This window comes from Pseudomonas sp. 58(2021), assembly GCF_017491585.1.
Lineage (GTDB): Bacteria > Pseudomonadota > Gammaproteobacteria > Pseudomonadales > Pseudomonadaceae > Aquipseudomonas > Aquipseudomonas fluorescens_BT.
In genome coordinates this window covers 56960-112942 of record NZ_JAFGYZ010000019.1, presented here as the reverse complement: position 1 = coordinate 112942, position 55983 = coordinate 56960, and the positions used below count along the sequence as shown (strand labels likewise).

At 58.7% G+C, this 55983-nt stretch carries 55 protein-coding genes (2 of these 55 only partly in view); 22 read left to right on the top strand and 33 right to left on the bottom strand.

Features of this window, described 5'->3' with window-relative positions; translation table 11 throughout:
- Positions 1-364, top strand: the 3' portion of a protein-coding gene (locus J5M72_RS29010; RefSeq protein ID WP_243433418.1) for a hypothetical protein. It extends 257 nt beyond the left edge of the window; 364 of the gene's 621 nt are visible here — the last part of the coding sequence; the start codon falls outside the window, past its left edge; the stop codon is at positions 362-364.
- A 123-nt stretch (positions 365-487) separates the two neighbouring features.
- On the opposite strand, the gene J5M72_RS29005 is transcribed toward J5M72_RS29010, so the two are convergent.
- Positions 488-808, bottom strand: a complete 321-nt coding sequence (locus tag J5M72_RS29005) for a hypothetical protein (protein WP_243433427.1) — start codon at positions 806-808, stop codon at positions 488-490.
- Between J5M72_RS29005 and J5M72_RS29255 the strand changes: the two genes are divergently transcribed.
- The 5 genes from J5M72_RS29255 (at position 705) to J5M72_RS21415 (ending at position 5533) form a co-directional block, all read left to right on the top strand.
- On the top strand, positions 705-1727 hold the full coding sequence (locus J5M72_RS29255; RefSeq protein ID WP_347709526.1) for an MATE family efflux transporter: 1023 nt from the start codon (positions 705-707) through the stop codon (positions 1725-1727). The genes J5M72_RS29005 and J5M72_RS29255 overlap by 104 nt on opposite strands.
- Positions 1728-2005: 278 nt before the next feature.
- The gene (locus J5M72_RS21430; RefSeq protein WP_243433417.1) at positions 2006-2857 is read left to right on the top strand and encodes a hypothetical protein; all 852 of its coding nucleotides are present in this window, start codon (positions 2006-2008) and stop codon (positions 2855-2857) included.
- Positions 2854-3690: an inositol monophosphatase family protein gene (locus J5M72_RS21425; RefSeq protein WP_169431572.1), complete on the top strand. Its 837-nt coding sequence runs from the start codon at positions 2854-2856 to the stop codon at positions 3688-3690. The genes J5M72_RS21430 and J5M72_RS21425 overlap by 4 nt, the downstream gene beginning before the upstream one ends.
- Positions 3691-3713: 23 nt before the next feature.
- Positions 3714-4850 (top strand): radical SAM protein, encoded by a 1137-nt coding sequence (locus J5M72_RS21420; RefSeq protein WP_207867013.1) that lies wholly within the window; start codon positions 3714-3716, stop codon positions 4848-4850.
- The gene (locus J5M72_RS21415; protein ID WP_207867012.1) at positions 4847-5533 is read left to right on the top strand and encodes a thymidylate kinase; all 687 of its coding nucleotides are present in this window, start codon (positions 4847-4849) and stop codon (positions 5531-5533) included. The genes J5M72_RS21420 and J5M72_RS21415 overlap by 4 nt, the downstream gene beginning before the upstream one ends.
- A 75-nt stretch (positions 5534-5608) precedes the next feature.
- Here the strand turns inward: J5M72_RS21415 and J5M72_RS21410 are convergent, their stop codons facing one another.
- The 3 genes from J5M72_RS21410 to J5M72_RS21400 all read right to left on the bottom strand — a co-directional run bounded on the left by J5M72_RS21410 (position 5609) and on the right by J5M72_RS21400 (position 7640).
- Positions 5609-6097 (bottom strand): N-acetyltransferase, encoded by a 489-nt coding sequence (locus J5M72_RS21410; protein ID WP_207867011.1) that lies wholly within the window; start codon positions 6095-6097, stop codon positions 5609-5611.
- A gap of 317 nt (positions 6098-6414) precedes the next feature.
- Positions 6415-6909: a GyrI-like domain-containing protein gene (locus J5M72_RS21405; RefSeq protein WP_207867010.1), complete on the bottom strand. Its 495-nt coding sequence runs from the start codon at positions 6907-6909 to the stop codon at positions 6415-6417.
- Between the two features lie 68 nt (positions 6910-6977).
- The gene (locus tag J5M72_RS21400; RefSeq protein ID WP_192562126.1) at positions 6978-7640 is read right to left on the bottom strand and encodes a LysE family transporter; all 663 of its coding nucleotides are present in this window, start codon (positions 7638-7640) and stop codon (positions 6978-6980) included.
- A gap of 139 nt (positions 7641-7779) precedes the next feature.
- On the opposite strand from J5M72_RS21400, the gene alaC reads away from it, so the two are divergent.
- Positions 7780-8988, top strand: coding sequence for an alanine transaminase (gene alaC, locus J5M72_RS21395; protein WP_207867009.1), 1209 nt, complete (start codon positions 7780-7782; stop codon positions 8986-8988).
- 63 nt (positions 8989-9051) lie between these two features.
- Here alaC and J5M72_RS21390 read toward each other — a convergent pair whose 3' ends face one another.
- Positions 9052-10404 carry a GntP family permease gene (locus J5M72_RS21390; RefSeq protein ID WP_169431577.1) on the bottom strand — a complete coding sequence of 451 codons (1353 nt, stop codon included), beginning with the start codon at positions 10402-10404 and terminating at the stop codon, positions 9052-9054.
- A gap of 82 nt (positions 10405-10486) precedes the next feature.
- Positions 10487-11020, bottom strand: coding sequence for a gluconokinase (locus J5M72_RS21385; RefSeq protein WP_064598881.1), 534 nt, complete (start codon positions 11018-11020; stop codon positions 10487-10489).
- A gap of 216 nt (positions 11021-11236) precedes the next feature.
- Between J5M72_RS21385 and J5M72_RS21380 the strand changes: the two genes are divergently transcribed.
- Positions 11237-12268, top strand: a complete 1032-nt coding sequence (locus J5M72_RS21380) for a LacI family DNA-binding transcriptional regulator (protein ID WP_207867008.1) — start codon at positions 11237-11239, stop codon at positions 12266-12268.
- A gap of 1 nt (position 12269) precedes the next feature.
- Here J5M72_RS21380 and J5M72_RS21375 read toward each other — a convergent pair whose 3' ends face one another.
- On the bottom strand, positions 12270-13142 hold the full coding sequence (locus tag J5M72_RS21375) for a LysR family transcriptional regulator (RefSeq protein WP_207867007.1): 873 nt from the start codon (positions 13140-13142) through the stop codon (positions 12270-12272).
- A 121-nt stretch (positions 13143-13263) separates the two neighbouring features.
- Between J5M72_RS21375 and J5M72_RS21370 the strand changes: the two genes are divergently transcribed.
- The 3 genes from J5M72_RS21370 (at position 13264) to J5M72_RS21360 (ending at position 15971) form a co-directional block, all read left to right on the top strand.
- Positions 13264-13704 carry a PACE efflux transporter gene (locus J5M72_RS21370; protein ID WP_207867006.1) on the top strand — a complete coding sequence of 147 codons (441 nt, stop codon included), beginning with the start codon at positions 13264-13266 and terminating at the stop codon, positions 13702-13704.
- A 125-nt stretch (positions 13705-13829) separates the two neighbouring features.
- Positions 13830-15251 carry an MFS transporter gene (locus J5M72_RS21365; protein ID WP_207867005.1) on the top strand — a complete coding sequence of 474 codons (1422 nt, stop codon included), beginning with the start codon at positions 13830-13832 and terminating at the stop codon, positions 15249-15251.
- Positions 15252-15404: 153 nt separating this feature from the next.
- Positions 15405-15971, top strand: coding sequence for a hypothetical protein (locus J5M72_RS21360; protein ID WP_207867004.1), 567 nt, complete (start codon positions 15405-15407; stop codon positions 15969-15971).
- A gap of 74 nt (positions 15972-16045) precedes the next feature.
- Here J5M72_RS21360 and J5M72_RS21355 read toward each other — a convergent pair whose 3' ends face one another.
- The 5 genes from J5M72_RS21355 to J5M72_RS21335 all read right to left on the bottom strand — a co-directional run bounded on the left by J5M72_RS21355 (position 16046) and on the right by J5M72_RS21335 (position 21379).
- Positions 16046-17365: a PAS domain-containing methyl-accepting chemotaxis protein gene (locus J5M72_RS21355; RefSeq protein WP_169431582.1), complete on the bottom strand. Its 1320-nt coding sequence runs from the start codon at positions 17363-17365 to the stop codon at positions 16046-16048.
- 590 nt (positions 17366-17955) lie between these two features.
- Positions 17956-18969, bottom strand: coding sequence for an ABC transporter substrate-binding protein (locus J5M72_RS21350; protein WP_207867003.1), 1014 nt, complete (start codon positions 18967-18969; stop codon positions 17956-17958).
- Positions 18966-19511 (bottom strand): sigma-70 family RNA polymerase sigma factor, encoded by a 546-nt coding sequence (locus J5M72_RS21345; protein WP_207867002.1) that lies wholly within the window; start codon positions 19509-19511, stop codon positions 18966-18968. Before J5M72_RS21345 ends, J5M72_RS21350 begins: the two co-directional genes overlap by 4 nt.
- A gap of 127 nt (positions 19512-19638) precedes the next feature.
- Positions 19639-20430 (bottom strand): PhnD/SsuA/transferrin family substrate-binding protein, encoded by a 792-nt coding sequence (locus J5M72_RS21340; RefSeq protein WP_207867001.1) that lies wholly within the window; start codon positions 20428-20430, stop codon positions 19639-19641.
- Positions 20431-20437: 7 nt separating this feature from the next.
- Positions 20438-21379, bottom strand: a complete 942-nt coding sequence (locus J5M72_RS21335) for a fatty acid desaturase (protein ID WP_207867000.1) — start codon at positions 21377-21379, stop codon at positions 20438-20440.
- 337 nt (positions 21380-21716) lie between these two features.
- Between J5M72_RS21335 and J5M72_RS21330 the strand changes: the two genes are divergently transcribed.
- The gene (locus J5M72_RS21330) at positions 21717-22136 is read left to right on the top strand and encodes a GNAT family N-acetyltransferase (protein ID WP_207866999.1); all 420 of its coding nucleotides are present in this window, start codon (positions 21717-21719) and stop codon (positions 22134-22136) included.
- On the opposite strand, the gene def is transcribed toward J5M72_RS21330, so the two are convergent.
- The 3 genes from def to J5M72_RS21315 all read right to left on the bottom strand — a co-directional run bounded on the left by def (position 22137) and on the right by J5M72_RS21315 (position 23995).
- Positions 22137-22676: a peptide deformylase gene (gene def, locus J5M72_RS21325; protein ID WP_169431588.1), complete on the bottom strand. Its 540-nt coding sequence runs from the start codon at positions 22674-22676 to the stop codon at positions 22137-22139.
- Between the two features lie 2 nt (positions 22677-22678).
- Entirely contained in the window at positions 22679-23629 is a 951-nt protein-coding gene (locus J5M72_RS21320) for a YihY/virulence factor BrkB family protein (RefSeq protein WP_207866998.1), read from the bottom strand.
- Between the two features lie 174 nt (positions 23630-23803).
- A complete protein-coding gene (locus J5M72_RS21315; RefSeq protein WP_065259333.1) occupies positions 23804-23995 on the bottom strand; it encodes a CsbD family protein in 192 nt (63 codons plus the stop codon).
- A gap of 198 nt (positions 23996-24193) precedes the next feature.
- Here J5M72_RS21315 and J5M72_RS21310 point away from each other — a divergent pair, with 198 nt between their 5' ends.
- Positions 24194-24571 (top strand): hypothetical protein, encoded by a 378-nt coding sequence (locus J5M72_RS21310; RefSeq protein ID WP_007951149.1) that lies wholly within the window; start codon positions 24194-24196, stop codon positions 24569-24571.
- 165 nt (positions 24572-24736) lie between these two features.
- Here J5M72_RS21310 and fadD1 read toward each other — a convergent pair whose 3' ends face one another.
- Positions 24737-26434, bottom strand: a complete 1698-nt coding sequence (fadD1, locus tag J5M72_RS21305; protein WP_169431590.1) for a long-chain-fatty-acid--CoA ligase FadD1 — start codon at positions 26432-26434, stop codon at positions 24737-24739.
- Positions 26435-26784: 350 nt separating this feature from the next.
- Positions 26785-28473 (bottom strand): long-chain-fatty-acid--CoA ligase FadD2, encoded by a 1689-nt coding sequence (gene fadD2, locus J5M72_RS21300; RefSeq protein ID WP_207866997.1) that lies wholly within the window; start codon positions 28471-28473, stop codon positions 26785-26787.
- Positions 28474-28720: 247 nt separating this feature from the next.
- Here fadD2 and J5M72_RS21295 point away from each other — a divergent pair, with 247 nt between their 5' ends.
- Both J5M72_RS21295 and J5M72_RS21290 read left to right on the top strand, forming a co-directional pair.
- Positions 28721-29665, top strand: coding sequence for an alpha/beta hydrolase (locus J5M72_RS21295; RefSeq protein WP_207866996.1), 945 nt, complete (start codon positions 28721-28723; stop codon positions 29663-29665).
- 43 nt (positions 29666-29708) lie between these two features.
- The gene (locus J5M72_RS21290; protein ID WP_003227420.1) at positions 29709-30179 is read left to right on the top strand and encodes a MaoC family dehydratase; all 471 of its coding nucleotides are present in this window, start codon (positions 29709-29711) and stop codon (positions 30177-30179) included.
- Between the two features lie 69 nt (positions 30180-30248).
- Here J5M72_RS21290 and J5M72_RS21285 read toward each other — a convergent pair whose 3' ends face one another.
- Positions 30249-30716 (bottom strand): PA2169 family four-helix-bundle protein, encoded by a 468-nt coding sequence (locus J5M72_RS21285; RefSeq protein ID WP_025112834.1) that lies wholly within the window; start codon positions 30714-30716, stop codon positions 30249-30251.
- 204 nt (positions 30717-30920) lie between these two features.
- Between J5M72_RS21285 and J5M72_RS21280 the strand changes: the two genes are divergently transcribed.
- Both J5M72_RS21280 and J5M72_RS21275 read left to right on the top strand, forming a co-directional pair.
- On the top strand, positions 30921-31157 hold the full coding sequence (locus J5M72_RS21280) for a DUF3820 family protein (RefSeq protein ID WP_003213031.1): 237 nt from the start codon (positions 30921-30923) through the stop codon (positions 31155-31157).
- Positions 31158-31187: 30 nt separating this feature from the next.
- Positions 31188-32369, top strand: coding sequence for an aminotransferase class V-fold PLP-dependent enzyme (locus J5M72_RS21275; RefSeq protein WP_207866995.1), 1182 nt, complete (start codon positions 31188-31190; stop codon positions 32367-32369).
- Here the strand turns inward: J5M72_RS21275 and J5M72_RS21270 are convergent.
- From J5M72_RS21270 to zwf, 4 genes are all read right to left on the bottom strand, one after another.
- The gene (locus tag J5M72_RS21270; RefSeq protein ID WP_207866994.1) at positions 32366-33082 is read right to left on the bottom strand and encodes an intradiol ring-cleavage dioxygenase; all 717 of its coding nucleotides are present in this window, start codon (positions 33080-33082) and stop codon (positions 32366-32368) included. The two genes, J5M72_RS21275 and J5M72_RS21270, sit on opposite strands and share 4 nt — an antisense overlap.
- Before the next feature lie 183 nt (positions 33083-33265).
- Positions 33266-33931: a bifunctional 4-hydroxy-2-oxoglutarate aldolase/2-dehydro-3-deoxy-phosphogluconate aldolase gene (locus J5M72_RS21265; RefSeq protein ID WP_011335602.1), complete on the bottom strand. Its 666-nt coding sequence runs from the start codon at positions 33929-33931 to the stop codon at positions 33266-33268.
- A gap of 17 nt (positions 33932-33948) precedes the next feature.
- Positions 33949-34662 carry a 6-phosphogluconolactonase gene (pgl, locus tag J5M72_RS21260; protein WP_207866993.1) on the bottom strand — a complete coding sequence of 238 codons (714 nt, stop codon included), beginning with the start codon at positions 34660-34662 and terminating at the stop codon, positions 33949-33951.
- Positions 34649-36115, bottom strand: a complete 1467-nt coding sequence (gene zwf, locus J5M72_RS21255; protein ID WP_207866992.1) for a glucose-6-phosphate dehydrogenase — start codon at positions 36113-36115, stop codon at positions 34649-34651. Before zwf ends, pgl begins: the two co-directional genes overlap by 14 nt.
- A gap of 227 nt (positions 36116-36342) precedes the next feature.
- On the opposite strand from zwf, the gene J5M72_RS21250 reads away from it, so the two are divergent.
- Positions 36343-37203 carry a MurR/RpiR family transcriptional regulator gene (locus J5M72_RS21250; RefSeq protein WP_169432688.1) on the top strand — a complete coding sequence of 287 codons (861 nt, stop codon included), beginning with the start codon at positions 36343-36345 and terminating at the stop codon, positions 37201-37203.
- 136 nt (positions 37204-37339) lie between these two features.
- On the opposite strand, the gene J5M72_RS21245 is transcribed toward J5M72_RS21250, so the two are convergent.
- The 11 genes from J5M72_RS21245 to edd form a co-directional block, all read right to left on the bottom strand.
- On the bottom strand, positions 37340-38194 hold the full coding sequence (locus J5M72_RS21245; protein ID WP_169431597.1) for a D-hexose-6-phosphate mutarotase: 855 nt from the start codon (positions 38192-38194) through the stop codon (positions 37340-37342).
- Between the two features lie 116 nt (positions 38195-38310).
- Complete coding sequence (locus J5M72_RS21240; RefSeq protein ID WP_169431598.1) at positions 38311-39660, bottom strand: carbohydrate porin; 1350 nt, start codon at positions 39658-39660, stop codon at positions 38311-38313.
- A 95-nt stretch (positions 39661-39755) separates the two neighbouring features.
- Complete coding sequence (gene ugpC, locus J5M72_RS21235; RefSeq protein ID WP_207866991.1) at positions 39756-40916, bottom strand: sn-glycerol-3-phosphate ABC transporter ATP-binding protein UgpC; 1161 nt, start codon at positions 40914-40916, stop codon at positions 39756-39758.
- A gap of 2 nt (positions 40917-40918) precedes the next feature.
- Entirely contained in the window at positions 40919-41764 is an 846-nt protein-coding gene (locus J5M72_RS21230; protein WP_207866990.1) for a carbohydrate ABC transporter permease, read from the bottom strand.
- Complete coding sequence (locus J5M72_RS21225) at positions 41757-42665, bottom strand: sugar ABC transporter permease (protein ID WP_085697145.1); 909 nt, start codon at positions 42663-42665, stop codon at positions 41757-41759. Before J5M72_RS21225 ends, J5M72_RS21230 begins: the two co-directional genes overlap by 8 nt.
- Before the next feature lie 93 nt (positions 42666-42758).
- The gene (locus J5M72_RS21220) at positions 42759-44060 is read right to left on the bottom strand and encodes an ABC transporter substrate-binding protein (protein WP_169431600.1); all 1302 of its coding nucleotides are present in this window, start codon (positions 44058-44060) and stop codon (positions 42759-42761) included.
- A 118-nt stretch (positions 44061-44178) separates the two neighbouring features.
- A complete protein-coding gene (locus tag J5M72_RS21215; RefSeq protein ID WP_207866989.1) occupies positions 44179-45438 on the bottom strand; it encodes an AGE family epimerase/isomerase in 1260 nt (419 codons plus the stop codon).
- Positions 45439-45542: 104 nt separating this feature from the next.
- On the bottom strand, positions 45543-46970 hold the full coding sequence (locus J5M72_RS21210) for an ATP-binding protein (protein ID WP_169432689.1): 1428 nt from the start codon (positions 46968-46970) through the stop codon (positions 45543-45545).
- Between the two features lie 31 nt (positions 46971-47001).
- Positions 47002-47733 carry a response regulator transcription factor gene (locus tag J5M72_RS21205; protein WP_207866988.1) on the bottom strand — a complete coding sequence of 244 codons (732 nt, stop codon included), beginning with the start codon at positions 47731-47733 and terminating at the stop codon, positions 47002-47004.
- A gap of 164 nt (positions 47734-47897) precedes the next feature.
- On the bottom strand, positions 47898-48851 hold the full coding sequence (locus J5M72_RS21200) for a glucokinase (protein WP_207866987.1): 954 nt from the start codon (positions 48849-48851) through the stop codon (positions 47898-47900).
- The gene (gene edd, locus J5M72_RS21195; protein ID WP_085606582.1) at positions 48848-50674 is read right to left on the bottom strand and encodes a phosphogluconate dehydratase; all 1827 of its coding nucleotides are present in this window, start codon (positions 50672-50674) and stop codon (positions 48848-48850) included. The genes J5M72_RS21200 and edd overlap by 4 nt, the downstream gene beginning before the upstream one ends.
- Positions 50675-50895: 221 nt before the next feature.
- Here edd and gap point away from each other — a divergent pair, with 221 nt between their 5' ends.
- From gap to J5M72_RS21175, 4 genes are all read left to right on the top strand, one after another.
- A complete protein-coding gene (gap, locus tag J5M72_RS21190) occupies positions 50896-51897 on the top strand; it encodes a type I glyceraldehyde-3-phosphate dehydrogenase (RefSeq protein ID WP_007951174.1) in 1002 nt (333 codons plus the stop codon).
- A gap of 189 nt (positions 51898-52086) precedes the next feature.
- Positions 52087-52605, top strand: coding sequence for an RNA polymerase sigma factor (locus tag J5M72_RS21185; protein ID WP_207866986.1), 519 nt, complete (start codon positions 52087-52089; stop codon positions 52603-52605).
- Between the two features lie 121 nt (positions 52606-52726).
- On the top strand, positions 52727-53692 hold the full coding sequence (locus tag J5M72_RS21180; protein WP_207866985.1) for a FecR domain-containing protein: 966 nt from the start codon (positions 52727-52729) through the stop codon (positions 53690-53692).
- 122 nt (positions 53693-53814) lie between these two features.
- Positions 53815-55983 carry the 5' portion of a TonB-dependent receptor gene (locus tag J5M72_RS21175; RefSeq protein ID WP_207866984.1) on the top strand. The gene runs 417 nt beyond the window's last position, so only the first 2169 of its 2586 coding nucleotides appear in the window; it begins with the start codon at positions 53815-53817; the stop codon falls past the right edge of the window.

Genomic DNA, 55983 nt, shown 5'->3' with positions numbered 1-55983 from the left:
TACAACAAACAAACATTATAAGTGGGTATACTCAAACATGTACCGCATTGAAGGATTTGATGAGATCAAGAATAAATTCTTCGCACTAGCCAGACAAGGTTCCAGCACAAGAGACGAATGCAGATCGTACATTCAAGAAACCCTCAAATATATGGATCTGCTATTTTTAGAAATTGAAAAAACTCTAAACAACTCAAAAATATATCCAACTGCAGAACAGTCTCTCGCTGCCCTCGACAATGAATTCAATGAGCGCAAGCAGACCACACACAAAGTTTCAATGTGCGAATACTATTTCAGAAAAAAATACTTTGCCGCAAAAGACACTCCGCCGCTTTTGAGTTTACTGAAAGAGTGGGAATAAAGCGCCTTTACAACACCACACTTGTTAATTGGTGCTACTCGCTGGCGGCCCGCTTATGGAAATTTACAAAATAGCAATTCCGCTCATATTCTCTAGATTGGGCGACATGACAGCTTCACTGATCTACTTTTCCTTCGCTGGCCACTTTATCGTTGACTCACTTGATTCCGCTTCATTTGCCTTGGCATCAATATCGTTTATTACTGTCATCGGTATCGGATTTTTTTCTCCAACACTAATCAAGATAGCGGGATCAAATAATCTAAACACAAACAACATAAAATCCGAAATAACAATATCACTAAGGCTCTCGATTTTATTTGGAGCCCTGATCATATCTATGATTTCTTTTGCGCACACAATCGCGCTTACGCCAATGACAAACCTAACCAACACGGAAGACATCCAAGCACTGCTGTTAATATCCCTATCAATTCCAGCCATATACCTACAGGTTACAATATTCAATTTTTTTAACGGAGTACAAAAAACACACTACGAAGTAATTTATACGTGGACATTTAACATTTGCCTCACTTCAGCCTGCATAATCTTGATTAACACGAACTCGGCAATCACGCTACCTGACTTCATACTCATATATTCTTGCTTACGATGTGCTTTCGCAACCCTCGCACTTTTCTACTTCAACTCTAAAATCCACCTGTATATAAAAAACTTCCAGAAAGCCATACAAATACCGAAAGAACAGTATCTTAAGTATATAGCTCGAGGTTTGCCAATGGCCTTATGCTTTGGGGGTGAAAGCTTTCTATTTTTCATATTATCATTCATTTCGAAAAACTTAGGTGAAAACAATTTATCCGCCTACCAAGCCTCACTACACTTTATAAGCATCATATATATGATATCAATTGGAATAGGGAATGCGACTGGGCTTATCGCCGCCCGTCAATTTACCAGAAGGGATTTAGGATCGCTTAAAAAAACTTATATCCAAGGACTAAAATCAGGCCTATTAGCACTAACGCCCTTTTTGCTAGCCAGTGTCCTTTGGAAAGAAAACATTTCCATGACCTATACGTCAGATTCAACGATCAGGAAACTAATTGAAACCAATACTCTTTACTCGATTCCTTTTTTAACTTTTGAATTCGTCTATGTTTTAACCAGGACGATTTTGAGGAGCATGGACGATTTCTGGGTTCCCACACTTCTAACTATTCTGACGTTGAACATTTTTGGCATTACCCTTTGCGCAATTCTTCTAAATTTTTACCGCAACATACATTCTATATTTATAACCTTAATAATCTGCTCATTCATTCTGATGCTGGCAATGTTTTGGCGATTGACATTTTTATTGAAAACACACAGCAACCAGCCAATAGGTAAACTTTAGATACTTGATCCCGCTTTTACTAATTCACAACGCAAGTTAAAACATCTAACCGATTGCATTTTCGTGAGACTCCAAACATGAATTATGCTAGCGCGTTACCTTTGCTCTACAACTCGCACTTAAATTCCACAACCATTATCAGCGAACATCACGCATGGAGAACTCTGACCGGTTTACAAACCAGTGATTATTACGCTTACCGCAAAGCACTAATGAACGGGTGCCATCTCCAGAGAGCCTCCTTTGAACTCCGCCATCCAGAAGTCATGGTTTGCGACTTGAGCAACCTCGACCCAATTTATGATGGCATGTCAGACGAAGAGATAATACGAATATGGGAGTACTTAAACTCAAGGACAACCCAATTACAATCATCTGACATTTGCAAGATAAAGGGAGATGGTCTCTCACCAGAACTAGCCGTGTCAGGACCTTCCAAAGCCAAATTATTAGATTTCAAGAGCGACCTGATTAAAGAAGCACTCGCGACATCCCACCAGCCTTTCCCCTGCGTAAAGCCAACGAATAGAGGCCTTACAAAAACCAGACTGCTAATAGATACTGATAATGAAACCTTGGATTTCCACAATAAATTCTGCGCCTTCTACAGCAAATACATTTCTTATGAACACTGGGATAGCAGTCTTGCTCTCAATACCAGATACATCTATGACGACCACTCTATCTGGCTAAAAATCAAAAACATATCAAAAAATAAGCTCTTTTTATTATCAGCCGGCCTACCACTTGCACTTGGATATCTGGCAGCTACCAAAGATACAGATATATTCTTTTCTGAAATTCATCGCCAAAATGACCCGAGCCTTCTAACTAGAGATGAAAATTTTCTAGACATATTCCCCCATATAACTTCGCCGAATGATTCATGGCTGATTATAGACAAGGCCTATACCGGCGGAAGCCTCAGGCAAGCGGCGAATATGATCAGAAAGAAACTTGGTTATAATTTCGAAGTTAAAACACTAGCACTTTTCCCCAAAACCTTCAGCGCCTTTATGAGTGCAGACTACGCCGTTTACGCAGGAAAACTATTCGACGTAAAAGTCTACGCATCTAAACTCAATCGGAAAAACTGGCATACGCAATTAATATCTGAGAAGTCGGTATGAGAGCACTATTCAAGCGTGAATACATTCCAGAACTGGAAGTAAGTCTTTATGAAGCCAGAAAGCAGTTACGGCGCTATTGGGCCGGCACATTGTCCAGTCTTCCAGAATTTAACAAAACCAATACAGACCAGCATTTCAACCAAACACAATACGACATAAATTGCCAAAACATACTCTTTAGTTGCCTGTCAAAATCTCGTCTCAAAATGACAATTTACTCAGAAGAAAGCACTTCACCAATAAAACTTGGAGATCACGGTGACCTTTACGCTCTGATTGACCCCCTAGATGGCACACACAATGCGCTTATGGGTTTCCCGAACTACACATCTAGTGTTGCCATCTATCATGGTAACGAGTACGTATTTGGATGGATTTACGACATCTCTAGAGATTTAGTCTATACCGCTGCGCTTGGTGAAGGAGCGTATCTTCAGTCCGCAATAATTGTGAAACGGTTAACCACTCGAAAAACCGAATCATTAGAACAAATGCGACTTTCATTTCACCGTCCTCGTGGCAGTAAAGAAAGACATAAAATAGAACGGCTTTTATGGTCAGCGGACAAAGTTCGTATTTACTCTTGCTCTTCGTTAGAAATCTGCCTGATTGCTGCTGGGGTTCTTGATGCGTTTATTGATATCGGTTCACCTGGGCACGAGAGAAGCTGTGATATTGCGGCGGCAGAACTTATTTTGAGAGAGTCAGGCGGAGCATTATTCGATGAAAAAGGTCACTCAAGGCATTGCTTACCGCCATCCGTAGAAGCCCTGAAGGATAATGGAACATTGATTGCCTTATCTTCAGAAGATCTAATAAAAATATTCTTGTAGTGCAATTAACTGGAAGCCGAATCATGCTATTCGATACAGTAAAATTGAAACTCGCCCTACTGGCTAACGGCGTTAATTTCAGCAGGGATTTCTTAGAGCATTTCCAAACAGAGGTGAATCATATTGAAAAAAGACGTGCATACGGAACAGGTGACAGCGTCATAATCAACCCAACGATCCGAACCCCACAAGAAATTGTTCTTGATGGCGATATCATTACTGCCGCCAACTACAACCCACACTCAAAATACAAAATCATCTTAGAGCGAAACACTCCCGCACTAAGCTACAATAAAAACATCATTGACATTACTTTTCCAGCCAGGCCTAAATCTTACGGAAAAATCTTAAGTAATGGCGAGTTATTTGAAAAACATCTGACTATATATGGAAATTCTACGCTTGGAATTTTCTCCCCCGGCCATTGCTACTACTTCAATGACGGTCATGAGTGTAAATTTTGCTCTCTGGGTTCAGCTCGAGAAAGCCTGTCAGATCATAGAATGCGAATTAAGGGCGACATCGCTGGAGAAGCAGTAGCGATGGCTGTCAAAGATGAGAGTCGCCGATACCGAAGAGTCTTATTAAACGGAGGTACAATCCCTAACTACGACAAAGGGTATGGGATGCATATCGATTTGCTGAATAGAGTAAAAGAAAAGAATGCACATAACCACTTGGACTACCACTTGATTTCTATGCCACCCAAAGACTTCCGTCTTTTCGAAAAATTCAAGGCTGTCGGCAATAATATGTCAATGAGCCTGGAGGTATTCAACCCTGGCCTTTTTTCAGAAGTATGCCCAGGCAAATCTCGTGACTACACTCGGGATCGTTTCCTCGAAGCTTTTGAAGCCGCTGTAGAAACTCTCGGGCGCGGCAACGTATATGCCGGATTCGTTGCCGGAATGGAGCCATTAGAGTCAATCATAGAGGGTATCGAATACTTTGGGCAGATGGGCGTAGTTCCAGCAGTGGCAGCATTTCACCCAGATGCTGGCTCGCAATACAGTGCGAGAAAACGACCTTCCGTAGAGTTTCTGAGTTCAATTGGTAAAAAGATGTCAGAAATTTATCAAAGAGAAGGATTTCGACCATTGATAGAGGGTAGCGGTAGAAACTCTCTAGATACTGAGGCTTACCTAGGAGCGTTCGCATGAACTACACCTCTGAGCAAGGAATATTTATCGCATTTGAAGGAACGGATGGTGCAGGAAAGTCTACTATCGCAAGAGCAACATACGAAATCCTCTCCCAATCTAATATAGATTTGCACTACGTCGACAAAAACCGTCCACCCGTTTCTTCAGGATATACCGAATACCACATGTCACGACTCCGGGAGGTTCTTTGGGACTATCCGGACAACGCCCCTCTTGAGCAATTAGGCGACAAACACTGGATGAGCCTTATAACTGCATGGTTTCAAGCGACAGACCATGCTGCTATATCTCCAATAGTTAGCTCTGGCGAAAATTGCATCGCAGATGGCTGGTACCACAAATACCTAGCGCGCTTCTTGCTTAAAAGTACAGATTTAGCAGAAGAAGCCCTAACAGTATTTTCAACAATTAGAAAGCCAGACTTCGTGATTTTCCTCGATATTGACCCAGCTCTCGCGGCACAAAGAAAGGGATCGTTCCGTCTAAGCGAGAGCGGAGCTTATGACGGTGGCAATGAGGATCGCCTTAAAAGTTTCATTGCATATCAGAACCGAGTCCGATCCAGTTATGAGCACTGTGGTTTGGCAAATTGGGTGGTGATTGACACCACCGATTTAAGTGAAGAGGCAGTACTTGATAGAGCGGTAGGCGCGGTACAAAAAATCCTTACTAAAAACTAGAAATCCCGCCTACCCGGGTGAGTGCATGACACGTACAAATGAGTAACCAATCTCCCACAGGGGTTTAGTGTTGGCTCACAGAGTGAGGATCATCTCGTGCCACGCCATCCCGCCGTGGTCGGACTCGGACGGCTTGATGTAGGCAAAACCGAATCCGGCGTACAGCGGGATGTGCCGTTCCTTGCACATCAAGTGAATCGTTGCCCTGCCTTGGGCGCGCATGCGTTCGATGAATTCACCCATCAGGCGCTTGGCCAGCCCCAGGCCCTGATAGTCCGGGTGCACCACCACCGACATGATCACCACGTTCGGCCCGGCCGGGTCGTGGCCGATCAGTTCCTTGAACGCCTCGTCGGACATCTGCACATCAAATGCCGCGCCGGAGTTGATGAAGCCGGCCACCTGCCCGTCCACTTCGGCGACGATGAAACCGTCCGGCCAGGTGGCGATGCGCGTGGCGATCTTCTCGCGGGTCGCGGCTTCGTCGCCTTCGTAGGCGAGGGTTTCGATGGCGTAGCAACGGTCCAGGTCGGCGGCGGTGACGTGGCGGATGACGGTGTTCATGGCGGCTCGAAATCAGTGAAAACAAGGCCGCCAAGGATAAAGGAATAAGGTGTTCATATCGATCCGCACGGGCAGCGTAAAGCCTGCGTATAAGCGCTTTTCTTCGCAATCGGGACGGTCTATTCCTGAGCACTGTCTCTGATCACCCGAAGGGGAAACAGCTTATGAGCAGCGTGGAAATCGGTTTGTTGATGGTGTTGGGCATCAGCTTCTTCGGCTTCATCACCTTGGGCATCGACCTGTTGCGGGCGCGACGGATCAAGGGCAAGTAAGACTGGACCGGCAGCGCGAAACGGGTTCGCGCTGCCGGTTGCAGATCAGGTTTTCTTTTCCACCGGGACGCAGATTTCCAGCTTGCCGGTGTTGGTTTTGGGATTGAAATCGGCGCTGTAGCGTTCCAGCTCCGGGGCGTTGAGCCCTTTGTATTCGGAATTCGGCAGCCAGGTGTTGTAGATGTAATCAATGGTCTGCGGCAGCTGATCCAGCGAACCCTTGTGTTCGAACACCGCATACTGGCGTGGCAGGATTTCGATCCACGGATACTTTTCCTGCGGGAAGTCGTCCAGCTTGCGGATTTCGACCCCGGCCATGTAATCGAAACCGCCGTTGCCATCGAAATTGCTGCAGACACCGTAGGTCACTTCGCCCTTCTGCCCCGGAATGTTTCCGATGTGCGGGATCAATTTTTCCCACAGCGCAGGAATGTCCTGAACGGTCTCTTTGGTAAAGCGATCGCGAAAACCTGCAATCAGCAGGAAGTGTCCATGTTCGAAGCGAGGTTCAGCCACTTCGACGCGTTTTTGCTCATCCATGACTCGACTCCTTGAACGAAAAAAGTGGGTTCGGCTGGGAGTATAGAAGCCAAACCCGATTCGCACATTTACAGCGTATGCAGGGCCTCGGCGGCGCCGGAACCGACGAACTCGTTATAGCCCGATACGATCACGTAGACCGCGAAATAGCAGAAGATCGCTGCCGATGCCAGGTAGGAATAGCGCAGCAGTTTGTCGCCCAGCAACTTGCCGCCATGGCTCGCAGCGAAACACAGCCCCGCCGACCACAGCAGCCCGGCGCACAGGAAGCCGCCAAGGAACAGCGCCGAGCTCAAAGGACCGCCGCCGCCGGAGCGGGCGATCAACGTACCGCCCACGGCCGCGAACCAGAGGATGGCGCTCGGCGACGACATGGCGAGAAAAATCCCACGGAAGAATTCCTTGCGATGGGAGTTCTGGCCAACCTCGGCGGTCGCCGCCAATTGCGCCTCGTGGTGGATCGCCGAATAGATCATCTTCGCCGCGAAGTAGATTAACAGCGCCGAACCGCCGATCCACAGCACCCAGCGCACAGTTTCGTATTGCAGCAGAACGGTCATTCCGGCCAGCGCCAGCACCGCGTAGATCAGGTCGCCGACGCAGGTGCCGAGACCCAGTGCGAAGCCCTGAAAATAGCCGCGCTGCATCGCCAGGGTGATCATCGCGATGTTGGCCACGCCGATATCCAGGCACAGCGAAAGGCTCAACAAAAAGCCGCTGGTGAATTCCATTAACCGTTTTCCTTGGGAAAAAATTGTTGTCGTGCACGCTGGACAGCCTGCCATCGCTGCCCTTATCTTCCGCCACAGGTCACCGCAGTGACCAGCGTCGCTCGGACGGTTCCGGGCGCTTACGTTATCCGAGGCAACAATGGCTGAACAAGGTTCGCCGCGCCGCTTTGCGCGCATAGATCGACTCCCCCCTTACGTTTTCAACATCACTGCCGAGCTGAAGATGGCCGCCCGACGTCGTGGCGAAGACATCATCGACTTGAGCATGGGCAACCCCGACGGCGCCACGCCGCCGCACATCGTTGAAAAACTGGTGCAGGTTGCACAACGCGAAGACACCCACGGTTACTCCACGTCCAAAGGCATTCCGCGCCTGCGTCGGGCGATTTCCAACTGGTACAAGGAACGCTACGAGGTCGAGATCGACCCGGAAAGCGAAGCCATCGTCACCATCGGTTCCAAGGAAGGCCTGGCGCACCTGATGCTGGCGACCCTGGATCAGGGCGACACCGTGCTGGTGCCGAACCCGAGCTACCCGATTCACATCTACGGTGCCGTGATTGCCGGCGCCCAGGTGCGGTCGGTGCCGCTGGTACCGGGCGTGGATTTCTTTGCCGAGCTGGAACGGGCGATTCGCGGCTCGATCCCGAAACCGAAGATGATGATCCTCGGCTTCCCGTCCAACCCCACCGCCCAGTGCGTGGAGCTGGATTTCTTCGAGCGGGTGATCGCCCTCGCCAAACAGTACGACGTGCTGGTGGTGCACGACCTGGCTTACGCCGACATCGTCTACGACGGCTGGAAAGCCCCGTCGATCATGCAGGTGCCGGGCGCCAAGGACATCGCGGTGGAGTTTTTCACCCTGTCCAAGAGCTACAACATGGCGGGCTGGCGCATTGGTTTCATGGTCGGCAACCCGGAACTGGTCAGCGCCCTGGCGCGAATCAAGAGCTACCACGACTACGGCACCTTCACCCCGCTGCAGGTGGCCGCAATTGCTGCGCTGGAAGGCGATCAGCAATGCGTGCGCGACATCGCCGAGCAATACCGCCAGCGCCGCAACGTGCTGGTCAAAGGCCTGCATGAACTGGGCTGGATGCTCGAGAACCCGAAAGCCTCGATGTACGTTTGGGCGAAGATTCCCGACGCCTACGCCCATCTCGGTTCGCTGGAGTTCGCCAAGAAGCTGCTGGCCGAGGCCAAGGTCTGCGTCTCGCCGGGCGTTGGTTTCGGTGAGTACGGCGACGATCACGTGCGCTTCGCGCTGATCGAGAACCAGGACCGGATTCGCCAGGCCGTACGCGGGATTCGCGGGATGTTCCGGGCGGATGGCCTGGTGACCAAGTAACTCGCGAATTGCCCCCACAAAAAAACCGCATCGCTGCGGTTTTTTTGTGTCTTGCGTTCGAGGTTAAACGAACAGCGACAACAACAGAATAAAGCCCAGGCCAACCACCGACAGGATGGTTTCCATCGCCGTCCAGGTCTTGAAGGTCTCGGCCACGGTCATGTTGAAGTACTGCTTCACCAGCCAGAAACCGGCATCGTTGACGTGGGACAGGATCAAGGAGCCGGCACCGGTGGCCAGCACCAGCAGCTCACGGTTCACGCCCGGGATCATCCCCACGACTGGCACCACAATGCCCGCACCGGTGATGGTCGCCACGGTGGCCGAACCGGTCGCGATGCGGATCACCGCCGCCACCAGCCACGCCAGCAGGATCGGCGAGATCTGCGCGCTGACCGCCATGTGGCCGATCACGTCGCCCACACCGCTGGTCACCAGCATCTGCTTGAAGCCACCGCCGGCGCCGATGATCAGAATGATCGCGGCGGTTGGCGCCAGGCTGGCGTCGAGCCACTTGAGCATCTGTTGGGAACCGATGCCCTGCTTGGCGCCGAAGGTGTACAGCGACAGCAGCAATGCCAGCAGCAGCGCCGAAATCGGGTGACCGATCATGTCCATCCAGGTGCGGAAGAAATGACCGTCCGGCAGCGCCACATCAGCGAAGGTTTTCAGCAGCATCAGGAACACCGGTAGCAGCACGGTGACCAGGGTGATGCCGAAGCTTGGCAGTTTGGTCGAATCGGTTTCACGGGCCAGTTGATCGACCAGTTCCTGGTTCGGATGACCCGGGATGTGCTTGGCGATGAACGTACCGAAGATCGGACCGGCAATGATGGCGGTCGGCAGCGCGACGATCAGACCGTAGAGAATGGTCTTGCCGATGTCGGCACCGAACACGCCGATGGCCAGCAGCGGGCCCGGGTGCGGCGGCACCAGACCGTGCACGGCGGACAGGCCGGCGAGCAGCGGAATACCGATCTTGATGATCGACACACCGGTGCGGCGAGCGACGATGAACACCAGCGGAATCAGCAGCACGAAGCCGATTTCGAAGAACAGCGGAATGCCCACCAGGAACGCGGCGAACATCATGGCCCACTGAACCTTGTCCTTGCCGAACGCGCGGATCAGGGTCTGGGCGATCTGATCGGCACCGCCGGATTCGGCCATCATTTTGCCGAGCATGGTGCCCAGCGCGAGGATGATGCCGACGAAACCGAGCACACCACCGAAGCCGTCCTGGAACGCCTTGATGATGGTGCCGATCGGCATGCCGGACGTCAGGCCGAGGAACGCGGCGGCGATGGTCAGGGCAATGAAGGGATGGAGCTTGAACTTGGTGATCAGGACGATAAGCCCGATCACCGTGACCACTGCATCAAGCAGCAGGTAGGCGTCATGGGACATGCCAAACATTGGGGGTGTCTCCTGGTTTGTTGTTGTTATTAAAGCGGGTTAATCAGAAGTCGAAAGGACAGCGCTATCTTCGCAATCACACTCATACCGCCTGTTTCAGGCCATGGGCCTGCCACCAGACGTGGGCTTGCGACGCCAGTTCTTCAACGCTGTGGATCGAAGCATTCAGGGCCAGGGTCAACGGCTCGCCCTTGGGCGATTCGAGGGTGGCGAACTGGCTTTCGATCAAGGTGGCCGGCATGAAGTGGCCCGGACGGTGGGACACACGTTCGGCGGCCACTTCAGGCGTCAATTCGAGGAACACGAAGCCCAGACCCGGCAAGGCGCTGCGCAGCACTTCGCGGTAACTGTGTTTGAGGGCCGAGCAGGTCAGCACCGGACGTTCGCCCAGGGCGTCGACGCGGCGCAGTTCATCGCACAGGCTGTCGAGCCAGCCGGCACGGTCTTCGTCGTTCAGGGGAATCCCCGCGCTCATCTTTTCGATGTTCGCGGCCGGATGGAAAGTATCGCCTTCAATGGCAGTGGCGCCGCTCAATTGGCACAGGGCCTCGCTGACGCACGTCTTGCCGCAACCGGCAACGCCCATGATGACCAGGGCGGTGATGGGATGATTCATGTAACACCTCAGCGCGCAGACAGCGCTACCTTTGCTAGCTATGACTCTAGTGCACAGGCAGAAGTTGCCGACGCCTTCTTGTCGTTTTTTTGGGTTGCAGCAGGTTTTGTCCGTACGCCAAAAAGCGAGGATCAGGCAGGACCTCGCTTACGCATTTGCAGCTGCATAAGGACAGCGCTACCTTAGTGCCTTGATTTTTGTTTGGCAAGCCGCCCGATGACCACCCCTAAAAACGATAAAAACACCCGCACCACCGGCCGTCCCACCCTCAATGAAGTTGCCCGGCTGGCCGGGGTCAGTCCGATTACCGCCTCGCGCGCCTTGCGCGGGGTCAGCACGGTTGCCACCGAGCTGGTGGAAAAAGTGCAAAAAGCCGCGCTGGAACTCAACTACGTGGTCAACCCCGCCGCCCGCGCCCTGGCGTCGGCCCAGAGCCATTCGGTGGTGGTGCTGGTGCCTTCGCTGTCCAACCTGCTGTTCATCGACACCCTGGAAGCCATTCATCGGGTGCTGACGCCCAAAGGCTTTGAAGTGCTGATCGGCAACTTCCACTACTCGCGTGATGAAGAAGAAAAACTGCTGCGCAACTACATGGCCTATCAGCCACGCGGTTTGCTGCTGACCGGCTTCGACCGCACCGAAAGTTCGCGACGGATGATCGAGGCCAGCAACATTCCCTGCGTGTACATGATGGAACTGGACAGCGCCGCCGGGGTGAACTGCGTCGGTTTCTCCCAGCTCAGCGCCGGGGAAACCGCCGCCGAGCATTTGCTGTCCCGTGGCCGCAAGCGTCTGGCGTACATCGGCGCGCAACTCGATCAGCGCACCCTGCTGCGCGGTGAAGGCTTTCGCAAGGCGTTGCAGAAGGCTGGTCGCTATGACCCGGATTTGGAAGTGCTGACACCGCGCTCATCGTCCGTGGGCCTGGGTGGCGAGTTGTTCCTGCAACTGCTGGCGGCGCACCCGGATGTCGATGCGATCTTCTTCGGCAATGACGACCTGGCCCAGGGCGCCCTGCTGGAAGCGCTGCGCAACGGAATCAAAATCCCCGAACAAGTGGCGATCCTCGGTTTCAACGACCTGCCGATGTCGGAGCACATGGTGCCGCGCCTGAGCAGCATCAACACGCCCCGCGAAGCGATCGGCAAGCGTGCGGCGGAGCAGATGCTGACGCTCATGGCCGGTAACAGCGTGGCGCGGCCGGTGGAGGACATGGGCTTCGAACTGAAGATTCGCGAGAGCACCTGACTCAACCTCCCAGCAACTCCACCAGAGCCAGCGCGCCCTTCTGCAACGGCTGGCTCTTGAGCCACACCGCGTGCACCGGCAGCACCAGACCGTTTTCGATGTTGCGAAAATTCAGCCGTTTCAAGCGTCCGCTATCGAGCCACGGCTGTACCACCGACAACGGAAAATTGCCCCAGCCCAACCCCGCCTCGACCATTTCCAGCGCCGTTTCCAGGCTGTCGGTGCGCCAGTGGGATTCGGCCACCAGCGGCCGGGTTTCGCTGATCGGCAAGTCGCGACTGCCGACGACGATCTGCCGGACATGCACCAGATCCTCGAGAAACAGGTCCTGCCCCTGCAACAGCGGACTGTCCGCCGCCAGCGTGGCGATCATCCGCTCAGTGCCGACAAACTGAAAACGCTCCAGCACATTCACGCTCAACCCGGCGAACGCCAGGCACACGCTGATCCGACCACTGTGGAGCATCGCCAGCACATCGTCCTGTGGCGCGGTCAGCACTTCAATGTCGAGCAGCGGATGGCGCTCACTGATGTCCTTGATCGCCGTCAGCAACCGTCGGCGATCGATATCCGCCGCCACGCCGATCGACAACTTGCTCTCCAGCCCCAACGACAACTGCACCGCGTGCACCTGCAATTGCTTGAGCTGATCGGCGATCAATCGCGCATGGGGAACCAGCGACAGCGCCATCGCCGTGGGTTGCGGTTCTCGGTGACGACGGTCGAACAGCGGGTAGCCGAGTTCGGCTTCAAGATTGCCGATGGCCATGCTCACCGCCGACGGGACTTTTCCCAATGCCCTGGCAGCCGCGGAAAACGAGCCGCGCTCGATCACGGCGAGAAACAGCTCGATGCTTTCACTGTTGAAATTCACTTCGCACACCTATCAATAAAACTGAAAGCTACTGACTTTTTCTGTCACCTCCATTGAAGCTATCTTTCGTCGCCTTCGCCAGCCCCACTGGCCACAAGTCGCAAGAAAGAGGCAATTCCCCATGCAAGGCGTCAAACGCAAACTGGTTTATGTGTCGCTCTATGAAGTGATCGGCATGACCTTCTCGGCCCTCGGCCTGGCCCTGTTGTCCGGCACCTCGCCCGGCAGCACCGGTCCGCTGGCGGTGATCATCACCACCATCGCCGTGACCTGGAACTTCATCTACACCTCGCTGTTCGAGCGTTGGGAAAGCCGTCAGGCCTCGCGTACCCGCACGGTCAAACGCCGCATCGCCCACGCCGTCGGCTTTCAACTGACGCTGATCGTGTTCCTGATTCCCCTGATCGCGTGGTGGATGAACATCAGTCTGGTGCAGGCCTTTTTGCTGGATCTGGCGCTGATCATGTTCATCCCTTGCTACACCTTCGCGTTCAACTGGTTGTTCGATAAGGTGTTCGGTTTGCCAGCGTCTGCGCTGCCGGATCCGCAGCCCGCGACATAAATCGTTAATTGGTAAGCGGATATTGCAAAAAATCGGCGGTTTTCCCTCGCCAAGCGCCGATATAAACAATCCTTGATTTCCGATAGCAGGCTAAGCTTTTCCATCAATAAAAAATGGACCAGCCCATGACTGCACACGCCCCCGCCGCGCAACGCGACGGCATTGACCCGGTACGCGCCGCCGAGATTTCCGCCCGCATCGACCGCCTCCCGGCAGTCGCCACGATCTGGCGGCTGGTGGCGCTGCTGTCGATCGGTGGTTTCTTCGAACTCTACGACCTGTTCCAGACCGCCTACATCAGCCCCGGCCTGATCCGCGACGGCGTTTTCGCCACTGGCAATCAGGGCGTGTTCGGGTTCTCCGATCAGGCTGCGTTCGCCTCGGCGACGTTCCTCGGACTGTTTCTCGGTGCCAGCCTGCTGAGCCCGATGGCGGACCGTTTCGGGCGGCGGGCGATCTTCACCTTCGCGCTGGTCTGGTACACCGTCGCCACAGTTTTGATGGGCGTGCAGAGTTCGGCGCTGGGGATCATCTGCATGCGTTTTCTGGTGGGCATCGGCCTCGGCATCGAACTGGTGACCATCGACGCCTACCTCTCGGAACTGGTGCCCAAGCGCATGCGCAGTTCGGCGTTCGCTTTCGCGTTTTTCGTGCAGTTCCTGTCGGTGCCAGCAGTGGCGTTGATGTCCTGGTGGCTGGTGCCGCAGGCGCCGTTCGGGGTGTCCGGCTGGCGTTGGGTCGTGTTGGCCAGCGCAGTGTTTGCGCTGTTCATCTGGTGGCTGCGCAAGCGTCTGCCGGAGTCGCCGCGCTGGCTGGCCCAGCATGGCCGTTTCGATGAGGCGAACCGGATTCTCGACGACATTGAGGCGCGCTGTGAGAAAGATCATCGCCAGCCACTCGACGCACCGGAAGCCGTGGCAGTCGATGTCGAGGGCAAGGGCCGTTTCGCCGATATCTGGCAACCACCCTACCGCCGCCGCGCGTTGATGCTGATCGTCTTTCACATCTTCCAGGCCATCGGCTTTTTCGGCTTCGGCAACTGGCTGCCGGCGCTGCTTTCCGGTCAGGGTGTCAGCGTCACTCACAGCCTGATGTACGCGTTCATCATCACCCTCGCCTACCCGCTCGGGCCGTTGCTGTTCGTCAAATTCGCCAACCGCTTCGAGAACAAGTGGCAGATCGTCGGCTCGGCCCTCGGCGCCATGAGCTTCGGCACCTTGTTCGCGTTGCAGACCAGCGCCTTCGGCCTGATCTTCTGCGGGGTGATGATCACCTTCTGCAACGCCTGGCTGAGCTTCAGTTATCACTCCTATCAGAGCGAATTGTTCCCCACCAACATCCGCGCCCGGGCCGTGGGGTTCTGCTATTCGTTCAGTCGCTTGTCGACGGTGTTCAGCAGCCTGCTGATCGGTTTGTTCCTCGACCACTTCGGCACGCCGGGCGTGTTGGCGTTCATCGTCGCCAGCATGCTGATCGTGATGTTGACCATCGGCTACTTCGGCCCCCGCACCCGCAACCTCGCCCTGGAAAACATCGCCCATCGCTGACGGACAACGGTCATCCTCTGCCGCCCACCGGCAAGGGATGACCGCTTCGCTGGCTCACGCGAAACAACAAGCCATTGAAATAAAAGGACTTATTCGAAAGGCACGGTATTTGCTGTCCAGGACTGACAGTCATTACCTACAGGTCCTTTCATCATGTTGGTCAGTGCAAAACAACAGCAAATCATTCACCTGCCCAAGCCGCTGAATGACGATGCAACCGCCACGGCAGCGGCCGGTCTGCAAGGCGGCCTGCACGGCGCGATGCTGCAGACCCTGCAAAACCAGGCCCAGGCGCAAACCGCCGAAGCCACCGCCAAAGTGCAGGAATCGGCCACCCAACTGGCGACCCGGCAAGTCGGCGAAGCCACCCGCATCAGCGACAACGTCGACGAAGCATTCGCCAAGACCCGTGTCGCCCTGCAAACCTCCGATACTTCGCCGAGCAAATCCACAGGCTCATCGGCCCTGGACGAGTTCAAGGACTACATGAGCAAAACGCCGGAACAGCGTCTGCGCGACAGTATCCTTCAGGAAATGGGCCTGACCGAGGACGACATCAAAGCCATGCCGCCGGAGAAACAACTGGCCATCGGCAAAGAGATCGCCGAGCGACTGCAGGACAAGATGAAGCTGGCCGAAGCCGAGAAACAGAACAAACAGGACGCCAACTCGGCCAAGATCAGCGACCAGTCGGCAGACAAGTTCCTCGCTTCACTCTGACCCGCATCACGCTGCGCAGCGGCGCAATAAAAAAGGATCCCCACCGGGGATCCTTTTTTTCAGCCGTGAAACCGTCAGTTCAACTGCAAAGTCTCATTGAACTGGCTGATCGCATCCACCACATGCCGCGAACCCTGCTGGATCTCCCGGATTGCGTCGCCCGCCTCGTTCGCCAGTTCCACCCCGAGCCCGGTGCGGCTCAGGCTCGACTGCATGCTCGACACTGCGCTCAGTGACAGCTCATGGTTCTTGCGCACCACATCGACGATCTCCAGGGTCGCCTGGCTGGTCCGCGCCGCAAGACTGCGCACCTCGTCCGCCACCACCGCAAAACCACGCCCGTGCTCACCGGCCCGCGCTGCTTCGATGGCCGCGTTGAGCGCCAGCAGGTTGGTCTGGTCGGCAATCCCGCGAATGGTCTGGACGATGGTGCCGATGATGTCCGACTGTTTGCTGACCGCATCGATGCTCAGCGCCGCTTCGTTGAGGTCGCGGGAAATGTCCTGAATGATCTGTACCGTTTGCTGCACGACCTGTGAGCCTTTTTGCGCGCAGGCGTCGTTTTGTACCGAGGTGCTGTGGGCCGATTCCGCAGCGGTCTGCAGCGTGGTCATCTGATGGGTGATGTCGCTGGCGAACTTCACCACTTTGTACAACCGGCCCTTGGCGTCGAACAGCGGGTTGTAAGAAGCTTCGAGGTAAACGGTTTGCCCGGACTTGTTCTTGCGCTCGAAGCGGTGCGAGTGATATTCGCCGCGATTGAGCGATGCCCAAAAGGCCTTGTATTGCGCAGACTCGGCTTCGACGCGATGACAGAACAGACTGTGGTGATGGCCGACGATTTCGTTGAGCGAGTACTGCATGGTCTTGAGAAAGTTGTCGTTGGCGGTGATTACATTGCCTTGCGGGGTGAACTCGATCACCGCCATCGAACGGCCGATGGCGGCCAGCATGCTTTCTTCTTCCTTTTCCTTGTTCACGCGCGCGGTGATGTCCGCCGCCACTTTGATCACACTTCGGACTTGTTTGTCCGGGCCATACACCGGCATGTAACTGGCTTCCAGCCAGATCTCCCGACCGCTTTTGTTCAAGCGCAGGAAAGTGCCGCTGATGGGTTCGCCACGGGCCAGGTCACGCCACAACTTGGCGTATTCCTCGCTGCGGTAAAACGCCTCTTCACAAAAGATCCGGTGATGTTTGCCACGCACTTCTTCGGCGCTGTAACCCATGGTCTTGCAGAAGTTCTCATTGGCATCCAGCACGATGCCCTCGGGGGTGAATTCGATCATTGCCATCGAACGGCTGATCGCCGCCAACTTCGCGTTGGTTTCGGTCAGGGCACAGCTGAAGCGCTCGATTTCCTGCAGGTCAGCCTTGTGATGTAGGTTGAACATGTCTCTATCACCTTCCGCGCGTTCTTTTGATTTGATGAAAGTTCGGGTCTTTCAGAATCCACCACTACGTTCCAGAGAACAGGCACACGCCTTCCTCCACAGGAGGAAGTTGTCAGGTGATAAACGATGATTAATCAAAGAGTCCATGTAGCAACGCTTTAATCAAGACATCCTTCTCTTGATAGCCCGCAGGCGGGCCATTCCTAACGTGTAGAAGAACTTCCATTTAAAAACATGCTCCTTGTCGGTTCAGTGTCCGGTGCCTTGGATTGCGCACTCTGGCAGCTTTGTTCGTGGCTAACCTAATGCCGTCGAGGCGCTTTGGATGACGGTCGACATAGTTAGTTAGGTTTGAGCATAGACAGCGTAAAGCCTTGCGCAAGGCCACTAGTCGGCCAGCACCACGGGGAATAAGGACAAAAAGCGGACAAGAAACGGTTCAGCGAATTCGGCTTGTTTGATCTATCGCTTTCGCGAGCAGGCTCGCTCCCACAGGGTCCTGCGCAATATTCAAAGTGGCGCAACACCTGGGGGAGCGAGCCTGCTCGCGAAGACGGAGTAACAGTCGCTACAGGAATATCAGGAAAGAACTACAGACTGCCGCTCACCTTGTTCGCCACATCACCCGGCACCCAAGGCTTCCACACTTGCGGTTGATCACGCAGGAACGCTTCGGCGACCTGGCGTGGCTGCTGACGCTTCTCGCTCATCCCGGCCAGGGTCTGGTTCAGCAGATCGATCGGCAAGTCGACCTTTTCAAAGAATGTCACCAGTTCCGGGTACTGTGCCTTGAACGGCGCCGACACGCCAATTGCCAGGCTCGCCGGCATCGAGCGGGTGCCTTTCGGATGGGGGTTGTTGGCATCGGCCAGGGTTTTCCAGGCGTCGGCGTCGAACGGCGGCTCTTCGAGCTTCACCAGTTTGAAGCGACCGAGCAGCGGCGTCGGCGACCAGTAGTAGAACAGCACCGGTTTGCCGCGCTTGATCGACGACGCCACCTCGGCATCCAGCGCCGCGCCGGAACCGGTGCGGAAGTTGACGTAACTGTCGTTCAGCGCATAGGCCTTGAGCTTCTGGCTGTTGACGATTTCCGAGGTCCAGCCGGTCGGGCTATTGAGGAAACGCCCACGGCTCGGGTCTTCCGGATCCTTGAACACATCCTTGTAGCGCGGCAGGTCGGCCACCGATTTCAGCTCCGGCGCCAGCGGTTTGATCCCGCGCTCGGGGTCGCCCTTGATCACGTATTCCGGCACCCACCAGCCTTCGGTAGCGCCCTTCACCGTGTCGCCAAGGCCGAACACCTTGCCCTCGGCAGCAGCCTTGACCCACGCCGGACTGCGCCCGGCCCACTCCTCGCCGATCACTTGAATGTCGTTTTTCGCCAGCGCCGCTTCCAGGCTGACGGTGCTGCCCGGCAGCGTGTCGGTCGGGTAGCCATAACCTTTTTCAACGATCAGGCGCAGTACTTCGGTGATGAAGCTGCCACTTTCCCAGGTGATGTCGCCGAAGTGAATCGGCGCGGCTTTTTCCACTGCCACGGCGTGCCCGGCAGTCAGGGTCAGGGCCAGCAGCGAACTGCCGAGCAGGGTTTTGATCGATCTCATGCGGACCTCTTGTTCTGGGAGGAAATCAGGGTTTGGTTGGCGCTGTGGCGGTTGCACAGGGCCTGGGAACGGGTCATGTACAGGCTCACCGAACGCTGGGAGATGCCCAGTTCGGCAGCGATTTGCGGGTAGGTCAGGCCGTCGATGCGGGCCAGCAGAAAGGTCGAGCGCACCTTGCCCGGGAGGCGTTGGAGTGTCCGGTCCAGGTGCTTGAGGCTCTGCGACAGATCGGCGAGTTCTTCGGGAGACGGGGCGTGATCGAGATCCACTTGTTGCAGTTGATTCAGATGCCGACGCTCCAGGTCGCCCCGCCGCCAGCGCTCGTACAGCAGGCGTTGGGCAATGGTGGTGAGCAAGGCGCGGGGTTCGCGGATGGCGGTCAGGCCCGGCGCTTCGAGCAGTTGCGCGAAGGTTTCGGCGGCGATGTCTTCGGCGGTGGCCGCATCATTCGATTGCCGACGCAGACGTGTGCACAACCACTGGTAATGGTCGCGAAACAAGGTGTTCACATGATTGCGATGGGATGAGTCGGCGCCGGACATGGGGGCTCCTTGGTCAAGGGTCGCTGAATGTCCGGTCGTCCGGTGGCGCGATCCTAGCAAGGTGCCTTATGCGTTAAAAATACTTAAAAAGAATTCTTATATTCCATTAGTGCATTACAAGAAGCCACTAACGCAAGCGGCCATAACCCAGTTCTTCGGCCTCGCGCTGATAATCCAGCAGAACGAGGTAATCGCTTTCGCTGGCGGGCAGGACATCGGGCAAACCGAGCATGCGGGCCACATCGGGCAAGTCTTGCAGGCTGCGGTTCATGGCCCGGCGCAGGTGTTCGATCTGCTCGTGCGTCGTACTGGCTGCGGTGATGAAGGGCAAGGTCGGGCTGAACGCACTGCGCGCCACCACCCGCAATCCGCCGACCTCTTCAGCGGCGTGCTGCGCCAGGTACGCGAAGGTCACACTGTCGATGGCCGCCAGATCGGCGCGGTCTTCGCGCAACCAGCGCAGGCTTTCCCGATGTCCGCCACTAAGACCCACCGAAGCGAAAAACCGCCCGTCCCGCTGCAACGGCGCCAGGCGCTGGCGCAACAGGTTCATGCCGCTGTTGGAGTCTTCGCTGTTGATCACCCCACGACTGTCGAAGAACGCCGCCAGACTGCGGCGCGGATCATCGGCGCGGCTGAGGATCAGGCTGCAATGATGACCCGCGCTGGCGTCCGGCAACTCGTAGCGCGGACGGCCGACAATCCTGACCTGGCCACGCAACGCGGTCATCAACGGGTAACCGCAGGTCTGGGTCAACAGCAACTCGGGCGAGCGCCAGAGTTCGAGCAAGGACAAGCCCTCGGCATCGAGCCGCGAACCGCCGAGGTGTTCGAGAATCCGCGCCAGCCACTGCTCGTTCGCCGCGCGGATCGGCTCGGGGGCGATGTACATCAACAGCTCTGCGTAACCTGACGTCATGGTGGTCTCAAATGAATGGATGCTGCGGACTGTCGATCGGCTTGATGCCGTGCCGGCGCCACAATTGCCCATAACCCTGTACCAGAAATCCGCCGCTGCGTTCGACCCATTGCTCCCGGCGCATGCGATAGGCCTTGGGCAAGTCGTACCACGCCAGCTTCGGCAAATCGTGGTGCACCAGATGGAAATTAAGGTTCAGGAACAGCCAGCGCCATGGCCATCCGGCTTCATTGAGCACTGTGCGCTGCTGCGGTTGTGCGTGGGGCCGATGCTCATAGTAGGAGCGGACCATCGCAATCGACAGCGCCGGGATGCTGATCAGCAGCAGGTAATGCCAGACCGGCAACACGCTGTAGCGGGCAATGAACACCAGCATCAGCACGGTCAAGGCACCGTGGGTCAGCCACATCAGCCAGGCCTGCCGTTCGCCGCTTTTGAGGCGTTGCAGTTCTTCACCGGCCAGCGTCAGCAAGGCCAGCGGCGCGCCGAGGACGAATCGACCAAGCACAGTCTTGTTCAGCCAGTGCAGGCTGCGTTCGAACAGCGAACTGCCCTGCCAGCGCTGGGCGCTCAGGTAACGGCTTTCGGGGTCGAGGCCGGGGATCGTCAGGTCTTCATCGCGATGGTGCTGCAAATGGCTGTCACGATAGAGCGTGTAGGGATACCACACGGCGAACGGCGCGTAGCCGAGGACTTTGTTGACGAAGATCCAGCGCGTCGGATGGCCATGGAGTAATTCGTGCTGCACCGACAGCCACAGCACCAGCAACGGAATCAGCAGCAGCGTGCTCCACCAGAGACCGAGCCATTCGCTGCCGAGCATCACGCAGAACCAGCCAACATACACGCCAATCAGCAGCAGCCAGGTCGGCCACTCGGTACGGGCGGTGAAGCGTTGGCGCAGGGCTTCGATCTGTTGGCGATGGGCGTCGTCGAAATAATGGGACATGGCGTGGCTCGGAACGAGGGTCTGATCGTTCTGTGCAACACCATCGGGAAATCTTGCAGATTATTTTTGCGGGCTGCTTTCAAGGACAAGACGGGAGCCCGGATCCGGGCTCCCGAAAGGCGTGATCAATGGCCAAAAATGTCGACTTTTTTCGCTCTTTTCTCGTGGCGTTTCTCGATCGCGGTCTTGGCCGGTTTCTTCTTCGCGGCTTTCTTCGAATCCATACCTTTGGACATGATGCGTACTCCACTCAGAGGGGATGTGAGATCAGGTATACACCTATCCCGGCGAGGACGTTGTTTTATAATCCGCGACTTTTGCACCGGCAGTCCGATTCATGACCGACACCCGTTACAGCCAGCTCGACGACCTGTCCTGGCCCTTGATGAACAAGTTCTACCGCCAGCATCAATCGTCGATGAAAGCGGTGCGCGAGGCGCAATTGTGGGTGGCGCGGCGGGAGGAAATCGTGGCTGCGCTGTGTCTGCGGCCGGTGTTCGGCGGGCATTGGCTGACCGGCTTGTTCGTCGCCCCTGCGTGCCGCGAACAGGGCATCGCTGCGCAATTGATCGCGGCGGCGGTGAAAGATGTGGAGGCGCCGGTGTGGCTGTTCTGCCACCCGGACCTGCGCGAATTCTATGAGCGACGCGGCTTCACCTTCGACCCCGCCCTGCCCCAGGCCATGGCCGAGCGCCTGAGCCGTTATGCGCGGAGCAAGCCGATGATTGCCATGGAGCTGGCGCCGCGCACTGGCTGATCAATCGTCGGCGTCGGGATCGAGATCCGGGAACATCACTTCGGTAAAACCGAACTTGCTGAAATCGGTGATGCGCGACGGGTACAGCCGTCCGATCAGGTGGTCGCACTCATGCTGCACCACCCGCGCATGGAATCCCGAGGCCACGCGCACGATCGGCTCGCCCTTGGGATCGAAACCCTCGTAGCGGATCTGTTGATAACGATCCACCGCGCCACGCAGACCGGGCACTGACAGACAGCCTTCAAAGCCCTCTTCCATCAGCGGGCTCAACGGCGTGATCAGCGGATTGATCAGGATCGTCTGCGGCACGGCTTCGGCGTCCGGGTAACGCTCGCTGTGCTCGAAGCCGAAGATCACCAGTTGCAGGTCGACGCCGATCTGCGGTGCGGCCAGGCCAACACCACCGACGCTTTCCATGGTCTGGAACATGTCGTCGATCAGTTGCCACAATTGCGGGCTGTCGAACATCTCGGCCGGCACCGGCGGGGCAATGCGCAGCAGGCGCTCGTCGCCCATCTTCAGGATTTCACGGATCATGATCAGGCTTCGTCTGCGTTCGGCTTGAGCGAGTGATCGCGCCCGAGACCGGAAACGTGTTGTTTGGGATGTTCATCGAGTTCGCCGGGCACTTTCTCGCCCGAATCCTTGCCCTCGCTGGACATGTGTTCGATCACCGCATTCATCTCCGCGCCGAGCAACAACACGGCAGAGGAAATATAGAAATACAGCAACAGCACGATGATCGCACCGATGCTGCCATACATGGCGTTGTAGTTGGCGAAGGTCTTGACGTAGAACGCGAAACCCAGGGAGGCGATGATCCACACCACCACCGCCAGCACCGAGCCCGGGGTGATGAAGCGGAACTCCTGTTTGACGTCGGGCATCACGTAGTAGATCAAGGCGACGGCCACCATCATCAGGATCACGATCACCGGCCAGCGGGCGATGGTCCACACCGTGACGATGAAATCTTCCAGCCCGACCTGACCGGCAATCCAGCCCATCACCTGAGGCCCCAGCACCATCAGCGCCGCGGCGGCCAGCAGCATGCCGGCGATGCCGACGGTGTAGAAAATCGACAGCGGGAAGCGCTTCCAGATCGGCCGGCCTTCGACCACGTCGTAGGCCGCATTCATCGCGCTCATCATCAGGCGCACACCGGCGGACGCGGTGTACAGGGCGATGACGATACCCACGGAAAGCAGGCCGCCCTTGGACTGTTGCAACTGATCGATCACCGGGTTGACCTGCTCCAGCGCCTGGGGCGGCAACACCAACTCCGATTGCAGACGCAGCCAGGAAAAGAAGTCCGGCAGGTGCAGGAAACCGATCAGGGCAATCAGGAACAGAATGAACGGGAACAGCGAGAACAGCATCTGGTAGGCCAGTGCCGAGGCATAGGTCGACATCTCGTCGTCCATGAACTCGGTGACGGTGCGCACGATGACCCGGTGCAGGGGCAGGCCTTTCATGTCGGGGAAAATCATTCGCGTCTCCTTTCGCCGCAAAACAGGTTGAAGTCGTGGCGACTGGGGCCGTTTTCTCTCATCAAAGTAGCCTACTTGGCGACTCTGAAACACTGTGATCCGTGACTGCATGTGAACGACACACAAAAACGGCCATCCTTGGATGGCCGCTTCGGTGTTTCGTTCAAGGCTGGATCAAGCCTTGTCGACGCCTTTCTTGATCGCGTCCTTGGCTTTGCCCACCGCTTGCTGGGCCTCGCCTTTCTTCTCTTGCAGTTTGCCTTCGGCTTGCAGCCTGGTGTTGTCGGTAGCTTTACCGACGCCTTGCTTGACGTTGCCGACGGCTTCGTTGGCCATGCCTTTTACTTTATCGCCTGTGCTACTCATGGTGTTTCTCCTTGGTGCATTGAAGGGGAAAAGTCAGTACGTAATGATTGACTGACCCCGTTTGCGCCAAGTTTCATTTATTTTCAGAACTTCATTTCGTCGCGGCGTGCAGGTTGGGCTTTATGTTTGCGAGCGTAGCCCCGAGAATGCCCACCATAAGGGCGCCAGGCGCCACAGAACCGATCCCGCAGGAATGTTATGAAACTCGATAAAAAGCAGGCCATCGCCCGTCGCAACCAGGAACTGGGCGGTGCCGTGCTCGGCACCAACAACTGCCACTTCGCCGAACTGAACCGCAACCGTAACATCTGGTGGTTCGATCTGCCGGTGTCGCGCCTGGCCATCGGTCAGTACGAGTGGATTCACCTGTTGATGCACACCCCGGCCACCGACGAACTGCTGCACCTGAAAGTGCCGACCGTGTTTCTGCGCGAAAAGCTCGAAGGCCTGGTGATCCGCAACGAAGGCAAGCGCAAGGCGGCCCTGAGCCTGGAACTGAGTGCCGACAAGGATTCTTACCTGCAGGACATGCGCCCGGCGGGCACCAACGTGAACTTCGCGCCGTTCCGCCAATAGCAGAAAAAGCTTCGCGGGCAAGCCCGCTCCCACATTCGCCTGTATTCCAATTGGAGGAACGCGGTTGAATGTGGGAGCGGGCTTGCTCGCGAAAGCGACCTAACAGTCACTACAAACCTACAACATGCACCAACAAAAAGCCCCGCATCTGCGGGGCTTTTTGTTTTATGCGGCGCTCTTCGCCTTGATCTTCTTCAGCTCTTCGTCGCGCAGTTCGCGACGCAGGATCTTGCCGACGTTGGTGGTCGGCAGCGCATCGCGGAACTCCACCGAACGTGGCACCTTGTAGCCAGTGACGTTGGCGCGCATGTGCTCCATCACCGTTTCCTTGGTCAGCGTGACGCCTGGCTTGGCGACGATGAAGATCTTGATCGCCTCGCCCGACTTCTCGTCCGGAATACCGATGGCCGCACACTGCAACACGCCCGGCAGGGTCGCCAGCACGTCTTCCAATTCGTTCGGGTACACGTTGAAACCGGAGACCAGGATCATGTCTTTCTTGCGATCGACGATGCGCATGTAGCCGTCCGGCTGGATCAGCGCGATGTCACCGGTCTTCAGCCAGCCTTCGCTGTCGAGCATCTCGTCGGTGGCTTCCTGACGCTGCCAGTAGCCCTTCATCACTTGCGGGCCCTTGACGCACAGCTCGCCGATTTCGCCCAGCGGCTGCTCGACGCCGGCGTCATTGATGACTTTGCACAGGGTCGACGGCACCGGAATGCCGATGGTGCCGATCTGGATGTTCTGGATCGGGTTGACCGTGGCCACCGGGCTGGTTTCGGTCATGCCGTAACCTTCGCAGATCGGGCAACCGGTGACCGCTTTCCAGCGCTCGGCGGCGGCCAGTTGCAGAGCCATGCCGCCGGACAGAGTGACTTTCAACGCCGAGAAGTCCAGCTTGCGGAAACCTTCGTTGTTGCACAGGGCCACGAACAGCGTGTTGAGGCCGACGAAACCGCTGAACTTCCACTTCGACAGTTCCTTGACCATCGCCGGCAGGTCGCGCGGGTTGCTGATCAGGATGTTGTGGTTGCCGATCAGCATCATCGCCATGCAATGAAAGGTGAACGCATAGATGTGGTACAGCGGCAGCGGGGTGATCAGGATCTCGCAACCTTCATTGAGGTTGGAGCCCATCAGCGCCTTGCACTGCAGCATGTTGGCAACGAGGTTGCGATGGGTGAGCATCGCGCCCTTGGCCACGCCGGTGGTGCCGCCAGTGTATTGCAGCACCGCGACATCGCCGCTGTCCGGATTGGCTTCCGCTACAGGCTGGCCCTGGCCCTTGCTCAGCACGTCGTTGAACTTGACGGCTTTGGGCAGGTGGTAGGCCGGAACCATTTTCTTCACGTACTTGATGACGCTGTTGATCAGCAGGCGCTTGAGCGGCGGCAGCAGGTCGGCGACTTCAGTGACGATAACGTGTTTGACCCCGGTTTTCGGCACCACGGCTTCGGCCAGGTGAGCCATGTTCGCCAGGCACACCAGCGCCTTGGCGCCGGAGTCGTTGAACTGGTGTTCCATTTCCCGCGCGGTGTACAGCGGGTTGGTGTTGACCACGATCAGGCCGGCGCGGATGGCACCGAAAACGGCGACCGGGTACTGCAACACATTGGGCAGTTGCACGGCGATTCGATCACCGGGCTGCAAGTCGGTATGCTGTTGCAGATAAGCGGCAAACGCACCGGACAATTCGTACAGTTCACCGTAGGTGATGGTCTTGCCCAGGTTGCTGAACGCCGGTTTGTCGGCGAAGCGTTGGCAGGATTGCTTCAACACTGCCTGAATATTCGGGTACTCGTCTGGATTGATGTCGGCAGCAATTCCAGCGGGGTACTTATCCTTCCAAAAGTCTTCGATCATGGAAGCCCACTCCTCAGCAACGCGAATTCAGCACCGCATTTGATGCGATTATTATTGGTGTTTGTTTATTGGTGAGTCTGGCTTTTTACAAGGCCGAGAAGTCACAAAGCGCGCCGAGAGTAGCAGCTTTGCCAAGGGTCGACTAGAGCCAAAAGCGGCCCCTACAGTCATTTTCATGACTCAAGAACCACTGGCAGTCATTTTAGAGCAAAAATCCTATAACGCTTTGAAAGTCCCGGTTTTCGGGGCTGGAAACGCGAGCGGGCTCGCTCCCACAGGGTCATCAGTGAACCTCAGGGAGCGAGCCCGCTCCGGGCGGCGATCCGACGATTTCGCTTGGCGCGGTCTGTTTATGCGATATCGCGCAACTCCCGCCGCAGAATTTTCCCGACAGGCGTCATCGGCAACGACTCACGCAGCACGATGTGTTTCGGCACCTTGTACGCGGTGAAATTTTCTTTGCAGTAGGCCTTCAGCTCTTCCAGGCTGACCCCGGTTTCCCGCGCCACCACAAACAGCTTCACCGCCTCGCCGGAGCGCTCGTCCGGCACACCGATCACCGCGCAGTTGGCGACTTTGGGGTGGGCCATCACCACGTCTTCGATCTCGTTCGGGTACACGTTGAAACCCGAGACGATGATCATGTCTTTCTTGCGGTCGACGATGCGCACGAATCCGTCCGGGTCGATCACCGCAATGTCGCCGGACTTGAACCAGCCCTCGGCATCCAGCACTTCGGCGGTGGCCTCGGGTTTGTTCCAGTAGCCCTTCATGATCTGCGGGCCCTTGATGCACAGTTCGCCGCGCTCGCCCAGAGGCTGTTCAGCGCCGTCGTCGTTGATGACTTTCAACAAGGTACCGGGTACCGGCAGGCCGACCGTGCCGATTCGCGACAGCTCGCCGTACGGGTTGGTGCAGGCCACCGGCGAGGTTTCGGTCAGGCCGTAGCCTTCGGTGATGCGGCAACCGGTGAGCTGCTCCCAGCGCTCGGCGGTGGCCTTGACCAGCGCGGTGCCGCCGGAGTTGGTGAGCTTGAGGGTGGAGAAATCCAGGGTCTTGAAGTCCGGATGGTCCATCAGGGCGACGAACAGGGTGTTGAGCCCCAGCAACGCCGAGAACTTCCAGTTCTTCAGCTCCTTGATGAAGCCGCCGATGTCACGTGGGTTGGTGATCAATACGTTGTGGTTGCCGGACACCATCATGCACATGCAATTCGCGGTGAAGGCGTAGATGTGGTAAAGCGGCAGCGGCGCGATCATCACCTCCTGCCCTTCGCGCAACAGCGGCTGGCCGTCGCTGCCGAACTGACCGAGGCAGGCGCGCACCTGTTGCATGTTCGCCACCAGGTTGCCATGGGTCAGCATCGCGCCCTTGGCCAGGCCGGTAGTGCCGCCGGTGTATTGCAGCACGGCGATGTCGTCCAGGCCGACCTTCAGCGGCTTGATGCCCAGGCCCCGGCCCATGCGCAACGCGCGCTTGAAGGAAATCGCCTGGGGCAGCGAATACGCCGGGACCATTTTCTTCACTTTGCTGACCACGGTGTTGACCAGCCAGCCCTTGGCGGTGGGCATCAGGTCGCCCATCTTCGCTTCGATGAGATATTGAATGTCGGTGTCCGGCAGCACTTCCTGGACCTTCTGGCCGAACATGTTCAGGTACACCAGCGCCCGGGCACCGGAGTCCTTGAACTGGTGACGCATCTCCCGCGCGGTGTACAGCGGGTTGGTATTGACCACGATCAGCCCGGCACGCAGCGCACCGAACACGGCAATCGGATAATGCAGGACGTTGGGCATCTGCACCGCGATGCGATCCCCCGGCGCCAGATCGGTGTGGGCTTGCAGATAACCGGCGAACGCAGCGCTCTGGCGCTCGAGTTCGGCGTAGGTCAGGGTCACACCCATGTTGCTGAACGCTGGGCGGTCAGCAAATTTCTTGCAGGAACGCTCGAACACCTCGATCACCGACTTGAATTCATTCGCGTCGATATCCAGGGGTACGCCCGCCGGGCGTTTGTCATTCCAGAAATCAGGTTGCATTGTTCTTGTCCTCTTTACCTGAGCCGATCCGGGGCCGCTTCGCTGTCATTTCTTTCCATCCGTGAAAAAGCCGAGAGCAAAAAGCGGGGCTTCACGGACACTAGCAGCTATGGTCAATCAGGCAAATATGAGCGACGTCCTCATTGATCGTGTGAATCTTCCTGCCGTGGCGTGAGCTGATCGGACGCGCTATACAATGCAATCTCTGCAAGCCCCTGCAGCAAAAGCATGCCGCAAAGGAATCGCCATGATCCACGACACTTTCTGGCTGGACGCGAATGACCGCAGCCGCCTCTTCGTCAACCAGTGGCTGCCCAACGCACCGCTAAAAGCGGTGATTCTGCTGGCCCACGGCATGGCCGAGCACAGCGCTCGGTATGCGCGACTGGCAGACTCGTTCTGCGCCGAAGGCTACGGTGTGTACGCGCCCGATCAGCGCGGCCATGGCAAAACAGCCGATCATGGGACGCTCGGACATTTCGCCGACGACGATGGCTGGTGCAAGGTGGTCGGTGATCTGGCGAGCCTCAACCAACACATCGGCCAACGCCATCCCGGCGTGCCGATCGTGCTGCTCGGGCACAGCATGGGCAGCTATATTGCCCAGGCTTATCTGCTGCATCACAGTGCCAGCCTTCACGGCGCGATTCTCAGCGGCTCGAATTTTCAGCCGGTTGCGCTGTACCGCGCGGCGCGGCAGATCGCCCGGTTCGAAAAACTGCGTCAGGGCGCCAAGGGACGCAGCGCGCTGATCGAATGGCTGTCGTTCGGCTCGTTCAACAATAAATTCAAACCGGCGCGCACCCGGTTCGACTGGCTGAGTCGCGACCCGGTCGAAGTCGACAAATATGCCACCGATCCGCTGTGCGGCTTTCGCTGCACCAATCAGTTGTGGATCGACCTGCTCGGCGGGTTGCAGCAAATCAGCAAAGCGTCCAATCTCGCCCAGATCGACCCGGGCCTGCCGTTGCTGGTGATTGGCGGCGAATGTGATCCGGTGAGCGAAGGCAAGCGTCTGACTGATCTGGCCAATGCCTTGCGCTCGGCCGGCAGTCAGAACCTGCAACTGAAGATCTACCCGCAGGCCCGGCACGAATTGTTCAACGAGAGCAACCGCGACGAAGTGACCGCCGATGTGCTGGCCTGGATCGACCAGGCGCTGAGCCATCCCCGTCCGCACCGTAGCGAATAATTTATTTGTGGATTCATTTAGTCAGTCACAGGAATCGATACCGATGACCCAGGTTACCAACATCCCTTACGAAGCCCTCGAAGTGGGCCAGACCGCGAGCTACAGCAAGACTGTCGAGGAACGCGACATTCAGCTGTTTGCCGCGATGTCCGGCGATCACAACCCGGTGCACCTGGACGCCGAGTTCGCCGCCGCCAGCATGTTCAAGGAGCGTATCGCCCACGGCATGTTCAGCGGTGCGCTGATCAGTGCGGCAGTGGCGTGCGAGCTGCCTGGGCCGGGCACCATTTATATCGGCCAGCAGATGAGCTTCCAGAAGCCGGTGAAGATCGGCGACACCCTGACCGTGCGCCTGGAAATCCTCGAGAAACTGCCGAAATTCCGCGTGCGTATTGCCACTCGCGTGTTCAACCAGCGCGATGAACTGGTGGTGGACGGCGAGGCCGAGATCCTGGCACCGCGCAAACAGCAGACCGTTACGCTGCCAACCTTGCCAGCCATCAGCATCGGCTGATCGTCCTCGGTTAAATCCGGACTCAAAAAAACGCCAGACTAGCTGGCGTTTTTTCTTGACCTCGAACGCTTACGAGCGTGCGCGAGCCTGGTTACGCAGGGCTTTCACCTGATCGTGATTGCGTTGCACGCCGTGGTACTGACGCTCGACCAGATCACGAATGCCGACCAGATTATGCTTGTTGATCTTTTCGATCGCTTCACGATAGGCCTTCAGGGCGTGGTCTTCACCGCGCTCGGCTTCGTTGAGCACCGCTTCTTCGTCCTTGCCGGTGAACATTGCTTTGACGTCGACCCAACGACGGTGCAGATCACCGCTGACGCTGGTGGAGGTTTCCGGATCGCCGCCCATTGAACGCACGGTCGCCTGCAATTCGGCGGCAGCGGTAGCGCAGTCGGCGGAGCGTTTCGCAAACAGGGCTTTCAGTTCTGGGTGCTTGATATCTTCAGCACAGGTCTTGAACCCTTCCTGACCGTCCTTGCTGGTTTCGATCAGGTCGTTGAGGACAGAGATGGCTTCTTTATTCATGTCAGTCATTTTTCAATTCCTTGCGTGGGTGAAAGATGCAAGGAGTGTTGCAGTGGTCGTGCCAGCTTTCGCTTAAGAATTTAATTGTTTAATTTCAACAACTTAAAAACAAAACAAAAAACTGTATGCCTGTTATTTGCATGATCTGTCATTTGGCCTGCATGCAGAATGCCTGTATTTTCCAGACTGTTTCGAATCAAGACGATCCCTTTGATGAATCCTGAAAAACTCGAGTTGCTGATCACCCGCGAAATGCCCTTTGGCAAGTACAAGGGCCGGATCATCGCCGACCTGCCCGGCCCGTACCTGAACTGGTTCGCCCGGGAAGGATTTCCCCATGGCGAACTGGGCGGCCTGCTGGCCTTGATGCAGGAAATCGATCACAACGGCCTGTCGGAGCTGCTTGAACCGTTGCGCGCAAAACACGGCAAACCTGCCCCGCGCCACTGAGGCGTCACCCTGATCCGAGTCGAGTCAACCATGCCCGATAACACCCGCCGCGCCCGAGACGAAGCCTTCTGGCAAACCTTCGCCGACCGTTACGACCGCCACCCCGGCCCCATGAACCTGGAAAACGGTTACTTCGGACGCATGTCGCGCACGGTGGTCGAGGAGTACCAGCGCAACGTCGAGCTGATCAACAACAGCAATTCGGTGTACGTGCGCCAGCGTTTCGAACAGCACGACAGCCTCGACATCCGCGCACAGCTGGCCGAGATGATCGGCGTGCGCGCACAAAGCATCGCCTTCACCCACAACGCCACGGCCAGCCTGCAATCGCTGATCCGCAACTACAAACGGCTCAAGCCTGGCGATCAAGTGCTGATCTGCGACCTGGAATACGACACGGTCAAGAGCGCCATGCGCTGGCTGGCACGCCATCGCGGGGTCGAAGTGATCGAGATCGAGCACACTCACCCGGCCAGTTTCGAAAGCCTGCTGGCCACTTACCGCGAAGCCTTCATACGTCACCCGAAGCTCAAGCTGATGGCGCTGACCCACGTCACCCACCGCACCGGGCTGGTGATGCCGGTACAGGCCATCGCCGCGCTGGCCAGGGAGCATGACGTCGACATCATCCTTGATGGCGCCCATGCCCTCGGCCAGATCGAGTTCGATCTGGAGGCGCTGGGCATCGCCTTCGCCGGGTACAACCTGCACAAATGGATCGGCTCGCCGCTGACTCTGGGCTTTCTCTACATTGCCCCGCAGCGTCTGGCCGACATCGAACCGGACATGGGCGAGATGCATTTCCCGCTCAACGACATTCGCTCGCGCACGCCCTACAGCACACCGAACATTCCCGCGCTGATGACCCTGCCGCTGGTATTCGAGGAGCATCGTGCGCTCGGTGGCGCCGCGGCCAAGGGCGCACGGGTGAACTACCTGCGCAACCTGTGGGTCAGCGCCGTGCGCAACCTGCCGGGCATCGAGGTCACCACGCCGGACGATCCGCGTCTGTATTGCGGCATCACCTCGATGCGTTTTACCCGACATGACGACCAGCAGGCGATGGCCGACCGCCTGCTCAACGACTACAACCTGTTCACCGTGGTGCGCAACGGCGCGGCCTGCGGGCCGTGCATCCGCATCACGCCGTCGTTGACCACGACGGCGGCGGAGATTCAGTCACTGATTCTGGCGTTGAATGAACTGCGTTAAACCGTGTACTTGTCGAAGTCCTCGGGCTTGATCTGCGACGACACCGCAAAGGTGTCGATGCCGATCGTGAGGTGACCGAAGTAACCGTCCTCGTGAGAGTCGCGGCCAATCGGCCAGACTGTCAGCGTCGAGGCTTCCCCGCCCATCCGGGTGTAGTAGTGATCCTGGCAGTTGTTCAGCGGTGCGGACACCCGCCCGCGATAGGCCTTCGTATTGAGCACCGAGCGTGTCACGACTTCGGGAAAGTACAGCTGCCCGACCCAGGCTACGTTGCGCTCATCCAGGTATTCGCTGCCGGCAACGATGCGCACCGCCACATGGATATGTAACGCACGCCCGGCATAAAACCCCGGATAGATCGTGGTGAAGCGCACCCTGCCCTTGTGATCGCTGAACTGGCCGCCACGCAGGTAGGTGTCATCGTCGGTTCGCGGGATCGAACCGATGTCCTCGACGTCGACTGCCAGATCCGGGTTGATCCGACTCCAGCCCGAGTAAGACCCGCACGCATTGCAGTGCCAGATATCCACCAAGGCACCACTGACCGGTTCGGCGGTCATGGCATCGACGATGGTCAGGCGCAGCAGCAACGGCAGGCCCTCGGCCCCTTCGCTGATGTTGCGACGCAACAGTCTGGGATTGCGAAAATAGGGCCCGGCGACTTGCTCGGGAGCCAGTTGATAAACCGCTGGAGCTGAAGGCTGGTTGTCCATGAGGCGTTCTCTCTTCCATAAGATGAACGCAGGTTAACGCCCCACGCGAAGCCAGGTGCGGTAACTATGTATCTCGACATAACGAAGGCGTTTCGGGCAAAAAAAAACGGTGCACCGACCAAGCGCACCGTTAAAGCCGTAGAACACACAACGAAGTGTAGGGTTGCAACTATTTGAAAAACATCAGTCCAGCAGCGCCAACGCCTCGGCGGTGCATTCCTGAATGCGGGCCCAGTCGCCGTTCTTGATCCACTCCGGATCGAGCATCCAGCTACCGCCTACGCACATAACGTTTTTCAGCGCCATGTAGCTCTTGATGTTGGCAGGACCCACGCCGCCGGTCGGGCAGAATTTCACTTCGCCGAACGGGCCGCCGAGGGCCTTGATGGCTGCCACGCCGCCGCTGACTTCAGCCGGGAACAGCTTGAAGCGGCGATAACCCAGGCCATAGCCTTCCATGATGCCGGAGGCATTGCTGATGCCCGGCAGCAGCGGGATCGGGCTTTCGACGCTGGCTTCCAGCAGGTCACGGGTGATACCCGGAGTGACAATGAATTGCGAACCGGCAGCTTCAGCCGCGGCCAGCATGTTGCGGTCGAGCACGGTGCCGGCACCGGTCACCAGTTCCGGGCGCTGTTCGCGCAGGATCTGGATCGCCTTGAGGCCGAACTGCGAACGCAGGGTCACTTCCAGCGCGGTCAGACCGCCGGCAGCCAGGGCGTCAGCCAGCGGCAGCACGTCCTGTTCACGGGCGATGGTGATCACCGGCAGGATCCGCGCCTTGGCGCAGAGGCTGTCGATCAGGGCAACTTTGTCCGCCATGGAAACGGTCGGGGATGGGGTTGTCATAGCGGCTGTTCCTTGGCTCATGGGCACCAGTAAATCTCTAACGTAGGTTGCAGAAACGCGCGAACCGGCATGGCGGCGACGTCGTTGGATGCCAGTGCGGCATTCAGGGTGGTCAGTTTCGACTGACCGGAAATCGACAGAATCTTGTGCTTGGCCGATGCCAGCAGCGCCCGGCTCATGGTCAGGCGTTGACGCGGCACGCTCGGCGCCAGCATCGGCCAGCAACGACGGGCGCCATCGGCTTGCAGGGCTTCAGTCAGATTCGGGCTGTCCGGGAACAGCGACGCGGTATGGCCGTCATCGCCCATGCCCAACACCAGCACGTCGATGGGCGGCAACTCGGCGAGCAACCGATCGGCCTGCTCCGCTGCCTGCTCGACGTTGGCCGCCGCGCTGTAAAGGCTGAGGAATTGCGCCTTCGCTGCCGGGCCTTTGAGCAGATACTGCTTGAGCAGTCCGGCGTTGCTGTCGGCATGTTCGACCGGTACCCAGCGCTCGTCGGCCAAGGTCACGACGACCTTCGACCAGTCCAGCGCCTGCTTGGCCAGGTGCTGGAAAAACGCCACCGGGCTGCGACCGCCGGACACCACCAGCACGGCGTTGCCGCGCGCAGCCAATGCCTCGCTCAACTGCTTGGCGACATTCAGCGCCAGGCCTTCGGCGAGCAATACCGGGCTCTTGAATTCACGGGCATTCACGCCCTGGGGCAGTTTCACATCAGATATCGCCATACCACGACCTCCCGTCCCGCGTGATCAGTGCAATGGAGCTCATCGGCCCCCACGACCCGGCCGCATACGGCTTGGGCGCGTCACCGGATTTTTTCCACCCGGCGATCAACTGGTCACACCATTTCCACGCGGCTTCGATTTCATCTTTACGGACAAACAGGTTCTGATTGCCGTTCATCACTTCCAGCAACAACCGCTCGTAGGCATCGGGGATTCGAGCGCTGCGCCAGGTGTCGGAAAAATTCAGTTGCAGTGGGCCGCTGCGCAGTTGCATGCCCTTGTCCAGGCCTTGCTCCTTGGTCATCACACGCAGGGAAATACCTTCGTCCGGTTGCAGGCGGATGATCAGTTTGTTGCTGATCTGCAGGCGCTGCTCGGGGGCGAAGATGTAGTGCGACGGTTCCTTGAAGTGAATGACGATCTGCGACAGCTTCTGCGGCATGCGCTTGCCGGTGCGCAGGTAGAACGGCACGCCGGCCCAACGCCAGTTGCGGATGTCGGCACGCAGGGCGACGAAGGTTTCGGTGTCGCTCTGGGCGTTGGAATTCGGTTCTTCGAGGTAGCCCGGTACGGACTTGCCTTCGCTGTGCCCGGCGATGTACTGGCCGCGCACCACTTGCGTGGTCAGGCCTTCCGGACTGATCGGCGCCAGGGCCTTGAGCACCTTGACCTTCTCGTCGCGGATGCTGTCGGCGGACAGGTCGGCCGGCGGGTCCATGGCGATCAGGCAGAGCAGTTGCAGCAGGTGGTTCTGGATCATGTCCCGCAACTGACCGGCCTTGTCGAAATAGCCCCAGCGGCCTTCGATGCCGACCTTCTCGGCCACGGTGATTTCCACGTGGGAGATGTAGTTCTGGTTCCACTGGGTTTCGAACAGGCTGTTGGCGAAACGCAGGGCGATCAGGTTCTGTACGGTCTCTTTGCCCAGGTAGTGGTCAATGCGATAGGTGCGGTTCTCCGGGAAGAACTGCGCCACAGCGTCGTTGACCTTGCGTGAGGACTCGAGGTCGGAGCCGATCGGTTTTTCCAGCACCACGCGGGTGTTTTCTGCCAGACCAACGTTCGCCAGGTTCTCGCAGATCGCGCCGTACACCGCCGCCGGGGTGGCGAAGTAGGCAATCATGCGTTGCTTTGTGCCCGCAAGATCAGCCAGCGCCACGTAGTCTTCAGCCTTGAGGAAGTCGACGTGCAGGTAGGTCAGGCGCGCCAGAAAGCGCTCGGCCACGGCCTCGTCCAGTTCCTTGCCCACGTAGCGACGCAGTTCGGCGGCAATGAATGCCATGTGCTGCTGGTCGGAGCCCTCTTCACGGGCCAGCGCGATAATACGCGTGTCCTCGTGCAGCAGGCCGGCGCCATCCAGGTGATAAAGGGCAGGAAACAGCTTGCGCAGGGCCAGATCGCCCAAGGCGCCGAACAAGGCGAAGGTGCACGGTTCAACCGTAATCGAAGGCATGATGTTTGTTCTTTTATCAAGTTAAGCTACAAATACCTTTTTTCAAGGCATCACTCAAGGGAAAATGTAGTAATAACCACAACATTTTCGCAAAATACAGATTCCGAGTGGTGGTCGGTCGGAGCCATCAGTAGGATAGGCCACCGTCACGGGCCACATCAAAGGCCCAATTTGCATAGCCGTGCGCTTATCGGCGCCGGTGAATCTAGGAAATCCATATGGACCGCGTGCGAAATTTACTGGAACAGATCCAGAGTCGCCTTGAAGAGCTGAACAAGGCCGAACGCAAAGTCGCCGAAGTGATCCTGCTCAACCCACAGCAGGCCACCCGCTTCAGCATCGCCGCCCTCGCCCAGGCAGCAAAGGTCAGTGAACCGACAGTCAACCGTTTCTGCCGCTCGTTCGGCGTCAGCGGCTACCCCGAACTCAAGTTGCAACTGGCACAGAGCCTGGCCAGCGGCGCGGCGTATGTCAGCCGTGCAGTAGAAGCCGACGACAATCCCGAGGCCTACACGCAGAAGATTTTCGGCAGTGCGATCGCGTCGTTGGACAGCGCCTGCCAGGCACTGGACCCGAACCTGATCAGCCGCGCCGTCGACCTGTTGATTCAGGCGCGGCAGATCCACTTCTTCGGCCTCGGCGCTTCGGCGCCGGTGGCGCTGGATGCGCAGCACAAGTTCTTCCGTTTCAACCTGGCGGTGACCGCGCATGCTGATGTGTTGATGCAGCGGATGATTGCTTCGGTGGCGCATACCGGTGAGTTGTTCGTGATCATTTCCTACACCGGGCGCACCCGCGAGCTGGTGGAAGTGGCGCGCATCGCCCGGGAGAACGGCGCTTCGGTACTGGGCCTGACCGCCGAGAACTCGCCCCTGGCCAAGGCCAGTACGCTGAGCCTGAACATTCCGCTTCCGGAAGACACTGACATTTACATGCCGATGACTTCGCGGATCATTCAACTGACCGTGCTGGATGTGTTGGCGACCGGAATGACCTTGCGTCGCGGGGTGGATTTCCAGCCCCATCTGCGCAAGATCAAAGAGAGCTTGAATGCGAGCCGGTATCCGGTGGGTGACGAGTTCAACTGATCCGAATCTTGGGCTGAATGTCCGGCCTCTTCGCGAGCAAGCCCGCTCCCACATTCGACTGTATTTCTCCAGATGAAATGCGGTCACCTGTGGGAGCGGGCTTGCTCGCGAAGGCGTCAGCCAACTCACCGCAAATCTAGGCTGCAGCCCACGCCTGCAAACTCAGATGCGCCTTCTCCCCCGGCGCCAGATGCAGGCTGTCCTTACCGCCCGCCGCCGCCTCAACACAGACAAATTCCGAGATCTCATCCCAAGTCACGCCCAGCAACGGCCGCGCCCCCGGATGCCAGACCACCGTGTCCGCACTTTCGCCGGTATCGATGCACAGCTCGCGCTGCCAGGCGTGATCCTTGAGCTGCAATTCGCCGTCGTGCTGGAACACGCGCTGACAGCCGCCATCGACCCGCAACTCGCCTTCCTGCTGGCAAACCTCACGATTCAACTGGTCGTAACCCTGCGCCCCTTCGAGCCCAGACAGCGCTATCTCACTGACGTCGCCAATACGCCAGTAAGCATGCAAAGCCTGGCTCAACTGGCACGGCATGTCGTCCTGATGCTCGGTACTCAGGCGCAATTCCATGCGTTCACCGAGGTGCGCGTGCAGATCCACCTGCCAGTCGCACAGCTGCAATTGCCAATGCAGGCGCACGCCGTCGTCGGCGGTGCTGCTGTCGAGCAGTTTCCAGTCCAGCAATCGCGCCCAGCCGTGGGACGGCCACGCGTTTTCGCTCGGATGGCGGCCATACCACGGCCAGCAAACCGGGACACCGCCACGGATCGCCCCGACGTGCGGCCACTTCGCCGCGCACCATAACCACGGTTTTTGCCCGCGCGGTTGAAAGTGCAGCAACTGCGCACCCTGACGACTGAACACCGCCTGACACAGCGGATGGTCGATCACCAGCACATCGCGCATCTGATAGCGCTCCCAGGCGAACACCGGTCGTTCACGCAAGGACTTGAAGAAGCGTTGCAGCGGATGCTCATGCATGGGCCACGGTTCCAGATTCAACTTTCATGGGCTGCGACACCCCTTTCCAAAAAAAAGCGGACAGCCTTGGCTGTCCGCAAATATGCGCACATAGAGAGGAGCTTATCGCAGACGCGTCAGAACGTAGACTGAATTTTCAGGCCAGCGACCAAAGCGTTGTCCACCTGATCCACACCACCCGGGTGAGTGATGTATTGCAGGTTCGGACGCACGGTCAGCCAGTTGGTGACGTGGAAGCCGTAGTTGATCTCGTAGTTGTATTCGGTCTCGCGAATCGGCGAGAACACCGGATTGTCGTAGTCCGAAACACCGTTGGAGGCGTTCAGCAGCTCGGCGTTTTTCTTCACGTCGTCGTTGACATGGATACGCGCGGCACCGATACCGACGTCATCCTTCGGACGGGCGTCGAACGGGCCTTTGTAGACAAACATCACCGACTGGTAGTTGTCGATGAAGTTGGTGTCCTTGTCGTGGAACGTGGCGTTGGCCGCAATGTTCAGACCGCGGGAAGCATCACCGTTGTGGCTGGTGAGTTGCTGTTGCGCAACGAACCAGTAGCCGTGTTTGCTGCTGTGGGTGCGGTAGGCATTACCGGTGGTCGCAGCGTCGTTGCCGTTGATGTCTTCGCGGACGTCTGCAGCATCAGCCGTGCTCTTGTAGTAACCGACGCGGTATTCGCCCGGCAGGCTGTTGACCTTCGGCGACCAGACCAGCTCGACTGGCAGCACAGTACCGGCGGTGCCGCTGCCGCTGAGCTTGAAGCCATTGCCGTGTTCCAGCTGCGACGGGTTCTGGTTGTACGCGCCGATCTGCGCGTAGAGCTCGTCGTTGATGTTGTACTTCACACGGATCGCGGCCTGGCTGACGGGCCAGTTGTACCAGATGTTGGTCGCCCAGTTACCCACCTGCGAGCCGCAGAACGCCAGGTTCTGGAATTCGCACGGGAAGGTGTTGAAGTCTTCGCCTTCACCGAAGTAACCGGCCTTGACGTCGAGTTTGTTGTCGAAGAACTGGTGCTGAATCCACAGCTGGGTCAGACGCACCATGTGGCCACGACCGTAGACTTCCTGCGAGGAAGACAGGGTGCCGGCACGCGGGTCGCCAACGCGGTCGTTGGAAATGTTCTGACCGTTACGGTTGGTCAGCTGGATCTTGGCCTGAGTGTTGTCCCAGCCCCAGAGTTTTTGCAGGTCCAGTGCCACGCCCAGACCGAACTGGTCGCTGTAGCGGCCGGTCTTGTCGTCGTTGTAGCCGCCATGCAGATTGGCGCCCATTTCCCCAACGTAGTCGGCCTTGATGTCGATGCCTTGCTCGATCAGCTTGGTCCGCTCACCCCCCCAGTCGCCCGTCATCCACTTGGAATCGGAGCTGAATGCATCGGCGGCCATGGCATTGCCGGCCAGTACCAATGCGGCCGCAGCTGACATTTGGCAGATCAACCGGGCATTGACGTGTTTCTTTTTCATCCCTACATCCTCGTCTTTATTGTTATTAACTGTTTTTTTCCAACGCGGTTTACATCCCCTGGGGAAATGGGCGTGCCCACTCCCCCATTGATTTCTTACCGACCTTTGAACTGCGCGACGTTGGCGCTGTGCGCTTCAGTCTTCGGCAGCCCCGCAACCCCCAGGCGCTCCCCGCTCTTGGCGTCGAACAGCAGCACTTTCGACGGATCGAATTGCAGGGTCAGGGTCTCGCCCACCTGCGGCGCCACGTCCGGCGCCAGTCGGCAGCAGACCTTGGTGTCGTTGAGGTTGACGAACACCAGGGTGTCCGGACCGGTCGGCTCGGTGACCTGCACTTCGGCCTTGATGCTCGGCAGGCCGTTGCCGTCGCCGTTCGCCAGCGCGATCTGCTCAGGGCGCAGACCGAGGATCACTTCGCGGTCTTCGAGACCGGCGTCCTGCATCGCCATCGGCAGCTCGCAACGGGCCTGGCCGCTGTCGAGCAACGCGACCAGACGGCCGTCCTTGCGTTGCAGGCGCAGCGGGATGAAGTTCATCGGCGGCGAACCGATGAAGCTCGCCACGAACAGGTTGGCCGGGTCGTTGTAGATCTCTTTCGGCGTACCGAACTGCTGGATGATGCCGTCCTTCATCACCGCCACCTTGTCGCCCAGGGTCATCGCTTCGATCTGGTCGTGGGTCACGTAGACCGTGGTGGTTTTCAGGCGCTGGTGCATCAGTTTCATTTCGGTGCGCATCTCGACGCGCAACTTGGCGTCGAGGTTGGACAGCGGTTCGTCGAACAGATAGATCTTCGGTCGGCGCGCCAGTGCACGGCCCATCGCCACGCGCTGTTGCTGACCACCGGAGAGCTGGCCCGGCTTGCGATTGAGCAGGTGCTCGATCTGCAGCAGCTTGGCCACACGGGCGACCTCCTCGTCGATGGCCGACTGGCTCATCTTGCGGATCTTCAGACCGAACTCGATGTTCTCGCGCACGCTCATGGTCGGGTACAGCGCGTAGGACTGGAACACCATGGCGATGTCGCGATCTTTCGGGCTCATGCCACTGACGTCCTGGTCACCGATCATGATCGCGCCGCCGGTGATGGTTTCCAGGCCGGCGATGCAGTTCATCAGGGTCGACTTGCCGCAGCCCGAAGGCCCGACGAGGATCAGGAACTCACCGTCCTTGATCGACAGTTCGATGTTCTTCAGGGTGTCCGGCAGGCCGGCACCGTAGGTCTTGTTTACATTGCGAAGTTCGAGCGTAGCCATGATTACCCCTTGACTGCGCCGGCCGTCAGCCCGCGCACGAAATACTTGCCTGCGACCACATAGACCAGCAGGGTCGGCAGCCCGGCGATCATCGCCGCCGCCATGTCCACGTTGTATTCCTTGGCCCCGGTGCTGGTGTTGACCAGGTTGTTCAGCGCCACCGTGATCGGTTGCGAATCACCGCTGGAGAACACCACGCCGAACAGGAAGTCGTTCCAGATCTGGGTGAATTGCCAGATCAGGCAGACCATGATGATCGGGGTGGACATCGGCAGGATGATCTGGCGGAAGATCGTGAAGAACCCCGCGCCATCGAGACGTGCCGCCTTGATCAGTGCATCCGGAATACTCACGTAGTAGTTACGGAAGAACAGCGTGGTGAACGCCAGACCGTAAACCACATGGATGAACACCAGGCCGGTAGTGGTGCTCGCCAGACCCATCTTGCCGAGGGTGAACGACGCCGGCAGCAGCACGGTCTGGAACGGCAGGAAGCAGCCGAACAACAGCAGGCCGAAGAACAGCTGCGAACCGCGGAAGCGCCAGAACGACAGCACGTAGCCGTTCAACGCACCGATGGCGGTGGAGATGATCACGGCCGGCACGGTGATCTTGATCGAGTTCCAGAAGTAGCCATCGACCGTCGCCCAGGCTTTCACCCAGCCGATGCCGCTGACCACGGTCGGCCAGCTCAGCAGGTTGCCGGTGGAGATGTCTTCCGGGGTCTTGAAGCTGGTCAGCAGCATGACCACCAGCGGTACCAGATACAGCAGGACCGCGAGGATCAGCACCACGTAGATCGCGATGCGACTCAGGCTGATGGCCGGTTTGGAGGCGAGACTAGTCATGACGCTTGGTCCTCAGCTCGGAGTACAGGTAAGGCACGATGATCGCGAGGATCGCACCGAGCATCAGGATTGCACTGGCCGAGCCCATGCCCATCTGTCCACGACTGAACGTGAACGAGTACATGAACATCGCCGGCAAATCGGAGGAATAACCCGGGCCGCCGGCCGTCATGGCCGCCACCAGGTCGAAGCTCTTGATCGCGATGTGCGCCAGGATCATCACCGCACTGAAGAACACCGGACGCAGGCTTGGCAGCACCACTTTCCAGTAAATGCGCGGCATGCTCGCGCCGTCGATCTGGGCGGCACGGATGATCGACTGATCAACGCCACGCAGACCGGCGAGGAACATCGCCATGATGAAGCCCGAAGCTTGCCAGACCGCCGCGATCACCAGGCAATACACCACGCGATCCGGGTCGATCAGCCAGTCGAGACGGAAGCCTTCCCAGCCCCAGTCCCGCAGCAATTTGTCCAGGCCCATGCCCGGGTTGAGCAACCATTTCCACGCAGTACCGGTGACGATCATCGAGAGCGCCATCGGGTACAGGTAAATGGTGCGGATAAAGCCTTCGCGGCGGATTTTCTGGTCGAGGAAAATCGCCAGCGTCACGCCGATCACCAGGGTAATGCCGATGAACATGCCGCCGAACACGGCCAGGTTCTTGCTCGCCACCCACCAGCGGTCGTTGTCGAACAGCCGTGCGTATTGCGCCAGCCCTGCCCACTTGTAGTTCGGCAGGAAGGTCGATGTGGTGAACGACAGGACAAACGTCCAGAGGATATAGCCATAGAAGCCCACCAGAACGATGAACATGCTCGGCGCCAGCACCAGTTTCGGTAGCCAGCGCTGCAGTGCGTCGAACGGCGAGGCCTTGCTGAACACAGCAACAGAACTCATGGGAAGATCCAGTAAAAAAGATGAGGGACCGCTGCAAGCTGCAGGCTTCAGGCCGATGCGCGACTTGAAGCCTGCAGCTGCTCTACGCTGGTGTTACTTGGCAGCCTTGATGGCGGTGCCGAGTTTCTTCGCAGCGTCAGCCGGGTCGGCTTTCGGGTCGTTAATGAAGTTGGTCACGACATCAAAGAACGCACCCTGCACCGCCAGCGTGGTCGCCATGTTGTGCGCCATGCTCGGTTGCAGGCCGCCGTTCTTGGCGTCTGCCAGGAAGTCCTTGGCAGCGGTCTGCGCGCAGGAGTCGAAACCGTACTTGCCCATGTCGGCGAGCATGTCGTTACGCACCGGGATCGAGCCCTTGTTGATGCTGAAGACTTTCTGGAAGTTTTCACCCAGCACGACTTTGGCGATGTCCTGCTGACCGGCCGCGGTGCCCGCGTCCTTCTGCTTGAACACGGCCAGCGAGTCGATGTTGTAGGTGAACGCCTTGTCGGTGCCCGGGAAGGCTACGCACTCGTAATCCTTGCCGGCGACTTTCTTGGCGGCGGTCCATTCGGACTTGGCCCAGTCACCCATGATCTGCATGCCGGCCTTGCCGTTGATGACCTTGGCCGCTTCCAGATTCCAGTCCTGGCCTTTGCCGTCCTGGTCCATGTAAGTCGCGACTTTTTTCAGTTCGGTCAGGGCCTTGACCATTTCCGGGCCGGTCAGGGCAGCGTTGTCCAGGTCGACCAGGGCTTTCTTGTAACCATCAACGCCCATCACCGACAGCACGACCGCTTCGAACACGGTGCTGTCCTGCCATGGCTGACCGCCGTGGGCCAGCGGGATGAAGCCCGCCGCTTTCAGCTTGTCGCCGGCGGCGTAGAATTCTGCGAGGGTGGTCGGGGCTTTTTCGATACCGGCTTTCTTGAAGACTTCCGGGTTGATCCACAGCCAGTTCACGCGGTGAATGTTCACCGGCACGGCCACGTAATCACCTTCGAACTTCACGGTGTCGGAGACTTTCTTGTCGAGCAGGCTGTCCCACTTCTCGGACTTGGAAACGTCCTTCAGGACGTCAGTGTCGAGCAGACCGGTCGACGCCCATTCCTGGATGTCCGGGCCTTTGATCTGAGCAACGCCCGGCGGGTTGCCGGCTACCGCACGGCTTTTCAACACGGTCATGGCAGTCGCACCGCCACCGCCGGCGACAGCGCCGTCTTTCCAGGTGAAACCGTCTTTCTCGACTTGTGCCTTGAGCACATCGACGGCAGCTTTTTCGCCACCGGACGTCCACCAATGCACGACTTCCACCGAACCTTTGGATTCGGCAGCGGAAACACTCAGGGGCAGCACAGCGAGCGGGAACAGGGAGGCGACAGAAATGACAGTAGCGAGGCGAGAAATCGCATTCATCTGAGATGTACCTTTCTTGTTGTTATGCATGCAAGTCTGGTGCTTGCGCTGCACACGAGTTTAAACAGAGCGTTTCCCCCCGCAGGTAACGAAGGGACGCGCGAATGTCACCACATGGTTACACAGGAACGCTTCGGGACAGTTGTGCCAGAGCACTGGCCATGCTCGGCGCCAGCGGCAGACGCGGAATCAGCACGGCCTGCCAGGCGTGGTACAGATCCGGTTTGCCCGCCCAGATATCGGCACTTGGACGGTTTTGCGGATCCAGTTCGTGATGCCAGCTGCCGTCGCAGCGGTCGATAAAATGCGTATCGCAAAATTCCCAGAACAGGCGATACCAGCTTTCGTATTGCGCATCGCCGGTGCGTTTGAGCAAGGCACTGGCGGCAGCGCTGGCCTCGGCGTGAGTCCAGTGCAGGCGATGGCGAACCACGGCCTTGTTGTCCCAGTCGAGGGTGTAGACGATGCCCGGCGCACCATCGACGTCCCAGCCATGGCGGCAGTTTTGTTCGAACAGCTTTTGCGCATCAGTGGCCAGCCAGCCGGGGGTGAGCATGCCGGCCTGGACCCGCGCCGCTTCGAGGTGCAGCAGCAGCCGCGCCCACTCGAAACCGTGGCCCGGCGTGGTGCCGTACGGGCGGAAGCCGTCGGCAGGATTGTCATGGTTGTATTCGCGCAACGGTTGCCAGTCGCGGTCGAAATGCTCGATCACCAGGTAATCGTTGGCGGCGGCGTGCCCGTGAATCACCCGCTCGACGATGCGTTGCGCACGCACCAGCCAGCGCGGGTCTTCGGTGACATCGGCCAGCGCAAGGAACGCTTCGGTGGCGTGCATGTTGCTGTTGGCGCCGCGATAGGCTTCTTCTTCGCGCCAGTCGCGGTTGAAGAATTCGCGCATGGCGCCCTCTTCTTCGCTCCAGAAATATGTGTCGATGATGTCGATGGCGTCATCCAGCAACGCCTGCGCGCCGGGGCGTTGCGCGACCACCGCGGAACTGGCTGCGAGGGCCACGAAAGCATGCAGATAAGCGTTCTTGCCGGTATTGCCGTCACGGTGTTCGGCAACAGCGAACCAACCGCCGTGCAGCGCATCGCGCAACGGGCCGCGCAGGGCCGCAATGCCGTGATCGACCAGCTCGGCGAATCCTGGCAGACCCTGAATGTGGGCCATGGCGAAGCTGTGGGTCATGCGCGCAGTGTTCATGGTTTCGGCTTGCGCGCCGGCCTGGAGCTGGCCGCGCTCATCGAGATTGCCAAAGCCTTCGGGCAGTCGCGAAGCCTTGGCAAATGCCAACAGGCGCAGGCCTTCGTCGGCGAGCCATTGCTGGTGGGCAGGAGCATTCAGCCAACTGCTGAAGCCCGGATTGAAGTGATCCATGGGTGGCCTTTTTTGTTGTTATGACTGCGGGCAGTCTAAACAACGGGCCGGGGACGGCTTGTAACGAAGGAGGCGGCTTTTGTCACCAGTCGGTGACATTAAGATCAATCCGCCGAACGCGGCAATTGCAGGGTCACACGCAATCCGCCTTCACGAAGATTCTGCAACGTCACCTCACCGCCATGGCTATGAGCAATGTTGCGGGCGATCCCCAAACCGAGACCGTATCCTTGCTGCTGCCCCGCCAACCGGAAGTGCGGTTCGAACACCTGCTCCAGCCGCTGCTCCGGGACGCCCGGACCTTCATCGTCGACATGCAGCACGAACGCACTCTCGTCATCATCGATATGCAGATGGGCGTTCTGTCCGTACTTCAGCGCATTGTCGATCAAGTTGCCGATGCAGCGCTTGAGCGCCAGTGGCTTGCCCGGATACGGCGCCAGCGCCCGCCCCTGCTGGGTCACGCGGCCATTGCCGTTGGGCGCCAGATACGGCTCCACCAGACAGTCGAGCACATGATTGAGATCCACCGGCTCGATGTTTTCGTGGATATCGGTGTCCTTCACGCATTGCAGCGCGCCTTTGACCAGCAGCTCCAGCTCATCCAGATCGCGGCCGAACTTGGTTTGCAGCTGTTCGTCTTCCAGCAGTTCGACCCGCAGACGCAGACGAGTGATCGGCGTGCGCAGGTCATGGGAAATCGCGCTGAACAACTGACTGCGCTCGGTCAGGTAACGGCTGATGCGCTCGCGCATGGTGTTGAAGGCGCGCCCCACCTCCACCACTTCGCTGCCGCCGCCCTCGGCCACCGGCTCGACGTCGGCGCCCAGCGACAAGTCCCGCGCAGCACGCGCCAGACGCTTGAGCGGCCGGCTCTGCCAGTGCACCAGCAGGCCGATGAACAACAACAGAAAACCGCTGGTGAAGACGATGAACCACACCTGCTGGGTCGGCAGGCCTTGTTCTTCAAGACTGGTGTAGGGCTCGGGCAGCAGCGAGGCGATGTACAGCCACTCACCGGGCGCCAACTGGATCTGGGTCACCAGCACCGGTGGATTCACCGGCTCCAGGGTCAGCGCGTAATGCGCCCAAGAGCGCGGCAGCTCATCGAGTTTCAACCCGGCGTTGAAGATCCGTAAGTCATCGGGGCTGACGAAGGTCACCAGGATGTCGGTGTCCTGGCCCAGCGACTGGCGCAACACTTCATCCACCGCTTTCAACACCGCTGCCTTGCGCGGCGTTACCGGCAGCACTTCCATGCCCAGCGGTTTGTCATTCAGCGTCACCACAAAACGCGTGCCGCCCATGCTGCGCAATTGGTCGAGCACCAGCGGCCGATAAGCCACCGGCAACGAGCGGAAATAACTGACGCTGGCCGTCATCGAATGGGCAAGGCTGCGGGCGCTGGTGACCAGGCCTTCGAGCTGGGTCGCACGCAATTGGGACACCCAGATCACGCTGGACAGCGTCTGGGCGAACAACACCGCGAGCAACGTCAGCAGCAACATCCGGCCGAGCAGCGAACGCGGCATCGGCACTTTGCGCGCGGTGGTGCGCAGGAACTCAGTGACCATTGCCGGCAACCACATTGGCTGCCAGCTGGTAGCCGCTGCCGCGCACGGTGCGGATCAGTCGCGGCGGTTTTTCGGTGTCGCGCAGACGCTGACGCAAGCGGCTGACGGCCATGTCAACGATGCGATCAAGGGGCATCAGGTCGCGGCCACGGGTGGCGTTGCCGATGGTGTCGCGGTCGAGGATTTCCTGAGGGTGATCGAGGAACAGCTTCAACAGGGCGAAGTCGGCGCCGGACAGAATCACTTCCTCGCCGTCGGTGTGAAACAGCCGATGGCTGACCATGTCCAACCGCCATTCATCAAACGCCAGCACTTCACTGCCGCCGCGTTCCTGACCGAATTGGGCGCGGCGCAGCAGGGCCTTGATCCGGGCTTGCAGTTCGCGGGGGCTGAAAGGTTTGCCGAGGTAGTCGTCGGCGCCGAGCTCCAGACCGATGACCCGGTCAGCTTCGTCGGAACTGGCGGTGAGCATGATGATCGGCACCTGGGCCTGACGCGGATGCTGACGCACCCAGCGGCACAGGCTGAAGCCGTCTTCATCGGGCAGCATCACGTCAAGAATCACCAGATCGCTCGGCGCCTCGTTCAGCGCCTGGCGGAAACTGGCGCCGTCGGCCGTGGCCCGTACCTGAAAACCCGCGCGGGTCAGGTAGGTTTCCAGCAACTCGCGTATCTCCTGGTCGTCATCGACCAACAAAATCGACTTGTTGACTGAACTCACTTCGAAGGCATCCTTGTTGTTGGAATTGGGCGGATTATGCCTGATGTGTAGACCGTTCGTTCCCACGCTCTGCGTGGGAATGTATCAAGGGACACTCCGCGTCCAGTGACGCGGAGCGTCACGGGCGGCATTCCCACGCGGACGGTTCGACGTGGGAACGATTTTCAGCCTTCCTGTTCGAGCGCCACGCCGGCACCGACGAGACCGGAATACGGCGCCGTCACCAGCCACACCGGAATCCCCTTGAAGTAATCGCTCATGCAGCCCTTGTCGGCAAAGCTGCGGGCGAAACCGCTTTCGAGGAAGAAATCGGCAAAGCGCGGGATCACGCCGCCAACGATATAAACCCCACCGCGACCGCCAGTGGTCAGCACGTTGTTGCCGGCCACGCGACCGAGCCAGCAGCAAAACTGCTCCAGCACTTCCAGGGCAATCGGGTCGCCTGCGAGGCCCGCCGCAGTGATCGCTTCCGGTGTATCCAGCTTGGGTTCATGGCCATCCACGGCGCAGATCGCTCGGTACACCCGAGGCAAGCCACCGCCGCTCAATGCGGTTTCCGCACTGACGTGGCCGATTTCGTTATGGATGTGCTGCCACAATTGGGTTTCACGCACACTGCCCAGCGGCAGATCGACATGCCCCCCCTCCCCCGGCAACGCAGCAAACCGGCCTTCGCCCAGATCGAGCAACGTGCCGACGCCCAGGCCTGTGCCCGGGCCGATCACCACCGCCGGACGCAACGGCTCAGGCGCACCTTCACAGACCACGCGGAATTCACCGGGCTGCAAACGGGTCATGCCCAGCGCCATGGCGGAGAAGTCGTTGATCAACAACAACTGCTCGACCTGCAACGCCTGGCAGAACGCCTTGCGACTCAGGCGCCAGTGGTTGTTGGTGAACTTGAATTCGTCGCCACTGACAGGACCTGCCACCGACAGGCACACCGAACCGATGGCGCCCGGCGCCAGGCCGAGCCCGCTCAGGTAGAGGCTGATCGCCTCTTCCGGGCAGGCATGGTCGGCCGTGGCCAGCACCTGCACCGATTCGAGCTGCTGATCTTTCCACAACGCGAACCGCGCGTTGGTGCCTCCGATATCACCGACCAAAGCCAGTTTCAATTAAGCGTCTCCAGGGCAGAAGTGAAGGCGCTGGCGCCCTGCTCCGCCGAGCTGAAGGCCAAACGCATGAAGCCAAACAGTTCGCGCCCGCTGCCGATGTTGTTGCCCAACAGGCCTTTGGCGGGTTCGCGCGCTGCGAATTCGGCGGCGTCGACCTTGAGTTCCAAAGTGCCTTTGACGCCATCGACGCGGATGATATCGCCCTCTTGCACGCGCGCCAAAGCACCGCCCACATAAGCTTCCGGGCTGACGTGAATGGCCGCCGGGATTTTCCCCGAGGCGCCGGACATGCGCCCGTCCGTCACCAGTGCAACTTTGAAGCCGCGGTCCTGCAGCACGCCGAGGAACGGCGTCATCTTGTGCAGTTCCGGCATGCCGTTGGAGCGCGGGCCCTGGAAGCGCATCACCGCAACGAAATCCTTCTCCAGCAAACCGGCCTTGAAGGCGTCGGCCAGGTCCTGTTGATCCTGGAACACCATGGCCGGTGCTTCGACGATCTGGTTTTCCAGTGCCACGGCGGACACCTTCATCACGCCACGACCGAGGTTGCCTTCCATCACCCGCAATCCGCCCTCTGCCGAGAACGCACGAGCCACCGGACGCAGGATGTTTTCGTCGAGGCTGTCGGTCGGGCCTTCGCGCCACACCAGTTTGCCGTTATCCAGGAAAGGTTCCTTGGTGTACTGGCTCAAGCCGTGGCCGAGCACGGTGTTGACGTCTTCGTGCAGCAGGCCGGCTTCGAGCAGTTCGCGGATCAGGAACGACATGCCGCCCGCCGCCTGGAAGTGGTTGATGTCAGCCTTGCCGTTCGGATAAACGTGGCTCAGGGTCGGCACGACTTCGGAGAGGTCGGCCATGTCCTGCCAGGTCAGTTGAATGCCCGCCGCCATGGCGATGGCCGGCATGTGCAGGGTGTGGTTGGTCGAGCCGCCGGTGGCATGCAGCGCGACGATCGAGTTGACCAGCGCCTTCTCGTCGACGATTTCGCCAATCGGCATGAAGTTGCCATTCTGCTTGGTCAGGCGCGTGACCTGATGCGCGGCTTCGCGGGTCAGGGCGTCACGCAGCGGCGTGTTCGGGTTGACGAAAGAGGCGCCCGGCAAGTGCAGGCCCATGACTTCCATCAGCAACTGGTTGGTGTTGGCGGTGCCATAGAACGTGCAGGTGCCCGGGCTGTGGTAGGACTTCATTTCCGATTCCAGCAGCTCTTCGCGGGTCGCCTTGCCTTCGGCGTACTTCTGCCGCACGTCGGCTTTTTCCTTGTTGGAAATCCCCGAGACCATCGGCCCGCCCGGCACGAAAATCGTCGGCAGGTGACCGAAACGCAGCGACCCCATCATCAGGCCAGGCACGATCTTGTCGCAGATGCCGAGCATCAGCGCGCCGTCGAACATGTTGTGCGACAGCGCCACCGCCGTCGACATCGCGATCACTTCGCGGCTCGGCAGGCTCAGCTCCATGCCCGGCTCGCCCTGGGTCACGCCGTCGCACATGGCAGGCGTACCGCCGGCGAACTGGCCGACCGAGCCGATTTCGCGCAGGGCGTTCTTGATCTGTTCAGGGAAGACTTCGTACGGCTGGTGCGCCGAGAGCATGTCGTTATATGACGAAACAATGGCGATGTTCGCCGAGTTCATCATCCGCAGGCTGTGCTTGTCTTCGCTGCCGCATCCGGCCACCCCGTGGGCGAAGTTTGCGCATTGCAGCTTGCCGCGCATCGGCCCGTCGGTTGCAGCGCCGCGAATCAGCGCAAGGTAAGCCTGACGCGTGGCGCGGCTGCGGGCGATAAGCCGTTCGGTGACCTCAAGAACGCGGGGATGCATGTGTAGAACTCCAGGCTAACGGATGTGGCGACCTGATTGTCTATGCTGACCAAAGCGCCCGCACGTGTGGGATGACGGGCGGTTTCCTTGACCATTCGGACCAGTTGATTCAGGTCACTCGTTGTAGATAAAACAAAATATTGCCACTAAAAAGGCTTGTTTTCTATTTTTATGCGAATAATCTTGTAATTCCAACAACAAAACGACGGCGGCGCTGTTCAATGACTCTTCGAATCGCAATCAATGGTTTTGGCCGCATCGGCCGTAATGTCCTGCGCGCACTGTATACCCAAGGCTATCGTCAGGATTTGCAGATCGTTGCCATCAACGATCTGGGCGACAGCGCGATCAATGCGCATCTGCTCAAGTACGACACCGTTCATGGCACGTTCGACGCCGAAGTTGCCCATGACAACGAGAGCCTGACCGTCAACGGCGACCGCATTTCGGTCAGCGCCATCCGCAACCCGGCCGACCTGCCATGGGCCGCGGAAAAGATCGATGTGGTGTTCGAATGCACCGGTCTGTTCACCGACCGGGCCAAAGCCGCCGCGCATATTACCGCCGGCGCACGCAAAGTGATCATCTCGGCCCCGGCCAAAGGCGCCGATGCCACCGTCGTTTACGGCGTGAACCACGACATTCTGCGCCAGTCGCACCAGATCATTTCCAACGCCTCGTGCACCACCAACTGCCTGGCCCCGGTGGCCCAGGTGCTGCACCGCGAACTGGGCATCGAAAGCGGTCTGATGACCACCATCCACGCCTACACCAACGACCAGAACCTGACCGACGTCTACCACACCGACCCGTACCGCGCCCGCTCCGCCACCCAGAACATGATCCCGAGCAAGACCGGCGCCGCCGAAGCCGTGGGCCTGGTGCTGCCGGAACTGGCGGGCAAGCTGACCGGCATGGCCGTGCGCGTGCCGGTGATCAATGTGTCGCTGGTGGACCTGACCGTACAGCTGAAGCGCGAAGCCTCGGCCGATGAAGTGAACGCGCTGATGAAAGCTGCGAGCCAGCATTCGAAGATCCTCGGCTACAACACCCTGCCGCTGGTATCGAGCGACTTCAACCACAACCCGCTGTCGTCGATCTTCGATGCCAACCACACCAAATCCAGCGGCAAACTGCTGAAAGTGCTGGCCTGGTACGACAACGAGTGGGGCTTCTCCAACCGCATGCTCGATAACTGCCTGGCGCTGTGCAACGCGGAATAAAACGCCTACCCCCTGTGGGAGCGGGCTTGCTCGCGAATGCGATGGGTCAGTCGACATATTTATTGCCTGACACGACACTTTCGCGAGCAAGCCCGCTCCCACAGAGTTGATTTCAATCTGAAATCAACACTTGACCACTCGAGCGGATGATAAGCATTATCATTCGCTCGAAATGGATCAGGTCTTCCCGTGAGTCAATCACACTTCAACCACGTCTTCCTCGCCCAGCGCACGTCGCTGCTGCGGACCCTGGAACGGATGGTCAATAACCCCAGCACCGCCGAAGACCTGTTGCAGGAAACCTACCTGCGCGTCACCCGGGCGCTGAGCGAACGGGCCATCGATCACCTTGAACCCTTTGTCTTCCAGACCGCGCGCAACCTGGCGCTGGACCATTTGCGTGCGCGCAAGATTCACTCACGCACCATGGTCGACGACGTGCCGCAGGACGTGGTGCACAGCGTCGCCGCCCCCACCAGCAGCGCCGAAGACGCCGCCCACGCCGAACAATTGCTGGAGCGCCTGAACGTGAGCCTCGCTGAACTCAGCCCCCGCCAACAGCAAATCTTCATCCTCAGCCGCCTGCACGGGCACAGTTATCAGGAAATCGCCGAAGAACTGAGCGTGTCCCTCAGCACGGTGCAGAAAGAACTCAAACTGATCATGACCATTTGCATCGGTGTCGCCGAACGCTTGAATGGCGACTGATGCTGTAGGTTTTTTGTAAGGGCCAGGATCGACTGCACTGATCATCGGGCTTTGTTACCCTTGCCCGACGTTTACGCTTCACTAAAAAACAGCCGTGCACAGACACTGCCGAGGAAACACCGTGACGGACATCCACCGCTCCCCTTCGCCTTCATCGGCGCAGGACGCCGCCAGCGCAATGGACCAGGCTCTGGACTGGCTCATCGTGCTCGGCAGTCCGGACGAGGAGCAGACCCGGCAATTCCATGCCTGGCTGGCGGCCGATCCGTTGAACGCCGAGGCGTTCGCCAAGGCCCAGGCAATCTGGGACGGCCCGCAGATCGTCCAGTGCGCGCAGAACCTTGCGGCCAAACCGAAGAAAGTCAGCATCCTCACTCGTTTGCGTCCGCACTGGAAACCACTGGCCACTGCCGCGGTGCTGCTGCTCGGCCTGTTCAACTTCAGCAACCTGCCGATGCGTTTGCAGGCCGATCACCTGACCGTGGTCGGCGAGCGTCAGCGCTTGCAGCTCGAGGACGGTTCGAAAGTCCTGCTCAACACCAATTCCGCGTTCTCCAGCACGATCAACGATCGGCAGCGAGTTGCGCGCCTGTATCAGGGCGAAGCGTTTTTCGAGATTCCGGCCAGCCGCAACCAGCCACTGGAAATCGACGCCGGCCCGGTGAAAGCCAGCGTACGCGATACCGCATTCGCCGTACGTTATCTGGACGGCGTGGCGCAGGTGCGGGTGCAGCGTGGCGATGTCGATCTGCGGGCGACCCGTGACGATGCACGGGTGCGGCTGTCCGCCGGGGAAAGCATCCGCATCGGTCCCAACGGTTTCGACCGCCCGGCCAAGGTCGACGCCGCCACCGATCTGGCCTGGGTGCAAGGTCGGCTGATCTTCGAGAACTGCCCGCTGAATCAGGTGCTGGCCGAACTGCGCCGCTACTATCCGGGCTTCATCATCAACACCAACGAACAGTTGGCCGATGTTGCCGTCACCGGCAATTACCGTCTCGACCAGCCGCTGGACGTGGTGCGTTCGCTCGCTCACATCACCTCGGCCAAGCTTCGGGAATTCCCGGCGCTGGTGATCCTGAACTAAATGAGAATTATTTTTACTCGATAGCCAAAGCTCTTTCGTCTCGTTATAGCCAATGCAATTGATTCGCATCTCGCGAGATCAATCAGCACCTATAAAGATTCGTGCGACACGGAGCGCTATCGATGTCCTCACGCCTTACCCGCCAGACTTCTTCCCCTTCCCGCGTGCTGTCGCTGCTGACCGCCGCCATCCTGATGGCCGGCACCGCGCCGCTGATGGCCGCCCCCGAACAACCGGCGCGCAACATGGGCGATTACTCGTTCGCCATCGGCCAGCAGCCGCTGGTGTCGGCGCTCAACGCGTTCACCGCTGTCACGGGCTGGCAGGTCGGTTTGCCGGCGGAACTGGGTCAAGACGTGTCGTCGCCGGGCGTGCGCGGTTCGCTGCCACCGGAAAAAGCCCTGGAGCGCCTGTTGGTGGGGACCAACCTGAGCTTCCGCAAACTGAGCAACAGCAACGTCGTGCTGGAAAAGCGCGCCAGCAGCGGCGCACTTAACCTCGATCAAGTGACCATCAGCGCCACCCGTCAGGAACAGTCGGTGAACAGCGTGCCCAGCACCGTCACCGTGCACACCCGCGAAGAACTCGACCGCAACAACGTCAACACCATCAAGGATCTGGTGCGCTACGAGCCGGGCGTGTCCGTCGGCGGCGCCGGCCAGCGCGGCGGGATCAGCGGCTACAACATTCGCGGCATCGACGGTGATCGCATCCTGACTCAGGTCGACGGCGTCGAAGTGCCGGACGGTTTCTTCAATGGCCCGTACGCCAAGACCCAGCGCAATTACGTTGACCCTGAAATCGTCAAACGTGTCGAAATCCTTCGCGGCCCGGCCTCGGTGCTGTACGGCAGCAACGCCATCGGCGGCGCCGTCAGCTACTACACCCTCGACCCGGACGACATCATCAAGCCCGGCAAAGACGTCGGCGCCCGCCTGAAAACCGGCTACAGCTCCGCCGACGAGAGCTGGCTGAAATCCGCCACCGTCGCCGGTCGCGCCGAGCAGTTCGACGGTTTGCTGCATTACAGCCAGCGCGACGGTCATGAAACCGATTCCTACGGCAGCAACAACGGCACGGGCCTGGAGCGCACCGCCGCCAACCCGGAGGACGTGAAAGCGACCAACGTGCTGGCCAAGCTCGGCTGGAACTACAACGAAGGTTCGCGCCTGGGCCTGACCTACGAAAAGTACAAGGATGATCGCGACACCGATCAGAAAAGCGCTTACGGCGGCCCGTACTTCAACGGTGCCCCGACCATTCCGAACAGCGTGCTGCCCGGCGGCATGTACCAGTGGCGCACCGGCAACGACACCATCACCCGCGAGCGCTTCGGCCTGGAGCACAGCTTCGAGTTGAACAGCCTGCTGGCGGACAACGTGAAGTGGAGCCTCAACCACCAGACCGCCAAGACTGACCAGAGCACCGACGAGTTCTACTACCCGATGACCCGTAAAGTGCTGCGCACCCGCGACACGATCTACGAGGAAAAACAGTGGGTGTTCGATGCGCAACTGGACAAGGCCTTCGCCATCGGTGACACCGATCACGTGCTGACCTACGGCACCACGATCAAACAGCAGAAGGTCACCGGCTCGCGCAGCGGCGACGGCAAGTGCCTGGCAATCGGTCGCGGCTGCACCGCCATCGGCGCTACCAGTGCGGCCGACGTGCTGAAGAAGTCCAGCGACTTCCCGGACCCGACCATCAATACCTACAGCCTGTTCGCCCAGGATCAGATCAGCTGGAACAAATGGACCTTCCTGCCGGGCCTGCGCTACGACTACACCCAGCTCAAGCCGCACATCACCCAGGAGTTCCTCAACACCGTGGCCGCCGACGGCAACGGTACGGTCAGCGATGAGAACAAGACCTGGCATAAAGTCTCGCCGAAATTCGGCCTGACCTACGCCCTGACCGACAACTACACCTGGTACGGCCAGTACGCCGAAGGCTTCCGCACCCCGACCGCAAAAGCGCTGTACGGCCGCTTCGAGAACAGCACCACCGGCTACAACGTGGCGCCGAACCCGGACCTGGAACCGGAAAAAAGCAAAAGCTATGAAACCGGTCTGCGCGGCAACTTCGAGCAAGGCTCGTTCGACGTGGCGGTGTTCTATAACCAATACCGCGATTTCATCAACGAAGACGCCGTCACCCCGGGATATAGCGAGCTGACGTTCCAGTCCAGCAACATCAAGCACGCCACCATCAAGGGTGCTGAAGTCAAAGGTCGCCTGAACCTGGATTCCTTCGGCGCACCGCAAGGCCTGTACACCCAGGGTTCGATT

What these genes read in the sequence shown, in the direction of transcription:
- J5M72_RS21425 (WP_169431572.1), top strand. Translation starts at nt 2,854, where the DNA reads ATGAGAGCACTATTCAAGCGTGAATACATTCCAGAACTGGAAGTAAGT.
- J5M72_RS21405 (WP_207867010.1), bottom strand. Translation starts at nt 6,909, where the DNA reads ATGGATGAGCAAAAACGCGTCGAAGTGGCTGAACCTCGCTTCGAACAT.
- J5M72_RS21270 (WP_207866994.1), bottom strand. Translation starts at nt 33,082, where the DNA reads ATGGACAACCAGCCTTCAGCTCCAGCGGTTTATCAACTGGCTCCCGAG.
- J5M72_RS21315 (WP_065259333.1), bottom strand. Translation starts at nt 23,995, where the DNA reads ATGAGTAGCACAGGCGATAAAGTAAAAGGCATGGCCAACGAAGCCGTC.
- edd (WP_085606582.1), bottom strand. Translation starts at nt 50,674, where the DNA reads ATGCATCCCCGCGTTCTTGAGGTCACCGAACGGCTTATCGCCCGCAGC.
- J5M72_RS21385 (WP_064598881.1), bottom strand. Translation starts at nt 11,020, where the DNA reads ATGAATCATCCCATCACCGCCCTGGTCATCATGGGCGTTGCCGGTTGC.
- J5M72_RS21225 (WP_085697145.1), bottom strand. Translation starts at nt 42,665, where the DNA reads ATGAGTTCTGTTGCTGTGTTCAGCAAGGCCTCGCCGTTCGACGCACTG.
- J5M72_RS21390 (WP_169431577.1), bottom strand. Translation starts at nt 10,404, where the DNA reads ATGTTTGGCATGTCCCATGACGCCTACCTGCTGCTTGATGCAGTGGTC.
- ugpC (WP_207866991.1), bottom strand. Translation starts at nt 40,916, where the DNA reads ATGGCTACGCTCGAACTTCGCAATGTAAACAAGACCTACGGTGCCGGC.
- J5M72_RS21330 (WP_207866999.1), top strand. Translation starts at nt 21,717, where the DNA reads ATGACCGACACCCGTTACAGCCAGCTCGACGACCTGTCCTGGCCCTTG.
- J5M72_RS21355 (WP_169431582.1), bottom strand. Translation starts at nt 17,365, where the DNA reads ATGTTCAACCTACATCACAAGGCTGACCTGCAGGAAATCGAGCGCTTC.
- J5M72_RS21420 (WP_207867013.1), top strand. Translation starts at nt 3,714, where the DNA reads ATGCTATTCGATACAGTAAAATTGAAACTCGCCCTACTGGCTAACGGC.
- J5M72_RS21335 (WP_207867000.1), bottom strand. Translation starts at nt 21,379, where the DNA reads ATGTCCCATTATTTCGACGACGCCCATCGCCAACAGATCGAAGCCCTG.
- J5M72_RS21410 (WP_207867011.1), bottom strand. Translation starts at nt 6,097, where the DNA reads ATGAACACCGTCATCCGCCACGTCACCGCCGCCGACCTGGACCGTTGC.
- J5M72_RS21360 (WP_207867004.1), top strand. Translation starts at nt 15,405, where the DNA reads ATGTTGGTCAGTGCAAAACAACAGCAAATCATTCACCTGCCCAAGCCG.
- gap (WP_007951174.1), top strand. Translation starts at nt 50,896, where the DNA reads ATGACTCTTCGAATCGCAATCAATGGTTTTGGCCGCATCGGCCGTAAT.
- J5M72_RS21295 (WP_207866996.1), top strand. Translation starts at nt 28,721, where the DNA reads ATGATCCACGACACTTTCTGGCTGGACGCGAATGACCGCAGCCGCCTC.
- fadD2 (WP_207866997.1), bottom strand. Translation starts at nt 28,473, where the DNA reads ATGCAACCTGATTTCTGGAATGACAAACGCCCGGCGGGCGTACCCCTG.
- J5M72_RS29005 (WP_243433427.1), bottom strand. Translation starts at nt 808, where the DNA reads ATGGCTGGAATTGATAGGGATATTAACAGCAGTGCTTGGATGTCTTCC.
- J5M72_RS21290 (WP_003227420.1), top strand. Translation starts at nt 29,709, where the DNA reads ATGACCCAGGTTACCAACATCCCTTACGAAGCCCTCGAAGTGGGCCAG.
- J5M72_RS21245 (WP_169431597.1), bottom strand. Translation starts at nt 38,194, where the DNA reads ATGCATGAGCATCCGCTGCAACGCTTCTTCAAGTCCTTGCGTGAACGA.
- pgl (WP_207866993.1), bottom strand. Translation starts at nt 34,662, where the DNA reads ATGGCGATATCTGATGTGAAACTGCCCCAGGGCGTGAATGCCCGTGAA.
- J5M72_RS21365 (WP_207867005.1), top strand. Translation starts at nt 13,830, where the DNA reads ATGACTGCACACGCCCCCGCCGCGCAACGCGACGGCATTGACCCGGTA.
- J5M72_RS21415 (WP_207867012.1), top strand. Translation starts at nt 4,847, where the DNA reads ATGAACTACACCTCTGAGCAAGGAATATTTATCGCATTTGAAGGAACG.
- zwf (WP_207866992.1), bottom strand. Translation starts at nt 36,115, where the DNA reads ATGCCTTCGATTACGGTTGAACCGTGCACCTTCGCCTTGTTCGGCGCC.
- J5M72_RS21215 (WP_207866989.1), bottom strand. Translation starts at nt 45,438, where the DNA reads ATGGATCACTTCAATCCGGGCTTCAGCAGTTGGCTGAATGCTCCTGCC.
- J5M72_RS21340 (WP_207867001.1), bottom strand. Translation starts at nt 20,430, where the DNA reads ATGACGTCAGGTTACGCAGAGCTGTTGATGTACATCGCCCCCGAGCCG.
- J5M72_RS29255 (WP_347709526.1), top strand. Translation starts at nt 705, where the DNA reads ATGATTTCTTTTGCGCACACAATCGCGCTTACGCCAATGACAAACCTA.
- J5M72_RS21275 (WP_207866995.1), top strand. Translation starts at nt 31,188, where the DNA reads ATGCCCGATAACACCCGCCGCGCCCGAGACGAAGCCTTCTGGCAAACC.
- J5M72_RS21350 (WP_207867003.1), bottom strand. Translation starts at nt 18,969, where the DNA reads ATGAGATCGATCAAAACCCTGCTCGGCAGTTCGCTGCTGGCCCTGACC.
- J5M72_RS21345 (WP_207867002.1), bottom strand. Translation starts at nt 19,511, where the DNA reads ATGTCCGGCGCCGACTCATCCCATCGCAATCATGTGAACACCTTGTTT.
- fadD1 (WP_169431590.1), bottom strand. Translation starts at nt 26,434, where the DNA reads ATGATCGAAGACTTTTGGAAGGATAAGTACCCCGCTGGAATTGCTGCC.
- J5M72_RS21220 (WP_169431600.1), bottom strand. Translation starts at nt 44,060, where the DNA reads ATGAATGCGATTTCTCGCCTCGCTACTGTCATTTCTGTCGCCTCCCTG.
- J5M72_RS21320 (WP_207866998.1), bottom strand. Translation starts at nt 23,629, where the DNA reads ATGATTTTCCCCGACATGAAAGGCCTGCCCCTGCACCGGGTCATCGTG.
- J5M72_RS21230 (WP_207866990.1), bottom strand. Translation starts at nt 41,764, where the DNA reads ATGACTAGTCTCGCCTCCAAACCGGCCATCAGCCTGAGTCGCATCGCG.
- J5M72_RS21380 (WP_207867008.1), top strand. Translation starts at nt 11,237, where the DNA reads ATGACCACCCCTAAAAACGATAAAAACACCCGCACCACCGGCCGTCCC.
- J5M72_RS21210 (WP_169432689.1), bottom strand. Translation starts at nt 46,970, where the DNA reads ATGCCGCGTTCGCTGCTCGGCCGGATGTTGCTGCTGACGTTGCTCGCG.
- J5M72_RS21240 (WP_169431598.1), bottom strand. Translation starts at nt 39,660, where the DNA reads ATGAAAAAGAAACACGTCAATGCCCGGTTGATCTGCCAAATGTCAGCT.
- J5M72_RS21310 (WP_007951149.1), top strand. Translation starts at nt 24,194, where the DNA reads ATGAAACTCGATAAAAAGCAGGCCATCGCCCGTCGCAACCAGGAACTG.
- J5M72_RS21265 (WP_011335602.1), bottom strand. Translation starts at nt 33,931, where the DNA reads ATGACAACCCCATCCCCGACCGTTTCCATGGCGGACAAAGTTGCCCTG.
- alaC (WP_207867009.1), top strand. Translation starts at nt 7,780, where the DNA reads ATGGCTGAACAAGGTTCGCCGCGCCGCTTTGCGCGCATAGATCGACTC.
- J5M72_RS21370 (WP_207867006.1), top strand. Translation starts at nt 13,264, where the DNA reads ATGCAAGGCGTCAAACGCAAACTGGTTTATGTGTCGCTCTATGAAGTG.
- J5M72_RS21280 (WP_003213031.1), top strand. Translation starts at nt 30,921, where the DNA reads ATGAATCCTGAAAAACTCGAGTTGCTGATCACCCGCGAAATGCCCTTT.
- J5M72_RS21285 (WP_025112834.1), bottom strand. Translation starts at nt 30,716, where the DNA reads ATGACTGACATGAATAAAGAAGCCATCTCTGTCCTCAACGACCTGATC.
- J5M72_RS21400 (WP_192562126.1), bottom strand. Translation starts at nt 7,640, where the DNA reads ATGGAATTCACCAGCGGCTTTTTGTTGAGCCTTTCGCTGTGCCTGGAT.
- def (WP_169431588.1), bottom strand. Translation starts at nt 22,676, where the DNA reads ATGATCCGTGAAATCCTGAAGATGGGCGACGAGCGCCTGCTGCGCATT.